General features: G+C 51.4%; 45 protein-coding genes. 22 read left to right on the forward strand and 23 right to left on the reverse strand.

Annotated elements, in window-relative coordinates; genetic code table 11:
* Nucleotides 1-19 precede the first annotated feature (19 nt).
* The 3 genes from P1U71_RS09795 to P1U71_RS09805 all read right to left on the reverse strand — a co-directional run bounded on the left by P1U71_RS09795 (nt 20) and on the right by P1U71_RS09805 (nt 4,103).
* Complete coding sequence (locus P1U71_RS09795) at nt 20-775, reverse strand: hypothetical protein (protein ID WP_301105412.1); 756 nt, start codon at nt 773-775, stop codon at nt 20-22.
* Between the two features lie 159 nt (nt 776-934).
* A complete protein-coding gene (locus P1U71_RS09800) occupies nt 935-2,932 on the reverse strand; it encodes a TRAP transporter permease (RefSeq protein ID WP_301105413.1) in 1,998 nt (665 codons plus the stop codon).
* A 25-nt stretch (nt 2,933-2,957) separates the two neighbouring features.
* Nucleotides 2,958-4,103, reverse strand: a complete 1,146-nt coding sequence (locus P1U71_RS09805) for a TAXI family TRAP transporter solute-binding subunit (RefSeq protein WP_301105414.1) — start codon at nt 4,101-4,103, stop codon at nt 2,958-2,960.
* A gap of 127 nt (nt 4,104-4,230) precedes the next feature.
* Between P1U71_RS09805 and P1U71_RS09810 the strand changes: the two genes are divergently transcribed.
* The 3 genes from P1U71_RS09810 to P1U71_RS09820 are packed head-to-tail and all read left to right on the forward strand — an operon-like array spanning nt 4,231 to nt 7,028.
* Nucleotides 4,231-5,037 carry an IclR family transcriptional regulator gene (locus tag P1U71_RS09810; RefSeq protein WP_301105457.1) on the forward strand — a complete coding sequence of 269 codons (807 nt, stop codon included), beginning with the start codon at nt 4,231-4,233 and terminating at the stop codon, nt 5,035-5,037.
* Nucleotides 5,038-5,078: 41 nt separating this feature from the next.
* Complete coding sequence (locus tag P1U71_RS09815) at nt 5,079-6,233, forward strand: acyl-CoA dehydrogenase family protein (protein ID WP_301105415.1); 1,155 nt, start codon at nt 5,079-5,081, stop codon at nt 6,231-6,233.
* Between the two features lie 45 nt (nt 6,234-6,278).
* On the forward strand, nt 6,279-7,028 hold the full coding sequence (locus P1U71_RS09820; protein WP_301105416.1) for a class II aldolase/adducin family protein: 750 nt from the start codon (nt 6,279-6,281) through the stop codon (nt 7,026-7,028).
* A gap of 47 nt (nt 7,029-7,075) precedes the next feature.
* Here the strand turns inward: P1U71_RS09820 and P1U71_RS09825 are convergent, their stop codons facing one another.
* The gene (locus P1U71_RS09825; protein WP_301105417.1) at nt 7,076-8,332 is read right to left on the reverse strand and encodes an MFS transporter; all 1,257 of its coding nucleotides are present in this window, start codon (nt 8,330-8,332) and stop codon (nt 7,076-7,078) included.
* 137 nt (nt 8,333-8,469) lie between these two features.
* On the opposite strand from P1U71_RS09825, the gene P1U71_RS09830 reads away from it, so the two are divergent.
* Both P1U71_RS09830 and P1U71_RS09835 read left to right on the forward strand, forming a co-directional pair.
* Nucleotides 8,470-9,483, forward strand: a complete 1,014-nt coding sequence (locus tag P1U71_RS09830; RefSeq protein WP_301105418.1) for a cyclase family protein — start codon at nt 8,470-8,472, stop codon at nt 9,481-9,483.
* Nucleotides 9,484-9,618: 135 nt separating this feature from the next.
* A complete protein-coding gene (locus P1U71_RS09835) occupies nt 9,619-10,503 on the forward strand; it encodes a NifU family protein (RefSeq protein ID WP_301105419.1) in 885 nt (294 codons plus the stop codon).
* Between the two features lie 9 nt (nt 10,504-10,512).
* Here P1U71_RS09835 and P1U71_RS09840 read toward each other — a convergent pair whose 3' ends face one another.
* Nucleotides 10,513-10,725 carry a hypothetical protein gene (locus P1U71_RS09840; RefSeq protein ID WP_301105420.1) on the reverse strand — a complete coding sequence of 71 codons (213 nt, stop codon included), beginning with the start codon at nt 10,723-10,725 and terminating at the stop codon, nt 10,513-10,515.
* 60 nt (nt 10,726-10,785) lie between these two features.
* A complete protein-coding gene (locus tag P1U71_RS09845; protein ID WP_301105421.1) occupies nt 10,786-11,256 on the reverse strand; it encodes an OsmC family protein in 471 nt (156 codons plus the stop codon).
* 143 nt (nt 11,257-11,399) lie between these two features.
* Here P1U71_RS09845 and P1U71_RS09850 point away from each other — a divergent pair, with 143 nt between their 5' ends.
* The 3 genes from P1U71_RS09850 to P1U71_RS09860 all read left to right on the forward strand — a co-directional run bounded on the left by P1U71_RS09850 (nt 11,400) and on the right by P1U71_RS09860 (nt 13,686).
* Nucleotides 11,400-12,011, forward strand: a complete 612-nt coding sequence (locus tag P1U71_RS09850; protein ID WP_301105422.1) for a CDP-alcohol phosphatidyltransferase family protein — start codon at nt 11,400-11,402, stop codon at nt 12,009-12,011.
* An 82-nt stretch (nt 12,012-12,093) separates the two neighbouring features.
* Complete coding sequence (locus P1U71_RS09855) at nt 12,094-12,945, forward strand: MBL fold metallo-hydrolase (protein WP_301105423.1); 852 nt, start codon at nt 12,094-12,096, stop codon at nt 12,943-12,945.
* Between the two features lie 108 nt (nt 12,946-13,053).
* Nucleotides 13,054-13,686, forward strand: coding sequence for a glutathione S-transferase family protein (locus tag P1U71_RS09860; protein WP_301105424.1), 633 nt, complete (start codon nt 13,054-13,056; stop codon nt 13,684-13,686).
* Between the two features lie 6 nt (nt 13,687-13,692).
* Here the strand turns inward: P1U71_RS09860 and bmt are convergent, their stop codons facing one another.
* From bmt to P1U71_RS09895, 7 genes are all read right to left on the reverse strand, one after another.
* Complete coding sequence (gene bmt / locus P1U71_RS09865; protein ID WP_301105425.1) at nt 13,693-14,727, reverse strand: betaine--homocysteine S-methyltransferase; 1,035 nt, start codon at nt 14,725-14,727, stop codon at nt 13,693-13,695.
* 31 nt (nt 14,728-14,758) lie between these two features.
* Nucleotides 14,759-15,184, reverse strand: coding sequence for a DUF4389 domain-containing protein (locus tag P1U71_RS09870; protein WP_301105426.1), 426 nt, complete (start codon nt 15,182-15,184; stop codon nt 14,759-14,761).
* A 61-nt stretch (nt 15,185-15,245) separates the two neighbouring features.
* On the reverse strand, nt 15,246-15,710 hold the full coding sequence (locus P1U71_RS09875; RefSeq protein WP_301105427.1) for an isoprenylcysteine carboxylmethyltransferase family protein: 465 nt from the start codon (nt 15,708-15,710) through the stop codon (nt 15,246-15,248).
* Nucleotides 15,711-15,785: 75 nt separating this feature from the next.
* Nucleotides 15,786-16,973 (reverse strand): aminotransferase class V-fold PLP-dependent enzyme, encoded by a 1,188-nt coding sequence (locus P1U71_RS09880; RefSeq protein ID WP_301105428.1) that lies wholly within the window; start codon nt 16,971-16,973, stop codon nt 15,786-15,788.
* An 87-nt stretch (nt 16,974-17,060) separates the two neighbouring features.
* Entirely contained in the window at nt 17,061-18,323 is a 1,263-nt protein-coding gene (locus tag P1U71_RS09885; protein WP_301105429.1) for an MFS transporter, read from the reverse strand.
* Nucleotides 18,323-19,543, reverse strand: a complete 1,221-nt coding sequence (locus tag P1U71_RS09890) for a multidrug effflux MFS transporter (protein WP_301105430.1) — start codon at nt 19,541-19,543, stop codon at nt 18,323-18,325. The genes P1U71_RS09885 and P1U71_RS09890 overlap by 1 nt, the downstream gene beginning before the upstream one ends.
* Nucleotides 19,544-19,705: 162 nt before the next feature.
* The gene (locus P1U71_RS09895) at nt 19,706-20,248 is read right to left on the reverse strand and encodes a hypothetical protein (protein WP_301105431.1); all 543 of its coding nucleotides are present in this window, start codon (nt 20,246-20,248) and stop codon (nt 19,706-19,708) included.
* Between the two features lie 272 nt (nt 20,249-20,520).
* On the opposite strand from P1U71_RS09895, the gene P1U71_RS09900 reads away from it, so the two are divergent.
* The 5 genes from P1U71_RS09900 (at nt 20,521) to P1U71_RS09920 (ending at nt 25,447) form a co-directional block, all read left to right on the forward strand.
* A complete protein-coding gene (locus P1U71_RS09900; protein ID WP_301105432.1) occupies nt 20,521-21,888 on the forward strand; it encodes an MFS transporter in 1,368 nt (455 codons plus the stop codon).
* A 29-nt stretch (nt 21,889-21,917) separates the two neighbouring features.
* Nucleotides 21,918-22,676: an SDR family oxidoreductase gene (locus tag P1U71_RS09905; protein WP_301105433.1), complete on the forward strand. Its 759-nt coding sequence runs from the start codon at nt 21,918-21,920 to the stop codon at nt 22,674-22,676.
* 81 nt (nt 22,677-22,757) lie between these two features.
* Complete coding sequence (locus P1U71_RS09910) at nt 22,758-23,597, forward strand: pirin family protein (RefSeq protein ID WP_301105434.1); 840 nt, start codon at nt 22,758-22,760, stop codon at nt 23,595-23,597.
* A gap of 86 nt (nt 23,598-23,683) precedes the next feature.
* Nucleotides 23,684-24,913, forward strand: a complete 1,230-nt coding sequence (locus P1U71_RS09915) for an NADH:flavin oxidoreductase/NADH oxidase family protein (protein ID WP_301105435.1) — start codon at nt 23,684-23,686, stop codon at nt 24,911-24,913.
* Nucleotides 24,914-25,006: 93 nt separating this feature from the next.
* Nucleotides 25,007-25,447, forward strand: coding sequence for a hypothetical protein (locus tag P1U71_RS09920; protein ID WP_301105436.1), 441 nt, complete (start codon nt 25,007-25,009; stop codon nt 25,445-25,447).
* Nucleotides 25,448-25,487: 40 nt separating this feature from the next.
* On the opposite strand, the gene P1U71_RS09925 is transcribed toward P1U71_RS09920, so the two are convergent.
* Nucleotides 25,488-26,096, reverse strand: a complete 609-nt coding sequence (locus P1U71_RS09925; RefSeq protein ID WP_301105437.1) for a 2-hydroxychromene-2-carboxylate isomerase — start codon at nt 26,094-26,096, stop codon at nt 25,488-25,490.
* A gap of 128 nt (nt 26,097-26,224) precedes the next feature.
* Here P1U71_RS09925 and P1U71_RS09930 point away from each other — a divergent pair, with 128 nt between their 5' ends.
* The gene (locus P1U71_RS09930; RefSeq protein ID WP_301105438.1) at nt 26,225-26,806 is read left to right on the forward strand and encodes an HD domain-containing protein; all 582 of its coding nucleotides are present in this window, start codon (nt 26,225-26,227) and stop codon (nt 26,804-26,806) included.
* Between the two features lie 22 nt (nt 26,807-26,828).
* On the opposite strand, the gene P1U71_RS09935 is transcribed toward P1U71_RS09930, so the two are convergent.
* The 4 genes from P1U71_RS09935 to P1U71_RS09950 all read right to left on the reverse strand — a co-directional run bounded on the left by P1U71_RS09935 (nt 26,829) and on the right by P1U71_RS09950 (nt 30,381).
* Nucleotides 26,829-27,743 carry an EamA family transporter gene (locus P1U71_RS09935; RefSeq protein ID WP_301105439.1) on the reverse strand — a complete coding sequence of 305 codons (915 nt, stop codon included), beginning with the start codon at nt 27,741-27,743 and terminating at the stop codon, nt 26,829-26,831.
* A gap of 167 nt (nt 27,744-27,910) precedes the next feature.
* The gene (gene msrA / locus P1U71_RS09940) at nt 27,911-28,552 is read right to left on the reverse strand and encodes a peptide-methionine (S)-S-oxide reductase MsrA (protein ID WP_301105440.1); all 642 of its coding nucleotides are present in this window, start codon (nt 28,550-28,552) and stop codon (nt 27,911-27,913) included.
* 122 nt (nt 28,553-28,674) lie between these two features.
* The gene (locus P1U71_RS09945; protein ID WP_301105441.1) at nt 28,675-29,562 is read right to left on the reverse strand and encodes a TauD/TfdA family dioxygenase; all 888 of its coding nucleotides are present in this window, start codon (nt 29,560-29,562) and stop codon (nt 28,675-28,677) included.
* Nucleotides 29,563-29,610: 48 nt separating this feature from the next.
* Nucleotides 29,611-30,381, reverse strand: coding sequence for a class II aldolase/adducin family protein (locus P1U71_RS09950; RefSeq protein ID WP_301105443.1), 771 nt, complete (start codon nt 30,379-30,381; stop codon nt 29,611-29,613).
* 230 nt (nt 30,382-30,611) lie between these two features.
* On the opposite strand from P1U71_RS09950, the gene P1U71_RS09955 reads away from it, so the two are divergent.
* From P1U71_RS09955 to P1U71_RS09980, 6 genes are all read left to right on the forward strand, one after another.
* Nucleotides 30,612-32,951, forward strand: a complete 2,340-nt coding sequence (locus P1U71_RS09955; RefSeq protein ID WP_301105444.1) for a methyl-accepting chemotaxis protein — start codon at nt 30,612-30,614, stop codon at nt 32,949-32,951.
* Between the two features lie 301 nt (nt 32,952-33,252).
* Nucleotides 33,253-34,068, forward strand: coding sequence for an ABC transporter ATP-binding protein (locus tag P1U71_RS09960; RefSeq protein WP_301105445.1), 816 nt, complete (start codon nt 33,253-33,255; stop codon nt 34,066-34,068).
* Nucleotides 34,065-34,778: an ABC transporter ATP-binding protein gene (locus P1U71_RS09965; protein ID WP_301105446.1), complete on the forward strand. Its 714-nt coding sequence runs from the start codon at nt 34,065-34,067 to the stop codon at nt 34,776-34,778. The genes P1U71_RS09960 and P1U71_RS09965 overlap by 4 nt, the downstream gene beginning before the upstream one ends.
* 9 nt (nt 34,779-34,787) lie before the next feature.
* The gene (locus P1U71_RS09970) at nt 34,788-35,660 is read left to right on the forward strand and encodes a branched-chain amino acid ABC transporter permease (protein WP_301105447.1); all 873 of its coding nucleotides are present in this window, start codon (nt 34,788-34,790) and stop codon (nt 35,658-35,660) included.
* A 4-nt stretch (nt 35,661-35,664) separates the two neighbouring features.
* The gene (locus tag P1U71_RS09975) at nt 35,665-36,672 is read left to right on the forward strand and encodes a branched-chain amino acid ABC transporter permease (RefSeq protein WP_301105448.1); all 1,008 of its coding nucleotides are present in this window, start codon (nt 35,665-35,667) and stop codon (nt 36,670-36,672) included.
* Between the two features lie 68 nt (nt 36,673-36,740).
* Entirely contained in the window at nt 36,741-37,958 is a 1,218-nt protein-coding gene (locus P1U71_RS09980; protein ID WP_301105449.1) for an ABC transporter substrate-binding protein, read from the forward strand.
* 69 nt (nt 37,959-38,027) lie between these two features.
* Here the strand turns inward: P1U71_RS09980 and P1U71_RS09985 are convergent, their stop codons facing one another.
* The 3 genes from P1U71_RS09985 to P1U71_RS09995 form a co-directional block, all read right to left on the reverse strand.
* Nucleotides 38,028-39,080 (reverse strand): alcohol dehydrogenase, encoded by a 1,053-nt coding sequence (locus tag P1U71_RS09985; RefSeq protein WP_301105450.1) that lies wholly within the window; start codon nt 39,078-39,080, stop codon nt 38,028-38,030.
* Nucleotides 39,081-39,185: 105 nt separating this feature from the next.
* Nucleotides 39,186-39,527 (reverse strand): heat shock protein HspQ, encoded by a 342-nt coding sequence (gene hspQ / locus P1U71_RS09990; RefSeq protein WP_301105451.1) that lies wholly within the window; start codon nt 39,525-39,527, stop codon nt 39,186-39,188.
* A gap of 90 nt (nt 39,528-39,617) precedes the next feature.
* A complete protein-coding gene (locus P1U71_RS09995) occupies nt 39,618-41,165 on the reverse strand; it encodes an AMP-binding protein (protein ID WP_301105452.1) in 1,548 nt (515 codons plus the stop codon).
* A gap of 235 nt (nt 41,166-41,400) precedes the next feature.
* Here P1U71_RS09995 and rffA point away from each other — a divergent pair, with 235 nt between their 5' ends.
* A complete protein-coding gene (rffA, locus tag P1U71_RS10000) occupies nt 41,401-42,531 on the forward strand; it encodes a dTDP-4-amino-4,6-dideoxygalactose transaminase (protein ID WP_301105453.1) in 1,131 nt (376 codons plus the stop codon).
* A 41-nt stretch (nt 42,532-42,572) separates the two neighbouring features.
* On the opposite strand, the gene P1U71_RS10005 is transcribed toward rffA, so the two are convergent.
* Nucleotides 42,573-43,640, reverse strand: a complete 1,068-nt coding sequence (locus P1U71_RS10005) for a DegT/DnrJ/EryC1/StrS family aminotransferase (protein ID WP_301105454.1) — start codon at nt 43,638-43,640, stop codon at nt 42,573-42,575.
* Between the two features lie 304 nt (nt 43,641-43,944).
* Here P1U71_RS10005 and P1U71_RS10010 point away from each other — a divergent pair, with 304 nt between their 5' ends.
* Nucleotides 43,945-44,847, forward strand: a complete 903-nt coding sequence (locus P1U71_RS10010) for a DMT family transporter (RefSeq protein ID WP_301105455.1) — start codon at nt 43,945-43,947, stop codon at nt 44,845-44,847.
* On the opposite strand, the gene glpD is transcribed toward P1U71_RS10010, so the two are convergent.
* Nucleotides 44,831-46,345 carry a glycerol-3-phosphate dehydrogenase gene (gene glpD, locus P1U71_RS10015; protein WP_301105456.1) on the reverse strand — a complete coding sequence of 505 codons (1,515 nt, stop codon included), beginning with the start codon at nt 46,343-46,345 and terminating at the stop codon, nt 44,831-44,833. The genes P1U71_RS10010 and glpD overlap by 17 nt on opposite strands.
* Nucleotides 46,346-46,533: the final 188 nt, after the last annotated feature.

Consider the following 46,533-nt stretch of genomic DNA (forward strand, 5'->3'; position numbering starts at 1 on the left):
TCAACGATAGGCGGCAACTTTATTTTTCGAGAAGATTTCGTATGCGATCAATCACCTCTTCGGTTTCATCGCTCGCACCCCGAAGGATATTGAGTGCCTGATCGGAGAGGTTAAGATCGGTCGAAAGCGCGGCAAGGGTGGTTGCTTGAAGGAGTGGTCCGTAAATCTTTTCAATCAGCGCGGCTGGATAGAGCCCGTTTTCCTTCCTGCCCAGATTTTCAAGATGGAGGTTATCCAGTACCGCCGTTGCTTTCTTGCCAACCAGATCCTCTGCCTGAACAATGACGACGGCGTTCGTTATATATAGATCATCGATGATGAATTTTTTCGGTGGGCCGGGGCGGTCGGTCGGATAGAGGTCTTGTGCCTCAACGGTCATCGCTTCTTTGATATGGGTGCGAATGACGCGCAGGTTATCGCCGGATTTTGTAATTTCATAGGTAATCTCAGGCGCTTCTATCTCTATGCGCTTGATGATGATGGTTTCCTCGTTGACGGTTTGCGGATCGATTTGCATCTTGATGCGTGGTGTCAGGAAAGCAGGTTGTGCTTTATATGGCTGAGGGCTTGCGACGGTTAGATCAAGCAACTCGGCCTCACCCGTCGTCGGGGAAAAATCTGTTTCACGCAACGTGACCTTTGTTTGCGTAATGGCTGAGCCGTAGTTTTCAACGGTCGTCGTGATAACGGAGCCAATGGAAAGATAGACGGTGACGATTGCCACGCAGAAAAGGAGGACGATCCCGATCATTGCGATTGTCAATCCACGTCTCATATATGCCACCGTTCCTACTAGATAAGTTTTCCGGCTGCACCATACGATGACGATTGGGGCATCGCAAGCGCAAGAGGGCTTTGGTGATTTTAAAGGATATCAGTTGCAAAAACGCCCGCCGGGTAATCCAGGCGGGCGTTTTCTTGCATCAGGTTTTACCTAGATTGCTGCTGTTGCTTTTGCCCGCCGTTCAATCATGAAGGCAACCGTTGCGGCTGACCCCGCTGTGACCAGCGCGAACAGAGCTAATTCCAGATTGCTATATGGAATGAGCGCACTTCCGCCCGGTGTCGCCAAAGCGAGCCCGCCGATAAGGATAAGTGCCCTGATCGGCCAGCCAAGTACGGGATGGCGGTGCAGATTGCCGATCCATACGAGATATCCCTGCAGTGAACTGGCGATCAGGATAACGCCCCCGACAGCTGAGACAAACAGAATAGCTGTCTGGCTCAACTCTCCCCGGAAAATTAAGGCCGGATCGAGAACGAAGAAGAAGGGCACAAAGTAGATGATTGACCCCAATCGCATGGCCTCGAGCCCCGTGCGCATTGGATTGGCACCCGCGATGGACGCGGCCGCAAAGGCACCCAGAGCAACGGGTGGCGTGATGAAAGAAACCATACCCCAGTAAAGGATAAAGAGATGCACCGACATCGGGTCCAGGCCGCCCTGCACAAGCGCCGGTGCAAGAACAATCGCGAGGAAGATGTAAGCGGCCGTCACAGTCATGCCGATACCCATTATGAAACTGGTAATCGCGCCCATCAGCAGAAGAACGAGGATATCACCGCCTGCCATAAAGATCAGGTCATTGACCAAGGTACCCGCCATACCGGTGATGGACAGCGCCCCCACGATCAGACCAACACCAACCAAAATGGCGGCAATCTCGGCAAGAAGCTTGCCCGTTGCCAGAAGAAACTCCCAGAATTCCTTCATTCCCCACCGGTTGGAGGAAAACAGCTGGTTGATGACGATCAGCAATGCCGTTGCATAGAATGGCGCGAGCACTTCCTGCTTCAAATAAACAAGCATGACGATAAGCAGGACAAACACGGCGATAAAATGCCAACCCTTGCGAAAGGTTTCCCCAAGCTTCGGCAATTGATCCCGGGGCAGGCCCGGCATGTTGTTCCGTGCCGCATAGGCATCGATCTGGATAAACAGCGCGAGGTAATAGAGCACGGACGGAATGATCGCCGCCACAGCGATGGTGATATAGGGAATATTCAGGAACACCGCCATGATGAAGGCGGTCGAGCCCATGATCGGCGGCATGAGAACACCGCCGGTTGACGCACAGGCCTCTACGCCGGCGGCATAAGATGGCCGAAATCCGGTCTTGCGCATGGCAGGAATGGTCATGACGCCGGTTGTGATAACGTTTGAAATCACGCTCCCGCTCATCGAGCCCATCAGGCCGGAGGAGAAAATAGCAACTTTCGCCGGACCGCCACGCACATGGCCAAGGGCCGCAAACGCGAGGTCAATAAAGAACTTGCCGCCACCGGTCTGGGTGAGGGCAACGCCGAAGATCAGAAAGCCGATCACCAGGTTGGCAAGCGCCTGCATGGGTATGCCGAGCATGCTTTCCGCGCTTAAGACGTGATAGGCCGTCGTATCCGCGAGCGTACTGCCAAGGCCTGAAATCGGGCCCGGCATAATGTCGGCATAAAGCGGATAGAGTGAAATGATGACCACGATCACGAACAAGGCGGTGCCGCCAGCGCGCCTCGTTCCTTCAAGAACCAGAAGCCAGAGGACCATGCCAAGTGTGACGATGTAGTCCGGGGCGCCCATTTCCCAGCCATTGTCGACAATGGCTGCGGCGTTCATGAAGAAAAACACCAGCAGACCGAAGGTGAGCAGGGCAAACAGGATGTCGTACCAAGGAACCCGATCCATGGCAGACTTACTTGTCGCCGGGAAAATCAGGAAGACAATAGGTACCAGCAATCCGAACAGCGCATACTGATATTCGTTATCAAGCCAGGTGTGCCCAACAAGGAATCCAGCGTTAAACAGCTGATTGACAGCAAGCGTGGTAACGATGATGGTGATCGCAATAATGATCACCCGCCATCCAAAAGAAAGATTACGGTGGCGCGCCGTTTCTGGCTGCGCCACCGCTCCGTCTTCTTGTTTTTTGGTTTCCATTTAGAAATCTACAAGTAAAAGACTATTAGAAAATAGGGTTCATGTCGGCAGCTTTAAGAGCCGCTGCACGGACTTTCATCCATTCTTCCTTGAAGGCATCGCCATCGAGGTCTTTGTCCTTCATGGTTGCCCATGCGTCAGCCAGAACATCCTGACGCTTAATCATCAAATTGTTATGAGCTTCCATGTCGTCCGTCCAGACGCCGATTTCTTTCCAGTATTTTACCGCCGACATATGATAGGGAACGGCCCATTCAAATGTCTGATTTTCGATCGCCCAGCCAGTCATTGCCGGTAGAGCATCCTTGTAGTTGTCATATTCGGAGTGAACAGCCTTCACCATTGAATACACAAGGTCAGGGTCCTGGTCCGCGCGGGTAATCAGGATTGGGTAAGGATATGCCGCGCCGTCATGCGGTGTTTCCTTGGAAATGTTCCCTGTGCCCAATATGGCGGTGTGCGGAACGAAATAAGGCGCGATATTCTGAATGCGAGCCCAGCCTTCTTTGTCAGCAGCAGGCGTCGGAGGCCAGTAAATGCCGCGAGGTGACGCTTCAAGTTGCTTGGTCGGTCCGGAAACAGTGGAGGCAAAGGCCGCATCAATCTGACCGGAAACCATACCTTTCCACATTGCACCGTAGCCGCCAAATTCCACGACTTCAACATCGTCGAAGGTCAGGCCGCCAAATGCGATGATCGCCTGAGTGCCGACGGTGAGTGCAGGGGAACTGCGAACCACGCCGACGCGCTTGCCCTTAAGATCCTGGAACGTTTTGACGCCAGTATCAGCAGCGACACCAACCGACAGGTTCGCGTCAGAAGTAGCCGACATGAGCAGTTGAACTTTCTGAGGGCCCCAGTTTGGTACTGCAAAGTTGAAAACACCTTCAGAGGCGTAGAAGGTGCCGGCACCGTTTGCAACAAACTGAACCTTGTCAGACCGCAGCGGACCCATGCGTGAGATGTCGTTCTTGCCCGGAACAACCCGAAGATCAACGCCATATTTGTCTTTTAGCGCCTTACCAATCGCGACGGACTGGTTATAACCGGTCGTGCCTGTGTTATAAGCGCTCCACGCAAGTGTGCCTGGAAGCTTTACGTCGTCAGCAAATGCGGCAGTCGAAAAAGCAAACGCTGCTGCCACAGCGCATAAGCTTGTACCTATTTTCATTATTGTCTCCCTAAAGAAAACTTGAGTTAGATTTTTTTGTTTTCTAATAGGACCGCATTCTGCATAGTGGAATGGAATTCTGCAAGTTTTTTTCGTGAGAAATTCCTTTTTTACTGTTGTTATGAAGATGCTGGAAGAGAAAACATTCGTTGGGGGTATATCGACGCCCGATAACAGTCGACATTTCGTGACGTCTTTGGCGCGTGGTCTGGAGATTTTACAGGCTTTTCGCCCGGGTGAAGGCCCGCTTGGAAATAATGAAATTGCCAAAAGAACGCGACTGCCGAGGTCTACTGTTTCTCGCTTGACGAGTACTTTGCTGCAGCTTGGGTTCCTGACTTATCGGAAGAGTACCGGCAAATATGAGCCCTCGCCAGCGGTTCTTTCTCTCGGGTATACCTATCTGGCCAACAACAAACTCCGATTGTTATCTCGCCCGTTGATGCATGATCTCGCAAAGCAGGTTGGTCTGGGCGTTGCCCTCGCGACACGCGTACAGCTGAACATGATGTATGTCGAAACGGTTCGTGGTGCCGATGAAAGTACGCTTCGGCTGGAGGTCGGATCCTTTCTGCCAATCGCGACGACGGCGGTTGGCCGGGCCTTCCTTTGCAAGCTGCCGGACGGGGAGAAAAATTTTCTCCTGGATCATGTCCGGCGAAAAGCTGCCGATGAGTGGCCTAGGATAAAAAAAGGGATTGATCAGGCGGAAAAGGACTATGCGGATTTCGGATATTGCCTTTCTATAGGTGACTGGCACCCCAGCTTTCATGCGGTTGGTGCCGCGGCTCTTGACAATTCAACCGGCGATATCGTTGCCTTTAATTGCGGAGGGTCCACTTATCTGGTAACAGAAGCAACCTTGCGGGAAGAAGTTGGCCCCCGTCTCGTCGGCTTGGCGAGAAGTGTTGAGGTAATGTGCGGGCTAGACTAAAATCAAACCTAAATAATAACAAAAAAGTAGAAGGATGGAAGATGGCTCTGGATGCCGAGACATTTGAATTAATGAAAGATGCAGTCGCCCGATTCGTGCGCGAAAAGCTCGTTCCCGCTGAAGACACGGTGGAAGAGACAAACGACGTGCCCGAAGAAATTATTCAGGAAATGCGGGAATTGGGTCTTTTCGGCCTCTCAATCCCGGAAGAATATGGCGGGTTGGGCCTGAGCATGGCACAGGAATGCCAGATCATACATGAACTTTGCAAGGCCTCGCTGGCGTTTCGTTCGGTAATCGGGACGACGGTTGGTATCGGCAGTCAGGGTCTTGTCATGACGGGCACAGATGAACAAAAGAAACAGTATCTGCCGCGGCTGGCCTCCGGTGAGATCATGTCTTCCTTCTGCCTGACCGAGCCGGAAGCAGGGTCTGATGCCGCTTCCTTGCGGACCGTCGCGGTCCGGGACGGCGATGATTATGTGCTGAACGGGACAAAGCGCTATATCACCAACGCACTGCGCGCAGGTATGCTGACGGTTATGGCCCGCACCGACTCATCCAAAAAAGGCGCGTCGGGTATATCTGCCTTTCTTGTTGATCCCGCCACGCCGGGCGTCACGATTGCCAAAGCAGACGAAAAAATGGGCCAGCGAGGCACAAAAACCAGTGATGTTATTTTTGAAGATGCCCGCATACCTGCCTCCGCCTTGATGGGCGACGTAGAGGGGAAGGGTTTCTATACTGCGATGAAGGTGCTGGACCGCGGCCGGCTGCATTTGAGTTCGGTCTCGACCGGTATTTCGGAGCGGATTTTGGAAGAAGCTCTTAACTATGCGGCCGAGCGCAAGCAATTCGGGACCGTTATCGGTGAATTCCAGCTCGTGCAAGCGCTTCTTGCTGATAGTCAGACGGAACTTTTCGCCAGCAAGGCAATGACATTGGATGCCGCGCAGAAATATGATAATAATGAAGATATCTCAATGCTGGCGGCCTGCTGCAAGATGTTCACAACGGAAGCAGCCGGAAAAATTGCGGACCGGGCGGTGCAGATCCACGGTGGCGCAGGCTATATGGCGGAGTACAAAGTCGAACGCTTTTACCGGGATGTCCGGCTGCTGCGTCTTTACGAAGGAACGACGCAAATTCAGCAGCTTGTCATCGCACGCAATATGCTGAAATCGCATACGAACTAAAACAGAAAAGGGAAAATTGACATGGGTGTTGATAAGATAAATAAAATGGTACCCAGCCTGCAGGGCAAGGTGAGCGATGAAGAATGGGAAACGCGTGTAAATCTCGCAGCCTGTTATCATCTTGTCGCTCACTATGGGATGAGCGATCTTGTTTTCACTCATATTTCCGCGCGCGTCCCGGGCAGCGATCATCATTTCCTGATAAATCCCTACGGTCTCTTCTTTGATGAAATCACCGCATCGAGCCTGGTCAAGGTGGATATCGACGGGAATGTTCTGGATGATACACCGTTTATTATTAATCCGGCGGGTTACACAATCCATAGCGCCATCCATGCCGCGCGGGAGGACGTGGGCTGCGTGCTGCATACGCATACAACGGCTGGCATGGCGGTCGCCGCACAGAAACAGGGTCTCTTGCCGATTAGCCAGCATTCGATGATGTTTTACGGTCGTCTGGCCTATCACGGGTATGAAGGTATCGCGCTGGATTTGGATGAGCGTGAACGTTTGGTCCGCGATATGGGAGACAGTATTGCGATGATCCTGCGTAATCATGGTTTGCTTACGGTCGGGGCCACGGCGTCGGAAGCTTTCCGCCGGATCTTCTATCTTGAAAAGTCCTGTGAATCGCAAATCAAGGCATTAGCAGGGGATTCCGAATTAATTCTCCCCTCTCGTGAAGTCTGCGAGCATGCGGCGTCCCAGTTCAAGATCAGCGCTTCCCAGTCGGGTCTTGAATGGCCGGGCTTGTTACGCATCCTTGATCGCAAGGGAGCGAATTACCGCGACTGATCAAGAGGGTTTTTGAGGTTAAAGTTTTTGGCGCCGGACCTGATAATTCAAGCAGGCTCCGGCGCTTTTTCTTTGGGCGTTTTAGATTCTTTCGACCGGCTGTAGATCAGCAATGCAATAGTAATGATTGCCGCCAGGCAGAAGAAAAAGACCCGATAGGCGCTGAGTGGCGCGGTGCCATTTTCTGATGCGAATGCGCCAATTATAAATCCGCCCAAAGATTGCAGCAGAAACACGCCCAGAAATACAGCCGTATTCAGGGTAGCGATGCCACGTCCCAGACGCTCTTCTGGAAAGATCGAACGTCCGTGGGACATAATGACAACGCCATAGCTTCCAAAAAAGCTGAATACGATCAGAAGTGAAGATATCTGCCATACCGCGATGACGGGAACAGAACCGAGGATGACCAGAAGCGAAATTGTAATAACAGCTGCGGCGGCCACAAGAGACTTGCGCCTCCGGAAAACGCCATCAAGATAACCATAGAAGAAATTGCCTCCGATGACAGCGATAGTCATCCAGAAAAGGATATTTCCCCGCGTGGTGAGATCAAGCCCGTAGATGTCACGTAAATAGTTTCCACCCCATAAGCCGACGATGGCCATGATCGTACCGTAGATGACAAGATTGATGGCGAAAATATACTGAAACTGCCGATCCTTTATTATGCCGATGACGCCTCCCAGCGCGTCTTTCAAACTTTCAGCTTTTCTGCTGTGCATGGCATGATCCTTGGGGGCGTCCCTGATGATCAAATATCCAAAGACGATGGAAAGCGCGCTGACCAGGCTCGCGATCCAGAAAACATCCCGCCAGCCGATCATGTCGGTGAGGATCGCCGTTGGTGTTGTCGCGAGAATATTGCCAAGCCCGCCCATGCCAACAACAAGGGACGTGTAAAAGGCGAACCGTTCCGCCGAGAGCCACCTTGAGATAATCACGAGAGAGCCCATCAGAACAGGGGCGCAGCCAACGCCAATCATGAACCGTGCGGCGGTTAATTCCAGGAAATCTGCTGCTACGGCAAATCCGGCTGACCCCAACACCGCAAACAGCATCATTCCGCAGATGGTTCTCCGTGGGCCGTAGCGATCGAGAAAAATACCAACGGGAACCTGGAAAATTGCGAAGGCAATAAAAAATGCACCGCCAATGACGCCAAGTTGACCATGCGTAAGCCCTATTTCATCCATCATGTTGGGTGCGATTACGGCAATGGAGGAGCGATAAAAATTACTCGCGACGTAAACAATCGACAATGTCGTGATGATCTTGAAGGCGGTCGCCGTTTCGTTTTTCATTTTTATTGCGCTCGTACAGATTTTCTTAGAGCTAACAGGTTGCACGCCTGAGGTCAATTCGTACCGAGGTAGGGCTTTGCAGGCGATCATCTTACGGCTATGCTTGCAAAAAAATAATAACATAGGGAAAGACAAATATGTCCAGATGGAAGAACCGACCGGAAGGGTCTAACTGGGGCGATTTTGGTGAAAATGATCAGATAGGTCGCCTGAACCTTGTTACGCCCGAAAAAATTATCGCTGCGGCGGCGGAAATAAGAACAGGAGAGCGCTTCTGCCTGAGCCTGCCGCTTGATTTGCCGGGCGGGAATCTCCTCAATCCCCGGCGTTACCCACCCAAAATATCACCGACAGTCAGATCCGGCGACAGGCCGAACATGAACTATAACCTGTCGCAGGATAACCCAAACATGATTGATGTGATCTGTGATGATCTGGTTGTTCTGCATACGCAATATTCGTCGCAATGGGATAGCCTGGCTCATGTGGGGCAGGAGTTTGATGCTGATGGCGATGGCCAGGCGGAGATTGTCTATTACAACGGCTATCGCGGCGGGGAGCATATTCAGGGGCCGGAAGACGAAGGTGGTCCGCGTGCATTGGCGCTTGGGATCGAGAATATGGCCGCTGCCGGTGTTCAGGGGCGCGGTGTGATGATCGATCTGGAAGGAGAGTTCGGCCGCGCGCAGACGATTGTCGGCTATGATGATTTGATGCGCGTCATGGAAAAAGACAATGTCACCGTCGAGGAAGGGGATATGGTTTGCCTGCACACCGGCTTTGCCCAAATGATTATGGAAATGGATGGCAAACCGGATAAAGACAGGCTGCATGGCTCCTGCGCGGCGCTCAATGGGCGTGATCCCAGGCTTCTCAACTGGATTACTGATTCAGGCCTATCCTTGCTGATTGCTGATAATTATGCGGTGGAAGCACATCCTTCGGTGCCCGGAGAGGGAAGCTGCGCTTTTCTTCCGATCCATGAGCATTGCCTGTTTAAACTCGGCATACATCTGGGAGAACTGTGGTATCTGACGCCGCTAAATAGTTGGCTAAAATCAAATAACCGGTCCCGTTTTATGCTGACGGCACCGCCCATCCGCCTGCCGGGTGCGGTCGGCTCTCCCGCCAATCCGGTTGCCACCGTCTAGTAATTTGGCGCATATGTGGCTATTGCATGCGTGGACGTACGCATTATGTTACCCTTGTGTCTTGTCCATGCAAAATTATTCTGCTAGCTGACGACCGTGATTTTATTTCCCCGCTTAAGGGGGTTGGAGTTTTCCATGTTTATTCAGACCTTGCCGCATGAAAATGAAGACAGGATGAAATTCTTGCCGGGCCGACAGGTTCTGGCGGAAGGCTCCATCCTGTTCGAAAATGAGAAAGAGGGGCGGGAACGCTCCCCGCTCGCGGCGCGCCTGTTTGATATCCCGGGAGTCCGCTCGGTGGAACTCGGAGAGGACTATGTCACAATCGTCAAACGGACGGATGCCGAACATAAAACCCTATGGATACAGCTTAAACCAATGGTCCTCGCCGCAATCATGGATCATTATATGAGCGGCATGCCGGTATTGAACGGGGAACCGCAATCAGCCAGAGCAAGCTATTCAGAAGAAGAACAGAAAATCGTTGATTCCATTGTCGAGCTGATCGACACGCGGGTACAGCCGCAACTGCGGGAGGATGGGGGCGACGTGGCGTTTAAGTCTTTCGATCCTGCCGATGGCGTTGTTGTGTTGGAAATGGACAGTTCAGGTCTGTCCACGCCAGCCTTTGGGACGCAAATCAAAATCGAAAACACGCTCAAGCATTTTGTGCCCGAGATTCATCGGGTTCGCTTTGAACGCATGGTCGAAGAAGTGGCCGAAGATACGAGTGATCGGCCCGGTCTGAAAAGTGATGAAGCGGACCAAATCCGCGTCCTTCTTGAAACGCGGATCAACCCCGCAATCGCGGCGCATGGCGGTTACATCACATTGATCGATATAAAGGACAATACAGCCTTTGTTGAGATGGCTGGCGGCTGTCAGGGATGCGGCATGGCCGATGCAACGCTGAAACAGGGCGTGGAAGTGGAAATTAAATCCGCAGTGCCGGTAATTGAACGGGTTCTGGATGTGACCGATCACGCAGGCGGCGCAAATCCCTATTACGTTGGATATTGACCGCCGCGCCTACTCAACCGCGTCTATGGCTTTGATCACGAAACCGCGGTCCGCGCTGTATTTGCGGCGCATTTTTTCCCATGCCTGTTCAAGGCTTTCCGCATAAATGTCTAAATAATGCGTTTCGGCCCAGCTATCTGAGAGCTCCTTGTGATGCTCTCCCTCCTGGAGTGCGGTAAGGACTTCTTCATTAAAAATAGCTGCTTCAAATTTCAGCTGCATTTCCGGTCTCGCCTAAAATTTCGATTTCCGGGATTTTTGCACTTTGAGGTTAATAATTGGTTATTCGGAATGTGTAACATTCGCCTTATTCAGCACAGGAAAATTCACTGAATTGGCAATAAAGCAGGTTTCATGGGCATCATGATGGAGACGTATCGCTTTTTCAAGGTTGCTTGCCGCTGAAATAACTACGACGGGGCGCAAAATCACTTCTGTAAACCGGAGTTTTCCGTTTTTCATTTCCATTTTCCCCCAGGCGTCGTCCTGATAGGCGGTAACAGCAATGTTCTTTCGCGCACAGAGGGCAAGATAGCTCAGCATATGGCAGGCGGAGAGCGAAGCTACTAATAGATCTTCCGGGTTGTAACGGTCGTCCGTTCCGAGAAATACGGGATCTGCCGACCCCTTGATGACCGGTCTGCCGTCAATCGATATATCATAGGCGCGCGAATAGCTTTTATAGTCGGTCGTCGAGCCGTCGCGCGCGCCAGTCCATTCGATGCGGGCAACAAATTCATGTGTATGAGTCATCTTTTATCCTAATCACACCATTTCACATTATCGGGAGTGGGAACGATATCGCTTTGCCTTGTCCATAGAATGCTACTATGTAATTTTTTACTGACAATCTCACGATAATTTTTGGCCGATCGACAGGATATTTCAAAGAAACGATGTTTGATGCCGCCCTGCGAAATATCATTGACCCGCCTCTGAACGCGATGGGCACCAGAATAGCGGCCATAGGCGTTTCCGCAAATAGTGTGACGATACTCGGTTTCTTGCTTGGCATATCGGCCGTACCTTTGATCGCCATAGAGCAGTACGGCGCGGCGCTAGTTCTAATCTTGCTGAACCGGCTTTTCGATGGTCTCGACGGCGCGGTTGCCCGGCACTCGTTGTTGACTGACTTTGGTGGATATCTTGATATCGTCTGCGATTTTATTTTTTATTCGGCAATTGTTTTCAGCTTTGCGCTGGCCAACCCCGAAAACGCGCTTTATGCCGCATTTCTGATTTTCAGCTTTATGGGCACTGCATCGACCTTCCTGACATATGCCATCATGGCGGAGAAGCACGGGATATCGACGGATATTCAGGGCCGCAAATCGCTCTATTATCTGGGTGGGCTGGCGGAAGGCGGAGAGACGATTGCCGCGATGCTGCTGATGTGCATTTTTCCGGATTATTTCATGATTATCGCGCTTGTTTTCGGCGGAATGTGTTGGGTAACTACCGTTACACGTATCTATGCTGCCTGGCTGACCTTCGGTAAAACCCGCTGATCGGCATTGTTTGGCCCGCCGGAACCGCTATACTCTTCCCGCAGTACATAAAAATAACAATAATAACAACGGAGGACCCCGAATGAGCGACTGGCAAATTGGTAATGTAAAGATTACCCGTGTTGTTGAAGTTGAGGCAACGGGCGGCACCCGGTTTATTCTGCCGCAGGCCACCCCGGATGCCGTGCAGCCGATTGACTGGCTTGTCCCGCATTTCGCGACCGCAGAAGGCAAGCTGATCATGAGCATTCACGCGCTCATCATTGATACGGGCTCGCGGCGGATTATTGTCGATACCTGCCTTGGCAACGATAAGAAGCGAGAAATTCCCGCCTGGAACATGCTGCAAACCACTTTCCTTGAAGACCTTGAGGCGGCGGGATATCCGCGGGAAAGTTTTGATACTGTTCTCTGTACGCATCTTCATGTCGACCATGTGGGCTGGAACACGATGCTGGTGGATGGCGAATGGGTACCGACATTCCCGAACGCGCGCTATCTGATAGGCGCGACGGAATGGGATTACTGGCGGGCGACGGCGCAGGACGAATTTGGCGATGTTATCGGCGATTCGGTTGCACCCATCATCGATGCGGGTCTTGCCGATCTGGTGGCGATGGATCATCAGATATGCGACGAGGTGAGCTTGTTCCCGTCTCCTGGCCATACACCGGGGCATGTCTGCGTTCAAATCCGGTCTGCGGGCGAAGAAGCGATCATTACCGGCGACAGTATGCATCATCCCTGTCAGATTGCGCATCCTGAATGGTCGAGTGCTGTGGATGCGGATGCCGCCGCCGCCCAATCAACACGGAAAGCGTTTCTAGAGAAATATGGCAATTCAGATACACTGATTATCGGTACCCATTTCGCGGCGCCGACGGCCGGGCATCTTAAAAAGAAAGATACCGGAGAGTATTGGTTGAAAGTCTAACAGCGCTCTGATGAAATCTCAGGAAAATGTGCAGAGATAGTGATTTCTGTGCCAAGATACAGGGAAATAACTAATCCGGGGCGCAACACTGGATGAGGAAAAGTAGAAATGAAGTTATATGATTGTCCGGGCCCTCCGAGCCCGCGCCGCGTCAGAATTTTTCTGGCGGAAAAAGGCGTTGAGCTTGAAAAAGTGATTGTCAATATTCGCGAGGGGGAGCAGTTTAACGACGAATTCAGGAAAATTAACCCGAACTGCACTGTGCCGGTGTTGGAATTGGATGACGGTAGCCGGATTTCGTCAATCGACGCGATAAACCGCTATCTGGAAGAAAAATTTCCTGAACCGCCGTTATTCGGTAAATCCCCTGAGGAACGGGCACGTATCAATGATAGCTGCCATTATATCAATGTGAACGGCTTTATGGCGGTCGCCGAGGCACTGCGCAACTCCGCGCCGAGGCTCGCCCATCGGGCCATTACCGGGCCGCACGACATTGAACAAATCGCGGAACTCGCGGAGCGTGGGCGAGAGCGGGTTGTCTATTTCTTCAAAGATATGAACAAGCAGCTTGAAAATCAGGAATTCATCGTCGGAGACAGCTATTCCGCTGCGGATGTCGGCGCCATGGTAGTTGTGGACTTTGCAACCGGGATGGCAAAAATTGAGATGCCAGACGGCCTCGACAATCTCAAGCGCTGGCATGAAAAAGTTGCCGCCCGCCCGAGCGCGAGTGCCTGATATATCCTAACTCTGGCGGCGGCGATTGCGACGGTTGCCGCGGCCAGTTTCCGCTGATGCCCCGTGGGAAGCCTCGGCAGGTAGGGTTACTTGCCAAACGGGGCCAAAACGCGCCTCAATATCCGCAATGCTGATTGTCTGCCGGGGCGTATATCCGTCAAGGGCTTCGGCCATGGCTTTCAGATGCGCGTGGCTGGTCCCGCAGCAGCCACCGATTATTCGGGCGCCTGCATCGGCCGCAAGCCGCGCATAATCCGCCATCACGTCCAGCGTCCCGCTATAAATCAGCTTGCCGTCCTTGAACTCCGGGATGCCGCAATTGGCCTTGGCGACAATGATGTCGCCTTCTTCCGCAGTGGATTTAAGTCCCAGCACGGTTTCCAGAAGCTCACCTGCACCAACGCCGCAATTCGCGCCCCATCCGATGGGACGCTCGGGCAGCTCATGACAAAATTCGGTAAAATCAGCGGGCTTGATGCCCATCATTGTGCGCCGGTTGGTATCGAAGGACATGGTGCAGACAAAAGGATGACCGGTTGCCTTCGCGGCCTCAACGGCGGCGGCGACTTCCTCTTTCGAGGACATGGTTTCAATCCAAAGCACGTCTACGCCGCCCTCAACCAGTGCGTCCGCCTGAGCCTTGAAGGCGTCAACGGCGCTCTCATGGGTTAATGCACCCATCGGCTCCATCAGTTCCCCGGTCGGGCCCATGGAACCCGCCACAACAACCGTGCGGTCCACGCGATCTGCCTCGGCTCGGGCGATTTTTGCGGCGGCAAGGTTCAATTCGAAAACCCGGTCTTGGGCATTATGAAGCTTGAGCCGATAGCTCGTTCCACCAAAGCTGTTGGTCAGGATGATGTCTGAGCCGGCGTCAACGAAACCGCGATGCAGGTCGTGAATTTTCTCCGGCGCGTCAATATTCCACAGCTCCGGCGCGTCGCCCGACTGCAGACCGACAGCGAAGAGATTTGTTCCGACCGCGCCGTCCGCCAAAAGGAAGGGCTTGCTGTCCAGGAGCTGTTGAAGTTTATTGACCATCTCTCCGTCCTAGGCAAAGGCTACTGAAAGATCAAGCGGTATTTGAGCCTTTATCATCATCCGCATCTTTGGGCTTTGGTGTTGGACTACTCTTGGGCTTTCCAGATGGTTTCGGCTTTTTCGGCTGCTCTTCGGCGACAATGATCACATCGTCGCTGGCTTTGCTTCCGCTCTCAGGGGGCGTTTGTGGCGGCCAGGGACCGACGGGAAAAGGCTTCTCGTCACTCTGATAGGATAAATATGCAACGAGTTGCTTGTTATATTCCGCAAGCGCGCCACCAAAAGACTGCAACTGCCCGAATGGCGATCCGGTCAGCAAGGCCTTGATAAACTGAATGATGGTGATTGCAAACAGGACAATACTCGCGACCCGGAATATGATCGCATAAAGGATCAGGTAAATTAATCTCGTCCATGTCGTCGTGGACTTAACATGCGTTTTAACGTCATCTGTCATCGGTTGCACCCCTTGAGATGGTCAATAAGTTCCGGCAAATAGTTCATGCAGGTTAGGCCAATTACAGCCAGCGCCGGACTCTTGCCTTATAGTCTAGATATTCCTTACCAAACTTATCTTCAAGGTAGGCCTCTTCGCGGGCAATAACATAATGGCGAATTATTAGGAGGCAGACAGGCAGGAGAATGAGGGCCGGCCAACTGCCCGCGGCGATGGCTGCGCCGATATAAAAGAGCGTCATGGCGAGATAAATGGGGTTGCGGGAGTATTTATAGGCACCATCGGAAATGATTGCTGTTGTCGGTTTCCAAGGCTCAACATTGGTGCCGGCGGATTTGTGTTTATGCGCGGTAAGGACTAGGTAAACGAAGGAAGCGGCGGCAATCAGACCGCCTATGGCGGTCAGGTAGGCAGCTGCAAGGCGCCCATCAACCCACGCAGAATCCAGAAGAATACCAACTGCGAGAAATGCAAAAAAGCAGAGGGGCGGGGGAATTCTCACCCCCGCATTATCCGGCCTAGACATAGACACCTCCATTATAGCCGTTAAACAATAGCAGAAAAGAGGCAGGCTATCCGTGCGCAGCATCACAAATGGTAGTTATCGCGGCACATTGGTGGCGAGATAATTGATTGCAGCCTCTACGCCACTTGCGCCATGGAGAATGTTTTGGGCTTTCAGGCTCATTTCTATGGACCCCAAAGTGCCAAGAAGCATGGGCGCGTTGATATGTCCCATATGCGCAATTCGAAGCGCTTTTCCAGAAAGAGCGGCAATACCGACGCCGACGACAACCCCGCATTTTTCGATGCAATAATCATGGATGGCATCGAGATTTTGTGGATTTGTCACAAGGACTGTCGTGACAGAATTTGCGCGTTCATTCGGATCGATAATGTTGAACGCAAATTCTCCGTCTTCTGCCCATTTTCCGACAGCCGCGCGGGTTGCGCCGGCAAGCAGGCTGTGGCGGGTGAAGATGTTATCCAACCCTTCCTCCCGGATTAACTCAAACGCTTTTTGCAAGCCAAACAGCATATGCACAGGCGGTGTGCCCGCGTAGTTCTGGTAATGCTCGGGGCCCATACGGTTGGTCCAGTCCCAGTAGGCTGTCCGAAGGTCGGCTTTCTGATGGCGCGCCATGGCCCTTTCATTTGCGATGGTGAAACTCACACCGGGTGACATCATCAGGCCCTTCTGACAAGCGGCGACAGTGACATCAACGCCCCATTCATCCATCCGGTAATCCATCGTCCCGAGGGAGGCAATCGTGTCTACCATGAGCAATGCATCATGCCCGGCGTTGTCTATCGCGCGGCGGATTGCCGGGATATCATTGACAACACTTGAGGCGGTATCGACCTGCACGATAAGGACGGCTTTGATATCGCCGCTTGTATCCGATTTCAGCCGTTCTTCCACCGCCGCCGGATCAACGGCTTTGCGCCAGCTGCCGGGGAGCACTTCGACATCCAGACCGATGGTCCCGCCGGCTTGACCCCATCCTGCGGCGAAGGATCCGCTTTCCAGGACGAGAATTTTGTCATTGCGGCAGAGTACATTGCTGAGAGCGGCCTCCCATGCGCCGTGTCCGTTGGCGATATAGATAAAAGGCGTGCCCTTTGATTTGGAGATCATGCGAAGACCATCTTTCAGACGGGCAGTTACTTCGACGAGTTCCCCTTTACGGATATCCACTGCCGGGCGGTGCATCGCTGCAAGGACTTCATCAGGGACAGTTGTCGGACCAGGAATGCTCAAAAATTGGCGACCGTTTTTGACGCTCATGATAGTATTTTCCTGTAATAGATAGTCATAAAGGTTGAAAAGTGTATTCGCTTTTGTAGATAGGGCAACGGTAATTTGTTCGTTTGCTCATTCATCATTCCGATTGCCCTCCTGCTTATAGGTTTCCCGGGCAACGGAGCTGTAGAGTTGCTTGGTTGAAGAACCAAGGCTGCCAAGGGGCAGGAATTCCGCTTTTTTCTTGCCCGATGGCCTCTGGATAACACGGATTATTGTCAGCGCCGCCAGAAACAGGGTACAGCCGATAATGTAGTAAAAGAGGCCGTTCGGTCCGATCCGGCCCATGATTTGCGACGCGGCAATCGGGCCGATGCTGGCGCCGATACCATAGGCAAACAAGAGACCTGCGGACACTTGCACAAGACGGTCCTGATCTGCGAGATCATTCACCTGAGCGGAGGACATGGGATATATGGTGTAACAAAACCCGCCATAAATCAGGCAAAATGCGAACAAGGCCAAAACATAATGTGCGTCGGCAGCCCAGATGATTCCTCCGCTAACGAGCGCGGTGGCGAGCGCTGAACTGATAAGGATTGTTCGTCGGTCAAACAGGTCCGATAAGCGCCCGACCGGAAACTGCAGCAGCATGCCACCGAGAAGAATTGTCGCCATAAAGGTGGAAATCTGCCCCAGGCTGAGGCCGATGGTGGCGGCGAAAATTGGCCCCATGCTGTTGATGGCGGAATTTGTGAGGCCCGCGATGAAGGTTCCGGCAACCCCGACCGGGGAAATTTTGACAAGCTCCCGGAATTTCATCCGCTCCGGCGCGGTTGGCTTTGGCGCGGTTGCCCGGGTGAGGAGAATGGGAACAAGCGCGATGGAGAAAATAATGGATGCCACGGAAAAAAGCTGGAAGCTGTCAGGGTCTGCAATCGTGATCAGGAACTGGCCGGACCCGGCGCCAAGATAGTTGGTAATCATATAGAGCGAAAGAACGCGCCCCCGCGTGGCGTTTGTGGAGCGTTCGTTTAGCCAGCTTTCAACTATCATTATCATGCCGGCCATGCAAAATCCGGTAACGGCGCGGAGAAAAAACCAGGCAACGGGATCAATGATGAGTACATGCGCCAACACGGCCACGGACATGACCGAGGCGAAGGCGGCGAAGCTTCGGATATGACCTGCGCTTGCCACCACGCGCACGGCGTAAAATGCGCCCAGAAGCATACCAATGAAAAATCCGGCCATAATCACGCCTGTGACTTCAGTCGAAAAACCTTCGAGCTTGCTACGCAGTCCAAGCAGGGTGCCGAACATGGCATTTGCGACCATCAGCAAGCCATAGCTTGACAGGAGAGAGGCGACGGATTTAATTGAGTTCCATATCATCAGCCGGACCTGGGATTGGTTTGCGCTGTTTTTATGGTCCATGCCATCGCGGCAAGGGATAATGCGCCGAGGACGGCGAAGCTGGCAATGAGAGGGAATACGGTTCCATCATAGAGCTGTGCGATTACGGTGCCGATGCCCATGGAGACGAATGTCGTAATGGATCCGATAACCGCCGCCGCGACACCAGCAATATGTCCAAGCGGTTCCATCGCCATCGCGTTGAAATTTCCGAACAGGATGCCGATGCAAAAGAAAATCACCATAAAGAAGGAAACCAGTGTCCAAAGTGGCGGATGACCATCGCACATATATGCATAAACCATAAACAGAATGGACAAAATGGTTAGCACAACAAGTGCATGGTAAGATAGTTTTCGCATACCAAAACGCATGACTAAACGGGCATTCATGAACGATGCCGCCCCGAGGGCGAGCGCCAAGACGCCGAAATAAACGGCAAACATCTCACCCACGTCATACTGATCCTGGAAGATTTGCTGCGACATGGTGAGGTAGCCGAGAAAGGCGCTGAAAATAAAACCGCCCACCATCGTAAAACCAAAGGCTGCACGTGTATAGATCACTTCCTTCACCGCCCGCCAGATGCGTTTGAGGGAGAGCGGCGCGCGTTTTTCAACGGGAAGCGTTTCCTCCTGACGGAGGCCAAACCAGATGAGTGTTGCCAGTCCGAGAGCGAAAAGGACGACAAATATCATCCGCCATTCAGCGAAAAACAGAATAAACTGGCCAAGAGCAGGAGCGAGAACTGGCACCAGAATGAAAACCGTCATTACCAGAGAGACAAAGCGCGCCATCTCGCGCCCCTCATACTGGTCGCGAATAAGGGCGAGAGAGACGATCCGAGGTGAAGCGACCCCCAGGCCCTGAAGCAAGCGGCCGATCAGCATAATGGTGAAATTAGGGGCAAAAATGGATAAGAGGCAACCGATAAGAAACAAACCAAAACCAAAGTAAATGGCGGTCTTTCGTCCCGTGCTGTCAGAAATCGGGCCGTAGAAAAGCTGACCGATAGCAAGGCCGAGAAACACGGCGGCAACGACATACTGACGATCATTCGGATCGTCCGCATGAAGATCATGGCTGATATCGAAAAGAGCCGGCAGCATGACGTCAATCGATAACGCCACCATGGATATCATCAACGCGAGCAGGATAATCTGCTCGGCAAATCCAAGTTTTTTTGATGGCGCGGACATTGGTGAGCTGATGCTCCTGTTTTACGACAGCGTTCGGGATAAAGCCGGAAGCTGCGAAGCCCTCTAGTGGGGTGTCATCTTCCGCTCAATGAACCCCCACTATAGTCTATTTTATTTTGGGCTGAACAGACTGTTTTTGATCAAACAGCTTTTCCCGTAAAATTAATTTCCGGTGGTAGCGCCCATCGCTTGCTGTAGCCGTTGAAATGTCAGGTCGTCCCACGCTGGCGTCCCATAAATTTCGACAAAATTACGGTTAGGAACTTGTAGCAAAGGATGATCGGTTTCAAAGCCCAGGGCACGCACATATTCGCCATTTGTGACGACAAATTGTGTTTTATAAGGAAAGAGGAATCCATTCTCTCGCTGATCGAATTGTTCTTGCGCCTCTGCATAATTCCGGCACCAGATATTCAGGAGGCCTGTGCATTTGGTGTCGTACCAAATCACCCCCATATCGTCGCCAATATTTGCTGCTCCGCCAAGGACATGGCTGGCATGCTGCCAGTTTTTAAAGCCGGCAAGGCGAGATACAGCTTTCAGCCCGTCCTTATGCTGGAAAGGCGGTTCCTGCTTGCCAAATTTCCGTAAAGTATGAAGAGCTGCGGGCTTTTCCTGCGCCGCAGCTTTCAGGAGGATGCGGCTGCGGATTTTAAGCTCTGCAAGGGAGCGGCAGGCATTGGTCGTGTTTTCGGAAGTAGACATATCATAACTCCAAAGTTTTATCGGCATCCCGCGAGGCCAAACTTGTAAGGTTAAAACATGTCGGTAATAAAAGCCGTTTCAGGGTGATGTCATCTTGAGCGGGCAGGCACCCCTGAGAACCTGAGGCCAATATACGTAAAGTGTTTCGCGAGTCAATTCTCGATAATACTAGCGTGAGTGTTTTTCCATTTCGCTTGGCTCACATAGTGGGTTAAGCTTCACGTCATGCTGACGGGAGCTCCGTATTGCAAAACCAATAATAAGGAAGCAGCATGACCCAAAAGGAAAGCAAGGCCCAGTTGCATGGGATGGATGCGGCGTTGGCGCGCGCCCCATTTTTCTATGGATGGGCGGTCGTTGCCATTGTTTTTATCACCATGGGGATCGGCGTAAATGTCCGGACCTCTTTTTCGTTGCTGTTTCCTGCCATCCTGAACGAGTTCGGCTGGGATCGGGCAACGACAGCGGCTGCTTTTTCAATCGGTTTCGCATTGGCGGCAATTCTGGCGCCGATCGTGGGTAAGCTTCTTGAATTTGTCGCGCCAAGATATCTTCTGTCGGTGTCTGCTATCACGGTTAGCCTGGGCCTGATCTTGTCGACGATGGCCACGCAACCCTGGCATTTTTATCTCACTCTTGGTGTTTTGATGACGGGAACCGGCATTGTTTTGACTTATGTCGGACAGTCGATGTTCCTGCCTAACTGGTTTCAACGTCGTCGTGGCCTTGCGGTGGGGATCGCATTTTCCGGGGTTGGGATTGGGTCCATGATTCTGATGCCGATTATTCAGGAGGCAATTTCTGCAGACGGCTGGCGGGACGCCTGCTGGCTGATGGCGGCATTGCTGCTGTTCATCGTGCTGCCACTCAATTTTTTTATGCAACGAAAGCAACCGTCGGATATCGGCCTATACCCGGACGGAGATGCGGCACCGGATCAGGAGCAGACCCGTGGCCAGCAAGCGGCGGCAGATCCCGTTGTGGATCACGCCTGGGCTAATACGGACTGGACAATAAAAAAGGCGGTAAAGACGGGAACGTTCTGGTGGCTGGCGCTGGCATGTTCGACGGCGCTCTATGTCTGGTATGCGGTGCAGGTTCATCAAACGAAATATCTGATTGAGATTGGCTTTTCCGACCTGGAGGCTGCGTCTGCGTTAGGCCTTGTCGGATTTGCCGGCGTGCTCGGGCAGATTTATCTGGGTAATCTTTCAGATCGCATCGGACGGGAATGGGTCTGGACCATTTCGACTGCGGGGTTCTTGTTGAGCTGTGTCTTGCTCTTGATCATGGAGCATGTGCCGAGCGCCGCTATGATGTATGCCATGGTCATTCTGCAGGGCGGCCTTGGGTATGGTGTGGCAACTGTCTATGGGTCCATGCCTGCCGATCTTTTTCAGGGGCGCGGCTATGGCATTATTTTCGGAACGATTAGTACGCTCGCGCTGATTGGTGGGGCAGTGGGGCCTTGGTTGACCGGATTTTTCTATGATGAAGCCGGGAATTATCATCTCGCCTTCTATGTCATTATCGCTATGTCTATTGTGTCGATTGTTTCAGTCTGGCTGGCCGCCCCGAGGAAGAAGCGGCTGGTCGCGGGACAGGCTCAAAAACGCGCTGCACAGGCGATGGCGGGATAAAAGTAAGTTTAAATATACTGGATCAATAAATGACTGAGAAAAACAAGATCGCACTTGTCACCGGAGCAGGGGCGGGGATTGGCCGGGCGGTTTCCCTCACGCTTTTGCGCGATGGATACAGTGTTGTTTTAGCGGGCCGTAATCGTAAAACCCTTCAGGAAACACTGGATCTCGCGGGTTCGGCTTCCTCGAATGGATTGGTTATCCCGACTGATGTGATCGATCCCACGTCGGTTGAGGCTTTGTTTGACAAGATCAGGGCGGAATATGGCAGGCTTGACCTGTTATTCAACAATGCTGGTATTGGCGCACCGCCGGTCACGCCGGATGAACTGGCGATTGATCTCTGGCAGAATGTTGTGAATACTAATCTCAACGGATCCTTTTATTGCGCCCGGGCCGCCTTTGCCCTCATGCGGGAGCAGACGCCGATGGGAGGACGGATCATCAATAACGGCTCGATCTCGGCGCATGTTCCGCGCCCGAAGAGTATTGCTTATACCTCAACCAAGCATGCAATCACCGGATTGACACGCAGCCTTTCGCTGGATGGGCGCGCCTTTGATATCGCCTGTGGCCAGATCGATATCGGGAATGCGGAAACACCGATGACGGCGGTTATGAAAAAAGGCGTCCCACAGGCTGATCTTTCGATCACACCGGAGCCAGTCATGGATGTCGAGAATGTCGCTTCCGCCGTTCTTTACATGGATAGCCTCAGCCTGGACGCGAATGTCCAATTCATGACCATCATGGCGACGAAGATGCCGTTTATCGGTCGTGGGTAGTGGCGGCCTTTCAATCTGGAAATTGATACATATATCTAACCGATCGTTCCAATATGTTTGAGAAGGAAAGTCAGGTGTATTATGTCCAACTTACGTAAAGTGAGTCGCGTTGTCCTTTCTATTGAAGCCTCCGACGGGGCAGGTGTAAAGCTGCGCCGTTCGATTGGCTCGGAATTGATATCGGAATTGGACCCGTTTCTGTTGCTCGATAACTTCGGCACTGAAAATCCGGATGATTATATTGCCGGCTTTCCGTCTCATCCCCATCGCGGTTTTGAGACCGTGACCTATATGATCGATGGCCAGATGCGGCATAAGGATTCGACAGGATCGGAAGGTGTGCTTGGCCCGGGCAGTGTCCAGTGGATGACCGCCGGGCGCGGGATCGTGCATTCCGAAATGCCGGAAAAGCGCGAAGGTCGGATGAGCGGGTTTCAGCTTTGGGTGAATCTTCCGGCGAAGGACAAGATGTGCACGCCGCGTTATCAGAACATCGACCCGGAAGATGTCCCGGAAGTGTCACTTGATAAAGTAACGCTTCGGGTGCTCGCGGGAGAGGTTGAAGGTCCCGACAGTCTTGTTGCCGGGCCGGTGACAGGCGTCGCGACCGATCCCATCTATATCGATGTTATGTTAAGTTCGGATGGTAGTTATCGCCATGCGGTGCCGGAAGGACATACGGCGTTTGCCTATGTTTTTGATGGTACTGTCACTATCAGCGGTGAGGAAGTAACGCAGCATCATCTTGCCATTCTTTCTGACGGGGACGAAGTGGAGCTCTCGAGCGAGACCGGAGGCCGGGCTATCCTGGTTGCCGGGCGACCGATTGGCGAACCGGTGGCGCGCTATGGGCCGTTTGTGATGAACAGCTTTGATGAAATTCAGCAGGCTGTTCGTGATTTCCAGACAGGCAATTTCTAACCTTGCTTGATCGACCGGGGAAAGGCCGTTAGGATTTTGCCCGGCTTAATTGTCACCATAGAGAATGACGAAAAGGATTAGTGCCAATGACTGTTGATATTTCCTCACCCATTACCCTCCCTTGCGGCGTTTCCGTCAAAAACCGGATTGCCAAGGCCCCGATGACAGAGGGGCTCGCAGACCCGATGAACCGCGCGACGGAACGCCATGTCACGCTTTACAAAAAATGGGCCGAAGGCGGCGCGGGCATTCTGGTGACAGGGAATGTCCAGGTGGACCGCCGGTATCTGGAGCGACCGGGGAATGTCGTCATTGATCAGAATGGCGGACTTGAGGAACTTCGCGCTTTTGCTGCTGCGGGCACCACAAATGATACTCTTCTCTTTATGCAGATCGGTCATGCAGGGCGTCAGACGCCTCGCCGTGTGAACCCGCGGCCCGTTGCCCCGTCAGAGATAGCGATGACACTGCCCGATAGCGCCTTCGGGGCTCCGCGCGCGCTGACGTCCGATGAGGTTGAGGATGTCATCAAACGCTTTATCCATGTCGCCGAGGTGGCCAAGGAAACAGGATTTTCCGGCGTGCAGGTTCACGGCGCGCATGGCTATCTGATTTCCGAGTTTCTCTCGCCCCTCGCCAACCAGCGGACGGATCAATGGGGCGGTAGCCTTGAAAACAGGGCCCGACTTTTGCGGTCCGTTGTGCAGGGTATCCGTAAGGCCGTCGGCCCGGAGTATCCGATATCTGTAAAGCTGAATTCTTCGGACTTTCAAAACGGCGGGTTCAGTCATGAAGACTGCCTGCAAGTTGTGAAATGGCTGGAGGAAGACACCGTCGATCTTCTCGAAATTTCAGGTGGCAACTATGAGAATCCCGCCATGATGATCGGCGCGCGCGGTGCGGACGAAATCCGCAATACGACCATCGCCCGCGAAGCTTATTTCATGGGATATGCCAAAAGCATTCGCGCAGCAACCAATGTTCCCTTGATGGTCACCGGCGGGTTTAGAAGCCGGGCGGCGATGGACGCGGCGCTTGCAGAAGGTGATGTGGATGTTATCGGGATTGCCCGCCCGATGTGTGTGGATACGGATGTCCCCAATCAACTGCTTGCCTCCCCTGACGCCAGCACTATCGCCTATGAGCAGTCGATCAAGCCCTCAAAAGGCGCGCTCGGCTGGTTCTGCCTCAACATCATCCGGATAGCCGATGGCAAAAGCGCCGACCCGGACATGACCGGAGAGGAAGCTATCATGGCCTATCTCGACAATGAAGAGAGAACCGCCGTCGCTATGGAAAACGTAAACCCAAATTAACCGGTTTATTAAGATTGGTGAAGATTTGATTGCAGTCAATGTCGCATTAAGTGGGTAGGGTAGGCTTGCAACTTATCCAAGGAGGAGGAACCTATGATCGGCAATCCGTCTTTAATAACGCGCATCGCAATCGGTAAGTTTATCGGGCTGATTTTTGGTCTGTTCGGCTTCTTTCTGCTGCCGTATTTATGGCCGGAAAGTAATATGATGCTCCGGCTTGGGGTGTTGTTCTGGTATATAACCGTCGGGGCATTTATCGGTGTCTTCGGTGTGATGAACTGGCATCCCATTATTCGTATGCCCTTGCCCTGGTGGTTTCGGGCGCCCTGGATAGGCGGTTGGATGAATTTTGTCCTGACCCTTTTCGTCTATGATACGTTTCAGCAGATGATGGTCCATATGCTCGGGCCGGATTTTCCCTTTCTGTCGCCTTTCTGGTTTATTTTGGAAGGTGCCGTTATTGGCTTCATCATGGGCTATTTTGCAACAAAATTAGGTGGTGAGGGAAAAGATACAGTTCCTGAACGCCCTTAAATAGTCAGACGACGGTAGGACCAGATTTGCGGCAGGAGGGTTATCGCTGCCGTATAATCTCTTTTTCGACTGCGTCCAGCCTGTCCTTGCCGAAGTACATTTCGTCCCCGACAAAAAATGTTGGAGCACCAAAGCATCCGCGTTCGACGGATGCATTCGTATTATGGATAAGAGCGTCCTTGATGGGTTGTTCCTGTATCCGCTCGAGAATATGCGCACCATCAAGGCCAGCGGCATTTAATGTGGCAATGATCACCTCCGGATCGTCCATCTTCTTTCCATCTTCCCACATGGCCATGAACATGGTGTCTGTAAATTGCGCAGCATAACCTTCTTCTTCTGCGACAATCGCCCCGCGCATCATCTGAACGGTATTGACAGGAAAATGCGGGTTCATGGTGAATTTTGTCAGCTTGTGCTCTTCGATGAAGCGCATTGATTCAAGGCGCATGTAATCCATCTTGAGGGGAATCTCCGCGAACTGTTGCATGGGAGATTTATTGTTGGTCATCTTAAAGACGCCACCCAGCAAAATCGGAAAATAGGTGAACTCGACTCCGGATCTTTTCTCAATCTCGGGAATGACCTTATGCACGAAATAGCAGTTGGGGCTGCCGAAGTCATAATGAAATTCAACCTTTACCGTCATGTGATCATTCCTTTTTTGTGTTTTATCTCCATGATATGCTGCAGTCTGAACCGGGACGCGACAAGAGACAAGAGTTGTCTTATGCTGTAGGGGTACAAACAATAAGAATGATAATTGGGAGCACGAAAATGAATGAAATCTCCAATGAAAGAGCGAAATTCAGCCAGATGACAGACGGCACAGCGGCCGACTACAAGATCATTTCTGACAATTTCAAAGTCTTTTCAAAAGAACTGCCGGATAGGGTCCTGGATCACTTGAAGTTATTGGAGGGTGATTTCGGCGGCTTTTCTGTGGATCGGCTTGAACATTCCCTGCAAAGCGCCACGCTTGCCCATCAGGATGGACAGGACGAGGAATATGTTGTTGCGGCGTTGCTGCATGATATCGGAGATACCTTGGGGACTTTCAATCATGCAGACATCGGGGCGGCAATGCTGAAACCATTCGTATCGGAGAAGATCCACTGGATTCTTGAGAAGCATGGCATTTTCCAAGGCTATTACTTTTTCCATCATATCGGACTTGATCGCGATATGCGCGAGCAGCACCGCGGCCATGAGCATTTCGAGGATTGTGCGCATTTCTGCGCGGCCTACGATCAGGCTGCGTTTGATAAGAATTTTGAATCCGCGCCATTAGAATATTTTGAACCGATGGTGCGCCGGGTTATGGCCGCGCCCAAGCAGTCTATCTATCTGATGGAGTAAGGGCTTCTTCCCTTTACTGCCCTTATATCTTTGTCTCAATGGCTGAGGGTGTTTGCGCCTTTCGGCTGACCTGTAGTTCCCGGTGGGAAATGTAGGTTGCGGCACCGACGATAACGGCACCACCGATCATAACAAAAGGATCGAGTGGTTCGCCAAACACAAGGACGCCTAATATCGCGGCCCAGACAAGTTGTAGGAAGCCGAGCGGCTGGGTAACCGTAATGGGGGCGGCCTGAAAGGCCCGGGTCAGGGTATAATGGCCTGAGGTGGCGATAACGGCGGCCAAGGAAAGCCAGGCGAGTTCATGTGTTGTCGGCGCGCGCCATTGTATGATAGCGCCGGGTAGCAGCGTGATCGTACATCCTATGGAAAGCATTCCAACAATCATGGATGAGCTTTGGGTTCCCGTCAGCTTCTTCGCAATAAGAAAAGATATTGCGAATAAAGGTGCCGCACAAAGCTGCGCGAGCTGACCAAGCTGAATCTCCTGAAAGCCGGGCCGCAAAATAATGAGTGCGCCGATAAATCCGGCAATGACTCCACCAATCCGGCGAAATTGAAGTTTCTCACCAAGAAAGAACGCGGCGCCAATGGTGACGAAAATCGGAGCGACGTAGCCGATTGCGGTTACTTCCGCGATCGGTATGCGGGCCATTGCGTAAAACCAGAGCATGACACCAACCCCATGAACTAAGGCCCGAGAAATAAATAGCCGGGTGTTCCGCTTGTTTGGCATGCCCGGCCAATGCCGAATGACCATGGGAAGAATAATCAGTGACCCTAAAAAATAACGGATAAACGCCGCCTCAATCGCCGGCATATCGGAGCCGAGATGGCGTACAATTCCTGTCATGCCAACAAAGAGAAAACTGGTCAGGACCATCCAGGCAATCCCCTGCAGGGTGGTACTGTTTCTCAGGGAGCTTGTGACGGACATACGCAGGCCTTTTTATTTTTATTGCGGCGCCTGTATGGTGATGCGATTTAAAGCTGCCGCGCTATGTTTCATCTTAGGGCGCGCGACTGCATTTGACTACTTTATTTCGGATGGCCATTTGTTTGACACGGCGAGAGCGAGAGGTAATTTCCTCGCCTCCGCGCTAATTAATGTTCCATTATACCGCGGCGCGCCTGATCTCCCCACAGCTCGTCCACTTTTGCATCGCGGCCGCAGTTGAAACGGTAGAATTTATACTTCCACGAACTTTTCTCCGCATAGTTTTGATGATATTCCTCTGCCGGATAAAATGTTGTCGCACTTCTTATGGGCGTAACAACAGGGGCGTTCAGTAATTCCCCTGCGTCAAGGGCGGCTTTGGAATTTTCCGCCGTTGATAGCTGGGCATCGCTGGTCGCGAATATAGCCGTCTTATAACTTTCGCCCCGGTCGCAAAACTGGCCACCGTCATCCGTGGGATCAACGCTCCGCCAGAAAATATCCAGAAGCTCCGCATAAGTGACTTTGTCCGGGTTGAAGATAATTTCGACGGCCTCCAGATATCCACTCCCGCCTGCGGAAACAGTCTGATATGTCGGGTTGGGGGTTTCTCCTCCGATATAGCCGGATGTCGTCTTGACTACGCCGGAGACATTATCAAAGTCTGATTCCACGCACCAGAAACAGCCACCGGCAAAAATTGCTGTCTCCTCTGCCGCGGCGGCCTGAGACGTAAGGCCGAAGCTTCCGCCTATAACAAGGGCAATCACCATCAAAAACTTTAAAATGGGCGCATATACTTTCTGCATTCAATCTTCTCCGCTTCATTCTACATTAGCCGATGATCGAAAGCTGGGCTATTTAAGGCGTGAATACCAGTGTATCTCGCAGAAAGTTGATATCACAAAAATGTCAGCAAGGGGGCTCCGCCTCAGGCGGCTTTTTCCTTTTTCGGCATAGCCGGACCGAAGGGCCGGTCGCCCGCGACAGTCGTCCGGTACAACGCCCTTCTATAACCGTCATAGTCATTGAGCGCGAGATGCATCGCCGCCCGGTTATCCCACATGGCGAGCGAGTTTTTCCGCCACCGGAACCGGCAGGTGAAAATCTCGTTGACCGAATGACGATGGAGCTTTTCTAAGATTTCTCTACTGTCTCGTTCGGACATATCCTTGAAGCGGATTGTGTAGACCGGGTTGACGAAAAGCGCCTTGCGTCCTGTTTCCGGATGAATTCGAACAACAGGATGCTCGATTTCCTCATGCGCTTCCTCGGATTGGATGATCGTCATCGACTTCCGCTTCTTGTTGCCAAGAATGCTCTTGCCGGTGCCGTAAGAGCGGCGGGCGGAATGAATCGCAATCAGCGGATCGACAATGGCCTTCATCCCTTCAGACAGGGTCTCATAGGCGAGATACATATTGGCAAACATCGTATCGCCCCCATAGGGCGGGATATCGTCCCCAAAGAGAATGGTCGCCATCGGCGGGTTTTCCTGAAAAGACCAGTCGGAATGCCAATGACCGCCGAAATTGATCGTTTTTACTTCTTCCGCCTCTTTAACGACGGCGATTACCTCCGGATGCTCGCCCATGGTCTTGACGTAAGGCTCAGTCCCGAAAGGGCCAAAATGGGAGGTAAAGTTTTTTAGTCCCAGGATGTCAAGCGGCTGATCCCGAAAAAAGACAACCACATGCTCAAGGAACGCAGCGCGGATTTCCGCAGCAGTTTCTGCATCAAGATTGGCGAGATCAACACCGAAAATTTCCGCGCCGATGGTTCCTGTCAGAGGCTCTATTTTTAGTTTCTTATGCGCCATTATTTTTTAATCCCAGCCGTCATGGTTATTTTTTCGGAATGTCAGACCTTAATCTGCATAGCCCGGCAATTGCCGATCCAGTTTGCGCAGGAGCGCCGTCCAGGCAATCCCTGCAACGGCGGCCAAACCATTCTCACCTTGTTTAGCCGTTACTTGCATAACGCTGTCGGATGGATAATGAAGCTTACGACCGCCAGCCAGGCTGGCAACCTGCATCTCGCAGGCGCGCTCCAGAAAATACATGTTCAGAAACGCTTCACGAACCGTCGGCCCGAGCGCGAGTGTGCCATGGTTCCAAAGCAGCATCAAATCCTTGTCCCCCAAGTCCTTTTGCAGACGCGGCCGTTCATCATGATTAAGCGCGATGCCTTCATATTCGTGATAGGCAACCTGTTCGCGGATAACTAGTGCGGTCTGGTTGAGTGGCAATAACCCCTCTTCCTGTGTCGCAACGGCAGTCCCGGCAGCAGTATGCAGATGCATGACACAGCCGGCATCATGCCGAACTTCATGCACAGCGGAGTGTATGGTAAAGCCGGCGGGGTTCACTGGATAATCGCTCTCCCCGACCACCTCACCGTTCATGTCAATCTTGACCAGGGACGAGGCAGTGATTTCGTCAAACGTCATGCCATAGGGGTTAATGAGAAAATGATTATGATCCCCCTGCAGCCGTGCCGAGATATGAGTGAAAATAAGATCATCCCAGCCAAAAAGCGCGACCAATCGATAGGCAGCCGCGAGATCGACCCGAATCTCCCATTCTGCATCACTGAATTGTTCACGTCGTGATGACTTCTGTAATGTTGCTAAGCTCATTCTAATCTCCCGAGTTTAAGTTTCCGGGCTATGGTATTTGGGTGATAAAGCGCAAATACACACGGAATACATAAGTTTTTATTTCTTCTGATGATCGAGTGTAGCGGATTTTTTTGTTCAAGAGCAATTCACTTTTTTCCTGGCGAGCCCTAACGCGTTGTTAATAATTTTACGGTAACTCTGCTTAAGTCATTACAACTAAAGAGGGGCCAGGTAGGCTGATTTAACAGATGATGAAAAAGATACACCAGCTTTTCAAGAAAAAGAGCAATCCGGAAGAAGCGGGAGGCGAAGTTGAGTATTCCAAATTTGGCATTGGCCCTCGGCTTATTGCGGCATTTTCCATCGTTGCGATTTTAACAATTGCCATTTCGGCAATCAGCTGGGTCAGCCTGGGAGCAATCACAACCGCGCAGGAAGATCTTATCAATAAGAAAGTTCCTGCAATTTCTCTTGCTCTGAAGCTCGCGAATGAAACAACAGCACTTGCGGCGGCAGCGCCGCAGCTCAGCACGGCGAGAACGGAAGCCGAGCGTCTCTTAAGTTTTAAAAGTATAAACAACACGGGCAAAAAAGCCTCTGAGCAGTTGAGTTCACTCCGTGAGTATGTGAATGACGATGAGGCGCTTCATAAAGTTGACGATGGCCTCACCAAGATGCTGGAAAGCCTGACCCGGCTCAACGAGCAGGTTCAACAGCGCATTGAATTTTCTAAGGAGCTGAATTCGACAGCTCCCGGCCTCTCTGTGGCTCGTGACATACTTGATACGGGATTGGGCCCGTTCCTGCTTCCTCTGAGGATACGGGTAATCGAGAACACCGACAAATGGAACGAGGTGCTGTCGCAGTCTGTCGATCAGGCGTTGGCAGGAACACGACCGAAATATGATACGTCCGAGCTCTCTAGCGAGATACAGGGTATTCTGCGTTTTCAGGAAGATGTCTTCTCATTCAAGAGCAGCGGGTACCAAGTGCTGAGCTTACTGACGGAAGGCTTGCAGACGGATGATATCGATGCTGTGAAAGACCTTGAATCTATATTCCTGTCATCGATTTCGTCAATGGGCACACCATTGGACGCAATTGAAAAGCAGACTTCGAAAGGCCAGACACAGGAGCTGTCTGAATTGTTCGCCGATTTTATGGACATGGGCGTTGAAGAGAGCACGTCAAGCTCGGTAAATATTTTCAAAACCCGTGTTAAGGAGCTGGAAGCTGCGAAAGCTGCCGAGGACATTGTGAGTGAAAGCCGGTTTTTGGCAGGAATCCTCGTCAAGAATGCAAATGCCTTTACAGCAGAAATTGAAGAATCTCTTGGCGCTGCGGCTCAGCAGAACGCCGCACTCGCAAATACAACGAAGGTGACTCTGCTGATTTGTGCACTGGTTGCGTTGCTCGCTACAATCGGAATTGGATGGCTTTATGTCCGACGGAATATAATCCGCCGCCTGATGCTTCTCGTCGCCTCTGCGCAGAGGCTTTCTGAAGGGGATTTGTCATCAAGCATCTACCGCGACGGGCGTGATGAAATCGCTCAGATGGGACATGCTCTCGTCGGGTTCCGCGATACCGCCCGGGAAGCCGAAGCGGCGCGGGCTGAGGCAGACATTGAACGGCAGAAGCGGGAGGAAGAAAAGGCCAAGCGTGAGGAAGAGCAGCGTAACGCCGAGAAGGCAGCCCGAGAAGAGCGTGAGCAGCTTGAACGCGAATCCGCGGAAACCAAAATCAAGGAGCGGAACGAGCTTGCGGATACATTCGAGGGCAGCGTGAAGCATCTGGTTGAAAAATTTGCCGCCGCAGCTTCGGAAATGACGGGAATGTCGCAGTCAATGACCAAGTCTGCAGAAGATACCACGCAGCGGTCCGCGACTGTCGCGTCGGCGTCAGATCTCGCAACATCCAGCGTTAATTCAGTCGCCGCGGCAACGGAGGAACTTACCTCTTCCATCAATGAAATCAGCCGTCAGGTCAACCAGGCTGCAAATATTGCAGGTGAAGCTGTTTCCGAAGCCGAACGGACTAATATAATGGTAACTTCGCTGAACGAGGCTGCGTCTAAAATTGGCGATGTTGTTGGTCTGATTAATGACATTGCAGGGCAGACCAATCTGCTCGCTCTGAATGCGACGATTGAAGCTGCTCGTGCTGGCGATGCGGGCAAGGGATTTGCAGTCGTCGCGAGTGAGGTCAAGAATTTGGCCGCACAGACCGCGAAAGCTACGGAGGAAATCTCAGAGCAGGTGAAAGCCGTTCAAGAAGAGACCGGCAGCGCCGTTGGAGCCATTGGCGGCATTACAACGACTATCGGCAAGATCAACGAGATTGCGACCTCAATCTCTGCCGCTGTGGAAGAACAAGGTGCCGCGACCGGTGAGATCAGCCGCAGTGTTCAGCAAGCCGCCGAGGGGTCACAAGATGTCTCCCAGAATATTCAGTCTGTGAGAAATGCAGCGGAATCGACTGGTAAAACGGCGCAGGAGATTGAAGAAATCTCGAACGGGCTTACCAGGGAAGTAACTGAACTGGACCAGCAGGTAGAAGGGTTCCTTGCGCAAATTCGCGCCAGCTAATTCTTGAAATAACTGACAAAGGCAGCAGTTGAAGGCGAAATATCCTGAAAGAACTGCTGCCTTTTGTTTTTCTAATATTCGCTCGTTTTGATTGATTAAAGTAAAAGTATAACTATCATTTGGGCTTAGCCCATAAAAACAATATATTTTTTTCTGGTCAAAACGCATTCTTTGAGTCACAGTTATAACGCAATAAAAAAGAATAACGTTTTAAACTGGGAGGTGGACGCCTAGGCGTCCGGAAGCGTATTCATAATAAGATTGAAGATGCATCTGGGGCCTATGCAGCCATTAGTTATGAGTGAACAAAAACACAGATAGTATAGCGTCTGCGAATGCTTCAGCGACGGATGCGTTGTTAAGTGTCCAGGATGTAAGCGTCCATTTTGGCGGCATCGTTGCATTAGACGGTGTGTCATTCGATATTCCTTCGGGACAGATCGTCGGGCTGATTGGGCCAAACGGGGCCGGAAAAACGACCCTGTTCAACTGTATAAGTCGCCTCTATGATGTAAACTGGGGTGATATCCTCTTTCGTGGAAACTCCATCCTTAAAAGTCCTGTTCACAGGATGAGTGAGATCGGACTTGGCCGGACATTTCAAAATCTCGCCCTTTTCTCCAATCTGAGCGTTCTTGATAACATCATGATTGGCGGGCATTCGACCGCAAAATCAGATTACATCAGCAACGCGGTACATTTACCCTGGATAAAGCGGGAAGAGAAAGAGCTTCGGCAGCGGGCGTTTGAAATGCTCAAGTTCATGGAGCTTGAAGATACCGCGCTGCAACGGATCGGTGGTCTGTCATTTGGTATCCAAAAGCGGCTTGAAATTGCTCGGGCGATCATGAGCAAGCCCAAGCTCCTGCTGATGGATGAGCCAGCAGGCGGACTCAATCACAATGAGTTGTCACTCCTTGTGGACACGATCCGGCGAATTCGCGATGAGTTTGGCACGACGGTTCTTTTGGTGGAGCACCATATGGGCGTGGTTATGGAGGTTTCCGAGAAAGTTGTTGCGCTCAACTTTGGCCGCAAGCTTGCCGAAGGCCCACCCGCTGAAATCCAGCAACATCCTGATGTTATTGAAGCGTATCTGGGGACGGGCAAGAAATGAGTCAATTGCTTGATGTAAAAGGGCTTGAAGCGTCATATGGCCCGACGAAAGTTCTGCATGGGCTGGATTTCAGCCTGGAGCAGGGCGGCGTAACAACTATTCTCGGCGCGAATGGTGCCGGTAAAACAACGACCCTTCGCGCGATCAGCGGGATGGTCACCCGAAAAGGAGCGATACAGCTGGAGGGAGCGGAACTTACCACCCTGCAAACAGCGGATATTACGCGGAAAGGCATTGCCCATGTTCCAGAGGGACGCGGCACTTTCGTGAGAATGTCTGCGGAAGACAATTTGCGCCTCGGGGCCTATAGCCGGAGCGACAAGGCGGGTATTGCGGAAGATGTTGAACGGGTTTACGGCTATTTTCCCATCCTCAAACAGCGGCGAAATCAGCAGGCGGGTACGCTAAGTGGCGGTGAGGCGCAGATGCTTGCCGTTGGCCGGGCCTTAATGTTACGGCCGCGGCTATTGCTGCTTGATGAACCTTCTTTCGGCCTTGCACCGTTAATTGTTCAAGAGCTTTTCGAAATCCTGAAAAGAATCAATGTTGAAGAAGGGGTGAGTATGTTGCTGGTCGAGCAAAACGCGTCGCTGGCGCTTGAGTTGGCCGATCATGCTTATTTGCTGGAAACGGGAAATATCGTCATCTCCGGCACTTCGGAATCAATTCTTGAAAATGAGACCGTTCGTCGGTCCTACTTAGGGTATTAGGACGTTCCCATGGATCTTTTTTTACAGCAATTACTAACCGGTCTTGCAAATGGCGCTATTTATGCGTGCCTGGCACTTGCGGTCGTCATGATTTATCAGGCCATCGATCATTTCAACTTTGCACAGGGCGAAATGGCGATGTTCAGCACCTATATCTGCTGGGCGATGATTGCGGGCGGAGTGCCCTACTGGATCGCGTTTTTCGCGACAATCATCATCTCCTTCGTCGGGGGCCTCGCGATTGAACGAATTATCTTCAAGCCACTCCATAACGCGCCGGTTCTCAGCCATATTGTTGTCTTTATCGGCCTTGTCGCCATATTCAACAGCTTTGCCGGGGCGATATGGGACCATAATATCAAGACATTTCCGTCGCCCTTCCCTGATGGATCTTTTGGCGGCCTGATCGGACTGCATGAAGTTGGCATGTTCTTCGTGACCCTGCTTTTGCTTCTGGCAATATTCTGCTTCTTCCGTTTCACACGTGTCGGAATGGCCATGCAGGCAGCAGCGGCCAATCCCGATTCCGCCGGGCTCGTCGGCATTCGGGTCGGCTGGATGCTGGCACTGGGCTGGGGCCTGGCCGCCGCAATCGGTGCCGTGGCAGGAATGATGATTGCACCAATTGTCTTTTTGGAACCGAACATGATGCTGGGTATTTTGCTCTACGGCTTTGCCGCCGCGATTGTTGGCGGGATATCGAGCCCGGGAGGGGCTGTCGCGGGCGGCTTTTTGGTTGGCATTATCGAGAATATGGCAGGGACATATATTCCGGCCATTGGTAGTGAATTGAAACTGACGGTTGCTCTGATTTTGATCGTAACCGTTCTGTTGTTCAAGCCTAACGGCTTGTTCGGTAAAACCATTGTGACCAGGGTATAAAAATATGGCAACCGATGTAGAAACGCGTATTGATACTAAATTAAACGTCGGCGCGAAGATCCCCTTCAAGTGGGTCATTCCCTTCATTGTGATTGGCGCAATCTTGCCCTTTTTCCTTGGGGGATATGCGACCTTCCAGGGCACTTTGATAATGATCTATGCCATAGCAATCCTCGGCCTAAATTTGCTGACAGGATTTAACGGGCAGTTTTCACTTGGTCATAGCGCCTTTTATGCGATTGGGGCCTATACGGCGGCCATTCTTGTGTATCATCTCGATTGGCCAGTGTATGCAGCTATCCCGATCGGAGGGGTGGTTTGTTTCGTCGCAGGATTTCTATTTGGGCTGCCGGCGCTACGCCTTGAGGGGCTTTATCTCGCTCTGGCCACCTTTGCATTGGGCGTATCGATACCGCAAATCCTGAAATCATCGCATCTGGAAGGGCTGACCGGGGGGGTGCAGGGCTTGGATGTGTTCCGTCCGAAGGTCCCTGCTTTTCTGGTTGAAAACTTTGGTTTGACGATGGATCAGTGGTGGTACTTGATCGCGTTTGTGGTGATGTTGCTCATGTTCTGGATCGCATGGAACCTGATCAATAGTCGGACAGGGCGCGCCATGATGGCAATTCGGGATAATCCAATCGCGGCGAGATCGATGGGTGTGAATGCATCTTTATACAAATCGCTTACCTTTGGTGTCAGCGCTTTTTACACCGGCATTGCCGGGGCGATAGCGGCCATCGTGATTGAGTTCGTGGCCCCGGACAGCTTTACATTTCAGCTCTCCATATTGCTGTTCATCGGAATGGTGGTAGGTGGGACAGGCTCTATATGGGGGGCCGTTTTCGGTGGCTTTTTCATATTGACAGTGCCGAATTTTGCGGAAGAAATCTCGACAGGCCTTTCCTATGCTATTTTTGGCATTATTCTTATATTGGTGATTTATGTCATGCCCTCAGGTTTCGCAGGGTTGGTAAATCTTCTAAGGGTTCGAATAAAAAATATGTTATAAACTCTTAGTTGGAAGTGTGAAGAGAATTCGTATCAACAAGATACGGTAATAAATAACAGGAGGTACTAATGAATACCGGGAGAAAATTAGCGATCACCTTCGCTGCCGTTGCCGCAATGGGAATGGCAGCGACGTCAGCTTTAGCTGACAAAATGTACGGTCCGGGTGTGACCGATAATTCCATTAAGCTCGGCAATACCATGCCATATAGCGGCCCTGCGGCAGCTTATGGTCAGATTGGTAAGTCCACGGCCGCTTATTTCGACAAGATCAATAAGGAAAATGGCGGTGTGAACGGTCGGAAGATCGAATTTATTTCGCTGGACGACGGTTATAGCCCGCCAAAAACGAAAGAGCAGATTCGTAAGCTTGTTGAACAGGATGAAGTCCTGCTCATCTTCGAAAGCCTGGGAACGCCAACGAATTCGGCAATTCATAACTACATGAACAAGAAAGAGATCCCACAGCTGTTTGTTGCAACGGGTGCGACAAAATGGGGCGATCCTGAAAACTTCCCTTGGACAATGGGCTGGCAGCCGAGCTACCAGACAGAAGGTAAATTGTTCGGCGCCTATATTTTGGAAAATGTAACAGATCCGAAAGTAGCCATTCTTTATCAGAATGACGACTATGGTAAGGACTATGTCCACGGCTTGCGGGAATATCTGGGCGATAAAGCGGATTCCATTATCGTTGCCGAAGAAAGCTACGAAGTTACGGACCCGACGATCAACTCACAGATGATCAAGCTCAAAGACAGCGGTGCGAATGTCTTTTTTAACGTTACGACACCGAAGTTTGCAGCGCAGGCTATTAAAAAGTTCCGCGAACTGAACTGGGATGCAGTATTCCTGAATAACTCGGTTTCCAACTCAGTGGGCTCTGTTTACAAGCCCGCCGGACTTGATAATTCCAAGGGTGTCATCTCGCTCATGTATTATATGGATATTACCGATCCGAATAACTTTGAGTCAGAAGCCTACAAAAAATGGTCGAAATTCATGGATGAGTACTATCCGGATGGCGACAAGTCCAGCGCGTTCACAGCTTATGGATATCTTGTCGGCCAGACGATGGAGCAGGTATTGAAGCAGGCTGGCGATAATCTCACTCGTGAGAACATCATGAAAGAAGCCGCCAATCTGGACCTGGAGCTGGATATGATGCTGCCGGGCATTAAAATTCAGACTAGCCCAACTGACTTCTACCCGATTGAGGCAATGATGCCGGTTGAGTTTAACGGCGAGAAGTTTAACTCACTGGGCAAGGTTGTGTCTGTAAACTAATCAGGTCTTTGATCTGAAAAGAAAGGGCAGGGGATGTCATCATCCTCTGCCCTTTTTGTATACTTACTTTTACGGGCTGAGGACAATGCGGCCTTTGACGTTTCCGGCCTGCAGGTCTGTGAGAGCGCTGTTGACTTCATCAAGCGGGCGGACTTCATAAGGGATAGGCGCAATTTTCCCCGCCCGAACGAGTGCCATTAACTCATGCATCTCCTCAAGACTTCCGACATAGGAACCCTGGATCGTTCGCATCATGAGGGGCAGCATCGCAATTGAGAGCGGCATGGAATCCCCAAACAAGCCGACCGTCACCATATGACCGCCTTTTCTCAATCCGTTAAATCCAAAAAGGGAGGTTGCAGGGGCCCCCACAAAGTCGATGGAACCGGCCGCTCCTCCGTTTGTGATTTCCTGAAGTTTGGCGAGTGCGGCTTCCGGATCGCTGTTATCAATGGTTTCATGCGCGCCTGATTGGCGGGCGATAGACCGCTTCGTGTCGTCAATGTCGGCAACGATGATTTTCGCCTTCACAACGCTTGAGGCAAAATGAACGGCTGAAAGTCCGACACCGCCAGCCCCGATAATTACGAGATGATCATCTTCGCGCAGATGGGAGAGTTTCTTAAGGGCACTATAGGCTGTCAGACCGGAGCAGGCATAAGTGCAGGCGAGCTCTGTCGGAACACCATCATAGGGGATCAGATATTTCGGATGGGGCGCAATAACCTCATCTGAATAGCCGCCGTTATATCGAGTACCGACAGTTTGCGGCGCCATACAAAGGAGTTCGTCCCCCGCCATGCAGACATTGCACTTTCCGCAGCCTATCCAGGGAAAGACAATACGCTTGTCACCGATTTCCACCCCTTCCGCATCAGGGCCAATCGCGGCGACTTCACCAACAACTTCATGTCCCAGAGTGAACGGTAGTTTCATGCGCTGTAAGAGGTCCATCTTCTGGCCTCCTCCCAGGTCGAAGAAACCCTCCCAGATATGCAAATCACTATGGCAAACACCGCAAGCCGTGACATTCAGGAGTACTTCAGTACCCTTTGGTTCAGGTGTTGGGTAGTCTCGCGCCTCCAATGGCTCACCAAACTGGATGATCTGTTGGCAATGCATGGTTATTCTCCCATTTGTTTGTTCTTAATTGGAGAAAATATGCTAGCTCGTTTCGCAAGTGACGGCCAGAATTTCTGTAGCAGAATAACGTCCGTTTGTGCGCCGCTATGATTGCAGGCGGCTGCTGAAAAGATAACGTCCGTCACGAAGCTCAGAGAAGAAATCTTTGACGGCCGGATGCGATACTGGCTTCCCGGTGTCGTCAATCAGGAGGTTTTGCTCAGATACATAGGCCTCATAGGTCGTTTCGGCATTCTCCGCGAACAGGTGATAAAAGGGTTGGTCCTTTTTGGGCCGTACCTCTTCGGGGATGGACTCCCACCATTCTTCGCTGTTGCTGAAAGTGGGGTCGACATCGTATATGACGCCGCGAAATGGATAAACCCGATGCTTCACGATCTGCCCAATCGCAAACTTGGCCGCCCTGACTTGTGAATCTTTGCTCATGACGAGCCATAATAGTGGAGTTTATCCCGTGGGCAAGCCTCGAACTCAGAGAATCCGTTGCAACGTCAAATATATAAGCAGATGTCACCTTTATACGATACGGCTCTTCTTATCTCCCCAGTAGCGATCCCTGAGCAAACGTTTGTAGAGCTTTCCAGTGGGAAGGCGCGGCAGTTGTTCTTCAAAATCGAAGGAGCGCGGGCATTTCTGTGCGGAGAGATGTTCATGGCAAAAGGCGTCAAGCTCAACCGCCAGCTCTTCTCCCGGAACAATGCCGGGCATCGGCTGAATGACAGCCTTTACTTCCTCGCCGAAATCTTCATTGGGAACGCCAAAGACTGCGGCATCTTCAATTTTTGGATGGGTGATAAGCAAGTTCTCGCATTCCTGCGGGTATATATTCACACCGCCGGAAACGATCATGAAGGTCGCTCTGTCGGTGAGATAGAGAAAGCCGTCGCCATCGATATATCCCATATCGCCGACAGTACTCATCGTACCATCCGGTGACATAGCCTCTTTTGTTCGGCTCGGGTCGTTGAAATACTCAAACTGCGTTGCGGTTTTAAACCAGACAGTTCCAGGCGTTTCAACCGGGCAAGGGTTCATTTCTTCATCCAGAATATGGAGGTCGCCAAGAAGAACCTTTCCGACAGAGCCCGGATGGGAAAGCCATTCTTCGCTATTGCTGGCGGTAAAGCCAAGCCCCTCTGTCGCGCCATAATATTCGTGAATAATCGGGCCCCACCAGTTGATCATGTCCTGCTTTACTTGCGTCGGACAAGGGGCGGCGGCATGAATTGCAATTTCCAAGGATGAAAGATCGGCGCGTTTTCGAACCTCTTCCGGGAGCTTGAGCATGCGGGAGAACATGGTAGGGACCAGCTGCGTGTGCGTGACTTTGTATTTCTCGACCAACCGGAGATATTGCTCAGGGTCGAATTTTTCCATGATGATGACGGTTCCGCCGAAACGGATCGCGAAATTGCAGGCAGCTTGCGGCGCGGAGTGATACAGCGGTGCTGGCGATAAATACACCATGTCCTCACGGTACTGCCAGAGATTCTGTAAGAAGGTGTATAACGGAATTTGCTCAAGAGGGTGATTATCGGGCATGGGGCGGAGGATGCCTTTTGGCTGCCCGGTCGTCCCGGATGAGTAAAGCATCGACAAACCGAGCCGTTCATTCTCAAGTGGTGTCGGCGGACAGTCTTTGGTTGCCTCCTGAAGATTTACAAATTGATCATCGGTTTCGCCATCGACGACAATCCCCATGATTACTTTGGGGCATGATTTTAAGGCTTCGCGTGCAACTTCTCTTTTTGCGTTCGACGTGATGAGAATTTTTGAGTCGCTGTTATTGACAATATATGCCAGCTCTTCTGCAGTCAGATAGGAATTGATACAGGTGTAATAAAGACCCGCGCGTTCCCCGGATCCGCAGCTTTCAAAATACCAGGCATTGTTCTCCATGAAAATAGCGTAATGATCCTCTTGCGTGAGCCCCTTTCCCTGAAGAAAATGGGCGAGTTTATTCGCTCTTGCTTCATATTCTCGATAGGTGACGGTTTCTCCGGAGGAGGCCATGATAAAGGCCGGCCTATCGGGGTTTTCAGTTGCAAATTTCCCTGGATACATGCTGCATTCCTCCCTTTTTTATTCTTCCTTTTTTGGAAGAGATTGTGGGAAAGGATAGGTTGTGCGGGTTGTAACTGCAACAGTTATGTGGCGCAGAATTCAGCTCTTCCGGAAGTAACTATCTTATTTCTTAATATACTCTTTTGTATAATCCGGCAGGATAAAATTAACGAATATAGGGTATGAATTTTACCTGCAGTCTTAAGCAGATAGTAGTTTTAGTAGGAACGTATTCATGGTCCCGTTCAATAAGCCATGCCTAACCGGGAATGAGGCAGCCTATATTCAGCAAGCCCTTTTAAACGGGCATCTTTCCGGGGATGGCACTTTTTCAAAAAGTTGTCATAACTGGCTTGAGAGCACTACAGGTGCATCAAAGGCCCTTCTAACGCACTCCTGCACGGGCGCATTGGATATTGCCGCTATACTTTCAGAAGTCGGGCAGGGTGATGAGGTCATCATGCCGTCTTTTACTTTCGTCTCAACGGCCAATGCTTTCGCTTTGCGTGGGGCGACACCTATATTTGTCGACATTCGCCCGGATACCCAGAATATTGACGAGACGAAAATTGAAGAAGCGATAACCGAGAGAACGAAAGCCATTGTTCCGGTTCACTATGCAGGTGTGAGCTGTGAAATGGATGTCATCATGGATATCGCAAGGCGCCACAATCTGATCGTTATCGAGGACGCGGCGCAGGGCATCATGGCGAGCTATAAGGGGCGCGCTCTCGGCGCCATTGGAGATATTGGAGCTCTTTCATTTCATGAAACCAAGAACATTACCTCCGGTGAGGGCGGGGCGTTGCTTCTGCGTGACGACTGCTATTCAGAAATGGCGGAAATAATTCGTGAAAAGGGGACGAATCGGCAGCAGTTTTTCCGCGGGCAGGTAGATAAATATACCTGGACCGGTATTGGATCCTCTTTCCTCCTCAGCGACATGGCCGCCGCCTTTTTACTCGCCCAGTTGGAGCAGGCGGAAGAAATTACGGCGCTACGCCTTAAAATCTGGAGCCGCTACTTTGATACGCTTCAGGAACTAAGGGACAGAGAGCTGGTCGGCCTACCAACAGTTCCGCAAGCTTGTAGCCATAATGCGCATATGTTCTATTTGCTACTGCCGGACATTGATCGTCGCACAGATTTTATTTCTTTTATGGCCGCGCGCGAGATCCACACATATTTTCATTATGTCCCGCTGCATAATTCCCCGGTGGGTAAGAAAATAGGACGATCACATGGTGATCTGTGCCACACGGAAAGCACATCCGACAGACTTGTAAGGTTACCGCTCTTTGCAGGATTAACTGATGACGAGCAGGAGAAAGTTATATCCGCCGTCTTCTCTTTTTTCAGATTATAGGCAGGTAAGGGGGAGGAGCCTATAGTAATACTCTTCCTTTTTCACCCTTCTACGCGCACATTATGCATTTTTGTCAGCCGCGTAAAATCTTCCAGCAATTTTTCTTCTTTCAGATAGGAGATATCCGGATGACAGGGGATGTTGACAAGACGGTGATAGATATCCACGCAGTTTGGAGTCTCCGCAAGCGGTAGATAATATTTCGCGAGCATCAGATGCTGCGCCGCATCAACGTCATCCTGCCGGATGGGCGTATCGGCGCAAAAAGGAAGGCTGGTCGCCGGCGTGGTGCCATCGAACGGGTAAAGTGGCCGCAACCCCACTTTCGATGCGATTTTCGTCACTCTCGCCGCTTGCTCAAGATAGAGAGGTTTCCATTCGTCAACGCGGCTCAACCGATCAATTTGAAAAGCGCAGGCGATATCGGATACTTTGCCGTTATTGATCCAATGTTTCTTTTCCGCAGCCTTGATGGAACCATAGTTCAAAAGATTGTAAATTGATTCCATTTCATCCCTTGGCGATAGAATGAGCCCTCCTTCTCCGGCGCCATAGGGTTTCGTATGATGCAGGCTAAAGCTCTGATACGGCCAGTCCGGCAACCTTTCATTTATGCCGGCCGCGTTGTCGATCACCATGAATTTTTTATGCTTCTTGGCAAATTTGATAAAGGGTTCGAAATCATGCCAGGCTCCAAACGGGTTAGTGACAACGAAGCCATCAAAATTGGCTAGGCCAAATTCTTCAAGCGCTGTCAGGCTTAAGATGCCTTCTTCAGTGCAATCAACGAAATGCATATCGTTGAAATAGCCGCGCCCGAGATTGTTGAAACTGAAGGAGCTGGCAGCCCAGCGGATTGGCTTGTCGAACTTGATCTCAAGAAACCTTGCCAGAGCTTCCAGGCCGATGCCGCCATTCGCGCAGGGCGTAATAGCAAGCTCGGCGGAAAGTTTAAAATGCTTCTCATACTTTTCTGCAAGCAGGTGATAAAGCGGGCCACGGTTTGCCCACATATTGGTTTCTATGCATTGCTCAAGGAGCTTTGCAATATAAACCATATCCGGTCGCTTGCTCTCGACGAAGGGCATTTTGGCTTTAGTGTCTGACAATTTCACAATCTTGCGGCCTTGTATTCGGAGTTTTTGATACTCAGTTAAACGTTCAACTTTTTTACTAAATTTCATCATAAACCATAAAAGTTGAATTTTCTGTTTACTAAACGAAGTAAGCGGTCACTAAAATTGTTATTATTCGCGCTGTATGCGCCATTTCATGCGATTGACAATACGTGGTATGAACGAATTCTCTGAAATGGGAATCCCATGCAACTGATATTTTAGACTATCTATCCGTAATGGCCCCCGTCAATATAACAATATTGTAAAGAAAAAACGATAGGACGGAGAAACCGCCATGATACATGATCCCGCACGCCGGAAGAGTAGAGGAATGACGGGCGGGGATGTTTTCCTAATTGGTGCCGTCCTTGCTTGGGGTATCAACTTCCCGATCGCGAAATATGCGCTGGATTTCATGGATCCGTTTACCTTCTCGGCGACGCGGTATCTGGCGGCAAGCATTCTGCTTTTTGGCGTTCTTCTGGTCAAGAATACGGCTATTGGAATATCCGCTAAGGAGGCAGGGATGCTTATCATTATCGGCCTGTTGAGTGTCACCCTGTTTCAAGGCGGATGGGCGTATGGCCTCAGCCTGACGTCTGCATCGAAAGCCTCGGTCCTGATAACAACCTCTCCCATTTTTGGGGCTCTGATATCCGCAGTGATGGGAAACCGCCCGGGCAGCAAGGCCTGGATCGGTATCTTTCTCTCCTTCCTGGGTGTTGCCGTTGTTATCAACAACAGTCTGACGGAAATCACTTTCAATGCGGGTTCGATCGTCGGAGACATGCTGATTGTCGGGGCATCGATGATGTGGGCTCTTTATACTTATGTTTCCGGCCCATTAGTTGCAAAGCGCGGCCCTCTTCTCGTGACCGCTTGGGCGACATTATTCGGCTCAATAACGTTAAACCTGATCGGCTTTCCAAGCCTTATCGAGCAGAATTGGACGGCTATTCCAACGCTGGGTTGGCTGAGCTGGGCATCTACCGCGCTTTTCGGTGCGGCTCTCGCCTTCGTCTGGTATTGCGCTGGGATTGCCCGTTTGGGCGTCACCAAGGGGATGGTCTACAGTTTCTTCATTCCCGTAGTCGCCATCCTGAGCTCGGTTATATTGCTCGACGAGGTGATTACGCCCATTCAGATATTTGGCGCAGTTATTGTGTTGGTGGGGGTAAAGCTCACTCGGTCAGACTGAACGTTTCTTTTGACTTCATCCAATTGTTGAGGGCAGAGATTTGTTCCTCGCGCATCCCGATTCCGATTTTGCTTCTCCGCCAGAGAACATCATCGGCTGTTTGCGCCCATTCATAATTCATAAGGTATCGGACTTCTCTCTCATAAAGGCTGCCGCCAAAATCGATGCCAAGGTCGGCTTTATTTGCAGCATCTTCCATCAGATCAAACAGATGCGTGCCGTAAGCACGTAGCATGCGTTCAGACTGCTGGGGATCAAGAAATGGGTATGTATCGAGAACTTTTTTGAGGAGCTCAGCGAAGCCTTCCATCGGGAAATTTCCCCCCGGAAGTGGCGCATCGATTGTCCACTCCCCGCCCTTGCCCCCCAGTTTCTGCTCCACTAGTTCCAGCACAGCTTCTGCGAGGCGGCGATAAGTGGTGATCTTGCCGCCGAAAATATTCAAAAAAGGGGGAGTTTCATCGCCCGACTGCCATTTGAGGACATAATCCCGCGTGGCTTCCTGTGCCTTGGTTGCTCCATCGTCAAAAAGCGGACGGACAGCGGAGTAGGTCCAGATGACGTCATCTTTATCTATGGGTTTAACAAAATACTCGCTCGCGGCGTCACAAAGATAGGCGATCTCTGTATCCGTGATGGTGACCTTTTCCGGATCGCCGTCATAGTCCTGATCCGTAGTCCCAATCAAGGTGTAGTTCTGCTCATAGGGAATAGCGAAGATGATTCGTTCATCCGCATTCTGGAAGATATAGCATCTGTCATGCTCATAAAGTTTTGGTACGACGATATGGCTTCCTTGAACTAGCCGGACGTTGGGCGAGGTAGCAGTGTGCAATCCGGCCTGAATGACTTTGTCGACCCATGGTCCGGCGGCATTGACAATCATCCGCGCGGTTCTGGTCACGGTTTTGCTGCTGCTCGCTTGCTGCGTCGTCACATGCCAAAGTCCGTCCTTATGCTCGGCGGCGATACATTTTGTCCGAGTCTCGATAATGGCGCCACGGGTGGCGGCATCCATCGCATTGAGAATAACTAGGCGAGAATCATTCACCCAACAATCGGAATATTCAAAGCCGACTGAAAACTCCTGCTTCAACGGCTCCCCGCTAATGTTTTCACGAAGATTGAGGGATTTTGACGCAGGGAGCTTTTTTCGGCCCCCAAGATGATCATAAAGAAACAATCCAATCCGAAGAAGCCATGCGGGTCGCAATCCCTTGTGATGGGGGAGTACGAATCTTAGCGGCCAGATTATATGCGGCGCATTGGCCCAGAGAATTTCGCGTTCCTGAAGTGCCTTTCGCACCAATCGAAATTCATAATGCTCTAGATAGCGGAGGCCGCCATGAATGAGTTTCGTTGATCCCGATGAGGTGCCGCTGGCGAGGTCATTCATTTCACAAAGGGCGACGGAATAGCCGCGGCCAGCAGCATCGCGCGCGACACCGCATCCGTTTATTCCCCCTCCGATTACAAAAATGTCAAAATCTGCCGTCATAATTTTCAGCTTTCACGAACTGCAATGTTGCTAATAACGAAGATTTATATCGTATAAATGAAAATAAAAAGAAAATATTATTCCATATATATTTTCGCTTTATCGTGACTAGGGCGCTGTCTCTATGACCCGAACATCTCCTTCGGCACATATGCTACGGATAGAAGGCTCGGTAACGCGATCTGTTA

The sequence above is a fragment of the Sneathiella sp. genome, assembly GCF_029233945.1.
Lineage (GTDB): Bacteria > Pseudomonadota > Alphaproteobacteria > Sneathiellales > Sneathiellaceae > Sneathiella.

Coding starts and splice junctions, on each gene's coding strand:
- P1U71_RS09795 (WP_301105412.1), bottom strand. CDS start 775: ATGAGACGTGGATTGACAATCGCAATGATCGGGATCGTCCTCCTTTTC.
- P1U71_RS09800 (WP_301105413.1), bottom strand. CDS start 2,932: ATGGAAACCAAAAAACAAGAAGACGGAGCGGTGGCGCAGCCAGAAACG.
- P1U71_RS09805 (WP_301105414.1), bottom strand. CDS start 4,103: ATGAAAATAGGTACAAGCTTATGCGCTGTGGCAGCAGCGTTTGCTTTT.
- P1U71_RS09810 (WP_301105457.1), top strand. CDS start 4,231: ATGCTGGAAGAGAAAACATTCGTTGGGGGTATATCGACGCCCGATAAC.
- P1U71_RS09815 (WP_301105415.1), top strand. CDS start 5,079: ATGGCTCTGGATGCCGAGACATTTGAATTAATGAAAGATGCAGTCGCC.
- P1U71_RS09820 (WP_301105416.1), top strand. CDS start 6,279: ATGGTACCCAGCCTGCAGGGCAAGGTGAGCGATGAAGAATGGGAAACG.
- P1U71_RS09825 (WP_301105417.1), bottom strand. CDS start 8,332: ATGAAAAACGAAACGGCGACCGCCTTCAAGATCATCACGACATTGTCG.
- P1U71_RS09830 (WP_301105418.1), top strand. CDS start 8,470: ATGTCCAGATGGAAGAACCGACCGGAAGGGTCTAACTGGGGCGATTTT.
- P1U71_RS09835 (WP_301105419.1), top strand. CDS start 9,619: ATGTTTATTCAGACCTTGCCGCATGAAAATGAAGACAGGATGAAATTC.
- P1U71_RS09840 (WP_301105420.1), bottom strand. CDS start 10,725: ATGCAGCTGAAATTTGAAGCAGCTATTTTTAATGAAGAAGTCCTTACC.
- P1U71_RS09845 (WP_301105421.1), bottom strand. CDS start 11,256: ATGACTCATACACATGAATTTGTTGCCCGCATCGAATGGACTGGCGCG.
- P1U71_RS09850 (WP_301105422.1), top strand. CDS start 11,400: ATGTTTGATGCCGCCCTGCGAAATATCATTGACCCGCCTCTGAACGCG.
- P1U71_RS09855 (WP_301105423.1), top strand. CDS start 12,094: ATGAGCGACTGGCAAATTGGTAATGTAAAGATTACCCGTGTTGTTGAA.
- P1U71_RS09860 (WP_301105424.1), top strand. CDS start 13,054: ATGAAGTTATATGATTGTCCGGGCCCTCCGAGCCCGCGCCGCGTCAGA.
- bmt (WP_301105425.1), bottom strand. CDS start 14,727: ATGGTCAATAAACTTCAACAGCTCCTGGACAGCAAGCCCTTCCTTTTG.
- P1U71_RS09870 (WP_301105426.1), bottom strand. CDS start 15,184: ATGACAGATGACGTTAAAACGCATGTTAAGTCCACGACGACATGGACG.
- P1U71_RS09875 (WP_301105427.1), bottom strand. CDS start 15,710: ATGTCTAGGCCGGATAATGCGGGGGTGAGAATTCCCCCGCCCCTCTGC.
- P1U71_RS09880 (WP_301105428.1), bottom strand. CDS start 16,973: ATGAGCGTCAAAAACGGTCGCCAATTTTTGAGCATTCCTGGTCCGACA.
- P1U71_RS09885 (WP_301105429.1), bottom strand. CDS start 18,323: ATGATATGGAACTCAATTAAATCCGTCGCCTCTCTCCTGTCAAGCTAT.
- P1U71_RS09890 (WP_301105430.1), bottom strand. CDS start 19,543: ATGTCCGCGCCATCAAAAAAACTTGGATTTGCCGAGCAGATTATCCTG.
- P1U71_RS09895 (WP_301105431.1), bottom strand. CDS start 20,248: ATGTCTACTTCCGAAAACACGACCAATGCCTGCCGCTCCCTTGCAGAG.
- P1U71_RS09900 (WP_301105432.1), top strand. CDS start 20,521: ATGACCCAAAAGGAAAGCAAGGCCCAGTTGCATGGGATGGATGCGGCG.
- P1U71_RS09905 (WP_301105433.1), top strand. CDS start 21,918: ATGACTGAGAAAAACAAGATCGCACTTGTCACCGGAGCAGGGGCGGGG.
- P1U71_RS09910 (WP_301105434.1), top strand. CDS start 22,758: ATGTCCAACTTACGTAAAGTGAGTCGCGTTGTCCTTTCTATTGAAGCC.
- P1U71_RS09915 (WP_301105435.1), top strand. CDS start 23,684: ATGACTGTTGATATTTCCTCACCCATTACCCTCCCTTGCGGCGTTTCC.
- P1U71_RS09920 (WP_301105436.1), top strand. CDS start 25,007: ATGATCGGCAATCCGTCTTTAATAACGCGCATCGCAATCGGTAAGTTT.
- P1U71_RS09925 (WP_301105437.1), bottom strand. CDS start 26,096: ATGACGGTAAAGGTTGAATTTCATTATGACTTCGGCAGCCCCAACTGC.
- P1U71_RS09930 (WP_301105438.1), top strand. CDS start 26,225: ATGAATGAAATCTCCAATGAAAGAGCGAAATTCAGCCAGATGACAGAC.
- P1U71_RS09935 (WP_301105439.1), bottom strand. CDS start 27,743: ATGTCCGTCACAAGCTCCCTGAGAAACAGTACCACCCTGCAGGGGATT.
- msrA (WP_301105440.1), bottom strand. CDS start 28,552: ATGCAGAAAGTATATGCGCCCATTTTAAAGTTTTTGATGGTGATTGCC.
- P1U71_RS09945 (WP_301105441.1), bottom strand. CDS start 29,562: ATGGCGCATAAGAAACTAAAAATAGAGCCTCTGACAGGAACCATCGGC.
- P1U71_RS09950 (WP_301105443.1), bottom strand. CDS start 30,381: ATGAGCTTAGCAACATTACAGAAGTCATCACGACGTGAACAATTCAGT.
- P1U71_RS09955 (WP_301105444.1), top strand. CDS start 30,612: ATGATGAAAAAGATACACCAGCTTTTCAAGAAAAAGAGCAATCCGGAA.
- P1U71_RS09965 (WP_301105446.1), top strand. CDS start 34,065: ATGAGTCAATTGCTTGATGTAAAAGGGCTTGAAGCGTCATATGGCCCG.
- P1U71_RS09970 (WP_301105447.1), top strand. CDS start 34,788: ATGGATCTTTTTTTACAGCAATTACTAACCGGTCTTGCAAATGGCGCT.
- P1U71_RS09975 (WP_301105448.1), top strand. CDS start 35,665: ATGGCAACCGATGTAGAAACGCGTATTGATACTAAATTAAACGTCGGC.
- P1U71_RS09980 (WP_301105449.1), top strand. CDS start 36,741: ATGAATACCGGGAGAAAATTAGCGATCACCTTCGCTGCCGTTGCCGCA.
- P1U71_RS09985 (WP_301105450.1), bottom strand. CDS start 39,080: ATGCATTGCCAACAGATCATCCAGTTTGGTGAGCCATTGGAGGCGCGA.
- hspQ (WP_301105451.1), bottom strand. CDS start 39,527: ATGAGCAAAGATTCACAAGTCAGGGCGGCCAAGTTTGCGATTGGGCAG.
- P1U71_RS09995 (WP_301105452.1), bottom strand. CDS start 41,165: ATGTATCCAGGGAAATTTGCAACTGAAAACCCCGATAGGCCGGCCTTT.
- rffA (WP_301105453.1), top strand. CDS start 41,401: ATGGTCCCGTTCAATAAGCCATGCCTAACCGGGAATGAGGCAGCCTAT.
- P1U71_RS10010 (WP_301105455.1), top strand. CDS start 43,945: ATGATACATGATCCCGCACGCCGGAAGAGTAGAGGAATGACGGGCGGG.
- glpD (WP_301105456.1), bottom strand. CDS start 46,345: ATGACGGCAGATTTTGACATTTTTGTAATCGGAGGGGGAATAAACGGA.